This is a genomic window from Nocardioides sp. NPDC058538 (genome assembly GCF_042719275.1).
GTDB lineage: Bacteria > Actinomycetota > Actinomycetes > Propionibacteriales > Nocardioidaceae > Nocardioides.
Genome location: NZ_JBHXNY010000005.1, coordinates 186575 through 242894 on the forward strand (window position 1 = coordinate 186575; position 56320 = coordinate 242894).

The 56320-nt window shown below is 70.0% G+C and carries 49 protein-coding genes; 35 read left to right on the forward strand and 14 right to left on the reverse strand.

Translation table 11 applies throughout. From position 1 onward, the window contains the following. Positions 1-639: 639 nt before the first annotated feature. From ACFWQC_RS06915 to ACFWQC_RS06925, 3 genes are all read right to left on the reverse strand, one after another. Positions 640-1053, reverse strand: a complete 414-nt coding sequence (locus ACFWQC_RS06915; RefSeq protein ID WP_378674931.1) for a hypothetical protein — start codon at positions 1051-1053, stop codon at positions 640-642. A gap of 2 nt (positions 1054-1055) precedes the next feature. Continuing rightward, the gene (locus ACFWQC_RS06920; protein WP_378674934.1) at positions 1056-1559 is read right to left on the reverse strand and encodes a hypothetical protein; all 504 of its coding nucleotides are present in this window, start codon (positions 1557-1559) and stop codon (positions 1056-1058) included. 220 nt (positions 1560-1779) lie between these two features. Next, the gene (locus tag ACFWQC_RS06925) at positions 1780-3135 is read right to left on the reverse strand and encodes a flavin monoamine oxidase family protein (RefSeq protein ID WP_378674937.1); all 1356 of its coding nucleotides are present in this window, start codon (positions 3133-3135) and stop codon (positions 1780-1782) included. 118 nt (positions 3136-3253) lie between these two features. Between ACFWQC_RS06925 and ACFWQC_RS06930 the strand changes: the two genes are divergently transcribed. The 12 genes from ACFWQC_RS06930 (at position 3254) to ACFWQC_RS06985 (ending at position 17345) form a co-directional block, all read left to right on the forward strand. Further along, complete coding sequence (locus tag ACFWQC_RS06930) at positions 3254-3907, forward strand: hypothetical protein (protein ID WP_378674939.1); 654 nt, start codon at positions 3254-3256, stop codon at positions 3905-3907. Further along, complete coding sequence (locus tag ACFWQC_RS06935) at positions 3904-5757, forward strand: YhgE/Pip family protein (protein WP_378674942.1); 1854 nt, start codon at positions 3904-3906, stop codon at positions 5755-5757. Before ACFWQC_RS06930 ends, ACFWQC_RS06935 begins: the two co-directional genes overlap by 4 nt. A gap of 137 nt (positions 5758-5894) precedes the next feature. Further along, positions 5895-7073, forward strand: coding sequence for a mandelate racemase/muconate lactonizing enzyme family protein (locus tag ACFWQC_RS06940; RefSeq protein WP_378674945.1), 1179 nt, complete (start codon positions 5895-5897; stop codon positions 7071-7073). A 27-nt stretch (positions 7074-7100) separates the two neighbouring features. Continuing rightward, positions 7101-7859, forward strand: a complete 759-nt coding sequence (locus tag ACFWQC_RS06945; protein WP_378674948.1) for an SDR family NAD(P)-dependent oxidoreductase — start codon at positions 7101-7103, stop codon at positions 7857-7859. Beyond that, entirely contained in the window at positions 7856-8995 is a 1140-nt protein-coding gene (locus ACFWQC_RS06950; protein ID WP_378674951.1) for an aldose 1-epimerase family protein, read from the forward strand. Before ACFWQC_RS06945 ends, ACFWQC_RS06950 begins: the two co-directional genes overlap by 4 nt. Positions 8996-9025: 30 nt before the next feature. Next, entirely contained in the window at positions 9026-10246 is a 1221-nt protein-coding gene (locus tag ACFWQC_RS06955) for a CaiB/BaiF CoA transferase family protein (protein ID WP_378674954.1), read from the forward strand. Further along, positions 10243-11373, forward strand: coding sequence for a hypothetical protein (locus tag ACFWQC_RS06960; RefSeq protein ID WP_378674957.1), 1131 nt, complete (start codon positions 10243-10245; stop codon positions 11371-11373). The genes ACFWQC_RS06955 and ACFWQC_RS06960 overlap by 4 nt, the downstream gene beginning before the upstream one ends. Continuing rightward, positions 11370-12158, forward strand: a complete 789-nt coding sequence (locus tag ACFWQC_RS06965) for an enoyl-CoA hydratase/isomerase family protein (RefSeq protein WP_378674960.1) — start codon at positions 11370-11372, stop codon at positions 12156-12158. The genes ACFWQC_RS06960 and ACFWQC_RS06965 overlap by 4 nt, the downstream gene beginning before the upstream one ends. 14 nt (positions 12159-12172) lie before the next feature. Then, on the forward strand, positions 12173-13360 hold the full coding sequence (locus tag ACFWQC_RS06970) for a fumarylacetoacetate hydrolase family protein (protein WP_378674963.1): 1188 nt from the start codon (positions 12173-12175) through the stop codon (positions 13358-13360). Beyond that, positions 13357-14859 (forward strand): aldehyde dehydrogenase (NADP(+)), encoded by a 1503-nt coding sequence (locus tag ACFWQC_RS06975; RefSeq protein ID WP_378674966.1) that lies wholly within the window; start codon positions 13357-13359, stop codon positions 14857-14859. The genes ACFWQC_RS06970 and ACFWQC_RS06975 overlap by 4 nt, the downstream gene beginning before the upstream one ends. Before the next feature lie 211 nt (positions 14860-15070). Then, positions 15071-16249, forward strand: coding sequence for a CaiB/BaiF CoA transferase family protein (locus ACFWQC_RS06980; RefSeq protein ID WP_378674969.1), 1179 nt, complete (start codon positions 15071-15073; stop codon positions 16247-16249). A 76-nt stretch (positions 16250-16325) separates the two neighbouring features. Further along, entirely contained in the window at positions 16326-17345 is a 1020-nt protein-coding gene (locus ACFWQC_RS06985; RefSeq protein WP_378674972.1) for a LacI family DNA-binding transcriptional regulator, read from the forward strand. A gap of 41 nt (positions 17346-17386) precedes the next feature. Here the strand turns inward: ACFWQC_RS06985 and ACFWQC_RS06990 are convergent, their stop codons facing one another. Then, positions 17387-20152: a hypothetical protein gene (locus ACFWQC_RS06990; RefSeq protein WP_378674975.1), complete on the reverse strand. Its 2766-nt coding sequence runs from the start codon at positions 20150-20152 to the stop codon at positions 17387-17389. A 246-nt stretch (positions 20153-20398) separates the two neighbouring features. Here ACFWQC_RS06990 and ACFWQC_RS06995 point away from each other — a divergent pair, with 246 nt between their 5' ends. The 10 genes from ACFWQC_RS06995 to ACFWQC_RS07040 all read left to right on the forward strand — a co-directional run bounded on the left by ACFWQC_RS06995 (position 20399) and on the right by ACFWQC_RS07040 (position 32462). Then, positions 20399-21733, forward strand: a complete 1335-nt coding sequence (locus ACFWQC_RS06995; RefSeq protein WP_378674978.1) for an ABC transporter substrate-binding protein — start codon at positions 20399-20401, stop codon at positions 21731-21733. Between the two features lie 105 nt (positions 21734-21838). After that, entirely contained in the window at positions 21839-22810 is a 972-nt protein-coding gene (locus ACFWQC_RS07000) for a carbohydrate ABC transporter permease (protein WP_378674981.1), read from the forward strand. Further along, positions 22807-23757: a carbohydrate ABC transporter permease gene (locus ACFWQC_RS07005; RefSeq protein WP_378674984.1), complete on the forward strand. Its 951-nt coding sequence runs from the start codon at positions 22807-22809 to the stop codon at positions 23755-23757. The genes ACFWQC_RS07000 and ACFWQC_RS07005 overlap by 4 nt, the downstream gene beginning before the upstream one ends. Next, positions 23757-24857, forward strand: coding sequence for a Gfo/Idh/MocA family protein (locus ACFWQC_RS07010; RefSeq protein ID WP_378674987.1), 1101 nt, complete (start codon positions 23757-23759; stop codon positions 24855-24857). Before ACFWQC_RS07005 ends, ACFWQC_RS07010 begins: the two co-directional genes overlap by 1 nt. A 58-nt stretch (positions 24858-24915) precedes the next feature. Continuing rightward, positions 24916-26070 (forward strand): CaiB/BaiF CoA transferase family protein, encoded by a 1155-nt coding sequence (locus tag ACFWQC_RS07015; protein WP_378674990.1) that lies wholly within the window; start codon positions 24916-24918, stop codon positions 26068-26070. After that, positions 26067-27236, forward strand: a complete 1170-nt coding sequence (locus ACFWQC_RS07020; protein WP_378674993.1) for an extracellular solute-binding protein — start codon at positions 26067-26069, stop codon at positions 27234-27236. Before ACFWQC_RS07015 ends, ACFWQC_RS07020 begins: the two co-directional genes overlap by 4 nt. Next, positions 27233-27706, forward strand: a complete 474-nt coding sequence (locus tag ACFWQC_RS07025) for a MaoC family dehydratase (RefSeq protein WP_378674996.1) — start codon at positions 27233-27235, stop codon at positions 27704-27706. Before ACFWQC_RS07020 ends, ACFWQC_RS07025 begins: the two co-directional genes overlap by 4 nt. Further along, the gene (locus ACFWQC_RS07030) at positions 27703-29016 is read left to right on the forward strand and encodes an L-fuconate dehydratase (protein ID WP_378674999.1); all 1314 of its coding nucleotides are present in this window, start codon (positions 27703-27705) and stop codon (positions 29014-29016) included. The genes ACFWQC_RS07025 and ACFWQC_RS07030 overlap by 4 nt, the downstream gene beginning before the upstream one ends. Next, positions 29013-29894 (forward strand): amidohydrolase family protein, encoded by an 882-nt coding sequence (locus ACFWQC_RS07035; RefSeq protein ID WP_378675002.1) that lies wholly within the window; start codon positions 29013-29015, stop codon positions 29892-29894. The genes ACFWQC_RS07030 and ACFWQC_RS07035 overlap by 4 nt, the downstream gene beginning before the upstream one ends. A 162-nt stretch (positions 29895-30056) precedes the next feature. Then, positions 30057-32462, forward strand: a complete 2406-nt coding sequence (locus tag ACFWQC_RS07040) for a glycoside hydrolase N-terminal domain-containing protein (protein WP_378675005.1) — start codon at positions 30057-30059, stop codon at positions 32460-32462. A gap of 51 nt (positions 32463-32513) precedes the next feature. On the opposite strand, the gene ACFWQC_RS07045 is transcribed toward ACFWQC_RS07040, so the two are convergent. From ACFWQC_RS07045 to ACFWQC_RS07060, 4 genes are read right to left on the reverse strand one after another with little or no spacing between them, the layout of a single operon-like run. After that, a complete protein-coding gene (locus ACFWQC_RS07045) occupies positions 32514-33494 on the reverse strand; it encodes a 2-hydroxyacid dehydrogenase (RefSeq protein WP_378675008.1) in 981 nt (326 codons plus the stop codon). Further along, positions 33491-34189 (reverse strand): FadR/GntR family transcriptional regulator, encoded by a 699-nt coding sequence (locus tag ACFWQC_RS07050; protein WP_378675011.1) that lies wholly within the window; start codon positions 34187-34189, stop codon positions 33491-33493. The genes ACFWQC_RS07045 and ACFWQC_RS07050 overlap by 4 nt, the downstream gene beginning before the upstream one ends. Before the next feature lie 16 nt (positions 34190-34205). Further along, on the reverse strand, positions 34206-34973 hold the full coding sequence (locus tag ACFWQC_RS07055; protein WP_378675014.1) for an SDR family NAD(P)-dependent oxidoreductase: 768 nt from the start codon (positions 34971-34973) through the stop codon (positions 34206-34208). Then, entirely contained in the window at positions 34970-35830 is an 861-nt protein-coding gene (locus ACFWQC_RS07060) for a fumarylacetoacetate hydrolase family protein (RefSeq protein WP_378675017.1), read from the reverse strand. The genes ACFWQC_RS07055 and ACFWQC_RS07060 overlap by 4 nt, the downstream gene beginning before the upstream one ends. Positions 35831-35979: 149 nt before the next feature. Here ACFWQC_RS07060 and ACFWQC_RS07065 point away from each other — a divergent pair, with 149 nt between their 5' ends. The 7 genes from ACFWQC_RS07065 (at position 35980) to ACFWQC_RS07095 (ending at position 43654) form a co-directional block, all read left to right on the forward strand. After that, a complete protein-coding gene (locus ACFWQC_RS07065; RefSeq protein ID WP_378675020.1) occupies positions 35980-36930 on the forward strand; it encodes an aldo/keto reductase in 951 nt (316 codons plus the stop codon). Positions 36931-36935: 5 nt separating this feature from the next. Then, positions 36936-37670: a (Fe-S)-binding protein gene (locus tag ACFWQC_RS07070; protein WP_378675081.1), complete on the forward strand. Its 735-nt coding sequence runs from the start codon at positions 36936-36938 to the stop codon at positions 37668-37670. Further along, on the forward strand, positions 37667-39103 hold the full coding sequence (locus ACFWQC_RS07075) for a LutB/LldF family L-lactate oxidation iron-sulfur protein (RefSeq protein ID WP_378675023.1): 1437 nt from the start codon (positions 37667-37669) through the stop codon (positions 39101-39103). The genes ACFWQC_RS07070 and ACFWQC_RS07075 overlap by 4 nt, the downstream gene beginning before the upstream one ends. Next, complete coding sequence (locus ACFWQC_RS07080; protein WP_378675026.1) at positions 39090-39695, forward strand: lactate utilization protein C; 606 nt, start codon at positions 39090-39092, stop codon at positions 39693-39695. The genes ACFWQC_RS07075 and ACFWQC_RS07080 overlap by 14 nt, the downstream gene beginning before the upstream one ends. A gap of 33 nt (positions 39696-39728) precedes the next feature. Continuing rightward, positions 39729-40052, forward strand: a complete 324-nt coding sequence (locus ACFWQC_RS07085) for an L-rhamnose mutarotase (RefSeq protein ID WP_378675029.1) — start codon at positions 39729-39731, stop codon at positions 40050-40052. Next, positions 40045-40893 (forward strand): amidohydrolase family protein, encoded by an 849-nt coding sequence (locus ACFWQC_RS07090; RefSeq protein ID WP_378675032.1) that lies wholly within the window; start codon positions 40045-40047, stop codon positions 40891-40893. The genes ACFWQC_RS07085 and ACFWQC_RS07090 overlap by 8 nt, the downstream gene beginning before the upstream one ends. A 97-nt stretch (positions 40894-40990) precedes the next feature. Beyond that, entirely contained in the window at positions 40991-43654 is a 2664-nt protein-coding gene (locus tag ACFWQC_RS07095; RefSeq protein ID WP_378675035.1) for a right-handed parallel beta-helix repeat-containing protein, read from the forward strand. A gap of 19 nt (positions 43655-43673) precedes the next feature. Here the strand turns inward: ACFWQC_RS07095 and ACFWQC_RS07100 are convergent, their stop codons facing one another. From ACFWQC_RS07100 to ACFWQC_RS07110, 3 genes are read right to left on the reverse strand one after another with little or no spacing between them, the layout of a single operon-like run. Then, entirely contained in the window at positions 43674-44423 is a 750-nt protein-coding gene (locus ACFWQC_RS07100; protein ID WP_378675038.1) for a sugar phosphate isomerase/epimerase family protein, read from the reverse strand. Positions 44424-44425: 2 nt separating this feature from the next. Next, positions 44426-45901 carry a hypothetical protein gene (locus ACFWQC_RS07105; RefSeq protein WP_378675041.1) on the reverse strand — a complete coding sequence of 492 codons (1476 nt, stop codon included), beginning with the start codon at positions 45899-45901 and terminating at the stop codon, positions 44426-44428. Beyond that, positions 45898-46884, reverse strand: a complete 987-nt coding sequence (locus ACFWQC_RS07110; RefSeq protein WP_378675044.1) for a hydroxyacid dehydrogenase — start codon at positions 46882-46884, stop codon at positions 45898-45900. The genes ACFWQC_RS07105 and ACFWQC_RS07110 overlap by 4 nt, the downstream gene beginning before the upstream one ends. A 215-nt stretch (positions 46885-47099) precedes the next feature. Here ACFWQC_RS07110 and ACFWQC_RS07115 point away from each other — a divergent pair, with 215 nt between their 5' ends. Genes ACFWQC_RS07115 through ACFWQC_RS07125 form a run of 3 tightly spaced genes read left to right on the forward strand, consistent with a single transcriptional unit; the run spans position 47100 to position 50245 of the window. Further along, on the forward strand, positions 47100-48359 hold the full coding sequence (locus ACFWQC_RS07115; protein ID WP_378675047.1) for an ABC transporter substrate-binding protein: 1260 nt from the start codon (positions 47100-47102) through the stop codon (positions 48357-48359). Positions 48360-48398: 39 nt separating this feature from the next. Next, positions 48399-49376 carry a carbohydrate ABC transporter permease gene (locus ACFWQC_RS07120; RefSeq protein ID WP_378675050.1) on the forward strand — a complete coding sequence of 326 codons (978 nt, stop codon included), beginning with the start codon at positions 48399-48401 and terminating at the stop codon, positions 49374-49376. Next, positions 49373-50245, forward strand: coding sequence for a carbohydrate ABC transporter permease (locus ACFWQC_RS07125; protein ID WP_378675053.1), 873 nt, complete (start codon positions 49373-49375; stop codon positions 50243-50245). Before ACFWQC_RS07120 ends, ACFWQC_RS07125 begins: the two co-directional genes overlap by 4 nt. A 34-nt stretch (positions 50246-50279) precedes the next feature. Here the strand turns inward: ACFWQC_RS07125 and ACFWQC_RS07130 are convergent, their stop codons facing one another. Continuing rightward, positions 50280-51044 carry a FadR/GntR family transcriptional regulator gene (locus ACFWQC_RS07130; RefSeq protein ID WP_355019270.1) on the reverse strand — a complete coding sequence of 255 codons (765 nt, stop codon included), beginning with the start codon at positions 51042-51044 and terminating at the stop codon, positions 50280-50282. 233 nt (positions 51045-51277) lie between these two features. On the opposite strand from ACFWQC_RS07130, the gene ACFWQC_RS07135 reads away from it, so the two are divergent. Further along, a complete protein-coding gene (locus ACFWQC_RS07135) occupies positions 51278-53170 on the forward strand; it encodes a right-handed parallel beta-helix repeat-containing protein (RefSeq protein WP_378675057.1) in 1893 nt (630 codons plus the stop codon). Between the two features lie 159 nt (positions 53171-53329). Further along, positions 53330-54094 (forward strand): enoyl-CoA hydratase/isomerase family protein, encoded by a 765-nt coding sequence (locus ACFWQC_RS07140; protein WP_378675060.1) that lies wholly within the window; start codon positions 53330-53332, stop codon positions 54092-54094. A 28-nt stretch (positions 54095-54122) separates the two neighbouring features. On the opposite strand, the gene ACFWQC_RS07145 is transcribed toward ACFWQC_RS07140, so the two are convergent. After that, on the reverse strand, positions 54123-54707 hold the full coding sequence (locus ACFWQC_RS07145; RefSeq protein WP_378675063.1) for a hypothetical protein: 585 nt from the start codon (positions 54705-54707) through the stop codon (positions 54123-54125). 64 nt (positions 54708-54771) lie between these two features. Between ACFWQC_RS07145 and ACFWQC_RS07150 the strand changes: the two genes are divergently transcribed. Next, on the forward strand, positions 54772-55218 hold the full coding sequence (locus tag ACFWQC_RS07150) for a MarR family winged helix-turn-helix transcriptional regulator (RefSeq protein WP_378675066.1): 447 nt from the start codon (positions 54772-54774) through the stop codon (positions 55216-55218). A gap of 160 nt (positions 55219-55378) precedes the next feature. Here ACFWQC_RS07150 and ACFWQC_RS07155 read toward each other — a convergent pair whose 3' ends face one another. Continuing rightward, positions 55379-55948, reverse strand: coding sequence for a hypothetical protein (locus ACFWQC_RS07155; protein ID WP_378675069.1), 570 nt, complete (start codon positions 55946-55948; stop codon positions 55379-55381). Between the last annotated feature and the right edge of the window lie 372 nt (positions 55949-56320).

Below are 56320 nucleotides of genomic sequence, written 5' to 3' on the forward strand. Positions count from 1 at the left end.
GGGCCCGGACCGAGAGGTCCGGGCCTTCGTGGCTTTCTGGGTTCGCACCCCGGCCTCGTCGCTGCCGTGGACAACGTCCAACGGGAGTCCCAGCGCCGCTGACATCATCGCGGCCGCCCACCGCGTATCAGTGGGATGGGATGAACGCGTCATCCCGCCGTGCCCTCCAGGGAGTCGGCGAGGAAGGTGATCACGCGTTCCTCCCATGCGGCGGGTGCTTCCTGAAGTCCTTGTGTGTGCCCCGCGCCGGGAAGTACCGCCGCATGTTCCAACACCCCGGACCGGGTCGACCCAGCACCGTGCATGAGGACGACGCCGGCACCGTTGCGGGTGGGGAGGTACCAGCCGGCCAGGTCCGTGCCGTCGCTGCTGGGAAAGGTGACGTCTCGGTAGGCGAGGCCGAAGTCTGCGGGAGTCCTCTCGCCCAGAGCCGGTCGCCGGTGCGTATGACGCGGCCACCGCCTGGCCGAGCGTCCAGAGGACCAGGTAGGTCGCGACCAACAACAAGGCGACGATCGGTGCCCACCACGACCAACCGCATCGCCCACCTGCGTGCCCCATTCGCACCGCCACCATCCGCACCCCCCGCCCGCGGGGGAGCCGTGGACCGGGGCCCGCGGCGGGTGAAGACGTTGGTGTTCATGAGCTGCCGGATCCCAGGGTCTCCGGACCGGGGACTCTCTGCCGTATCGTGCGCAACCACAGGACCAGTGGGACGAGGGTCGCTGCGGCCAGTACGACGAACAGCACGACGCCACCCTGGGTCGCCACGTCGGAGGCGGGATCGGCGCGGTGCCCGAACCACTGGTCGACCGCGACGCCGATCGCCTCGATCTCCCAGAAGAACAGTCCGGCTCCGCAGAGAAAGATGCCGGACGGTCGGCGCTGCCAGAGCAGCACCGCCACGATCGCCAGGGCGGGCAGCCAGACTGCGAGGTCCTGGACGTAGATCGGGTTGGTGGTCAGACCGGTCCCGTCCAGGAAGTCGGGCGGGTCCTCTCCCAGGTCGGGTACGACGAACCGCAGCCACGCCAGCGCGTTGAGTGCGACCACGGTCAGGACGAACGCGGCGATGCCGCGCGCCGGCAGCTCGCTGTCCGATGACAGGCACGGCAGGGGTCGAGCAGCGCGCTGACCAGGGTCCACAACGACAGCCCGAGCAGCGCGACGTACGCCAGGAACAGCTCGTTGAACGGAGTGGCGTACACCAGCAGGGTGGCGTTGTAGGTGAGGTAGCCGAGCGCGCCGATCAGGGCTGCCTGTCCCCGGACCGAGCCCCGGGCCGAGGTGAACTGGCCGATCGCGAGCACCGGTAGCGCCAGTGCGAACATGGTGAGCGCGGTGCCGCGTGCGGAGCCGTTCATCACCGGCGTCCCGTTGAGGATGCCGTCTACGAAGAACGTGGGAACGGCCGCGACCAGCACCAGGGCTACAACAGCCGCGCAGAGGCGCTGGGTCCGGCGGCTCGTACCCTCGGTGGACCGTCGGACTTCGTCAGTCGGTGTCCTCGGCATCGCCATCTCCCCCTTCTGGCCGCGGTCGGACGACAACTCCCTCATGGTCTGTGACCACGCTAGGAAACGCCCGAGATCTCGAAGCAGTGGCGAAGGTCCCCGTGGCTCAGCGCCTAAGTCCTCTGCCCGCCCTTGGGCGAGCGCCGGGATGGGCTGCCGGACTGGTCATCGCCACTCGCCGAAGCGCACCCGGACGGACACAGGACGGGGCGGCGAACTCGATGAGGGGAGCGCAGCGACGACCCGTCACCGTCCTGACAAGTGATCACGCCAGCGCGGCGAGGATCTCGCCGGCGGTCCGTCGGCCCGAGCGGACGGCTCCCTCCATGTAGCCGCTCCATTCGGTGGCGTACTCCGCGCCGGCCCAGTGGATCCGTCCGACGGGCTCGCGCAGGATCGGTCCGTAGTTCGTCCAGACACCGGGTCCGAATCCGGCGCCGTAGCAGCCGCGGGTGAACTCCTCGGCGCTCCAGTCCTTCTCGACGTACGAGATCGGGGTGGCCGCCTCGCTCCCGAAGTAGCGCACGAAGCAGTCGATGACGCTGCTGCGGCGGTCTTTGACGGGAAGACGCTGCCAGCTGCGGGCCTCGCCTGCCTCGACGAAGCCGATCAGGATGCCGACCTCCGCGCCGGGCGGAGAGACGTCGAAGGTGACCTTGACCGGACCCCGGTCGGCGAACGCCTGGCCGTTGAGCCCCCGCTCGCGCCAGAACGGCTTCGGGTACGCCGCGAAGCACTTCACGACCGTCCCGGCCGGCACGCGCTGGGTGAACTGGTCGCGGCCGGCGGGAAGGATCGGGTCGTAGTCGAGCCGTCCGGCGAGAGTCGGGGGCAGCGTCACGAGGACATGGCGCGCCGTGTGGGTCCCACCATCGCGGGTGATGGCGCTGGCAGTCTCGCCGGTCCGGACGATCCGGGCCACGGGCGACCCGAACCGTACGTCCTGGCCTTCGGCGAGGCGCTGCGAGACCAGCACCGACCCACCGACGACGCGGTCCTTCTGGGCGCCGCTGTCGGTGGAGGCGAGCGTCTCGAGATCGCCGTTGCTGATCGTGTAGAAGAGCGTGTGCAGCAGGGAGAGGTCGGCTGCGTCGGCCGAGTAGAGAGCCTCGGCCAGCACGCGGAAGTAGGAACGACCGGTGGATGTCCTCAGGTTGCGACGGATCCACGACTCGAAGGTCTGCCCGTCCAGCAGCGTGGCCCTGGGATGGGCCCACGGGCGCTCGACGTCGACGCTGCGCGCCAGCCTTTCGTAGCGGGCCAGGCCCTGGACGAGGTCTGCCAGGGCGATCGGGCTGAACTTGGGTGTGGCCCCCTTCTGCGGACCGAGCCGGGTCTGCTTGCCGCCGAGTTCGAGGAGCAGCTCGCCGGCGTCGTTCCAGGTCGGGAAGGTCTCCAGGCCCAGCTCGTCGACGAGCCGGTACATCTCGGTGTGGCCCTCGCCGATCCAGGTGCCGCCGAGCTCGATCGGGTGCCCCTCGAGGATCCCGCCCTCGGTGCGACCGCCGACCCGGTCCCTGGCTTCCAGCACCAGCACGGACCTGCCGGCGCCGGTGAGCTTGTCGGCTGCGCTCAGGCCCGCCAGGCCGGCTCCCACCACGACCACGTCCACATCGGGCATCGCGGGAACCTCCGTTCGCATCGTACGGCTGAAATCACGGTACGACGTTCTCGGTGCGGCTGCGGCGGGATCGTTGTGCCTGACGGTCTTTGCCGACATTTGGTGACAGGGTTTGGCCATGAGCGAGGACGCGGTCGAGGAGGAGAAGACGAGGCTGCGAGCCCTCGGCGTACGTGTTCGGCAGGGGGCTCGGGACCTGCTCCCGACCACGTCGCTGACGTTGCACGGGGGAGAGGTCGCGGTGGCTGTCGGCCCGCCGGGAGGTGGGCACACGTCGCTGGCTCTGGCGCTCGCCGGGCGGCTCCGGCTGGACGCGGGCAGGGTGGAGCTGGACGGTGACGCGTCGCCCCGGGTTCTGCAGGCCGCGGTGGCGCTGGTCGACGTGCCGGGAGTCTCCGAGCCCGACGAGATGGTGCCGTTCCGCACGATCCTCGGCGAGGAGCTCGCCATGGCGAAGCACAAGCCGAGCGCTGCAGCCATCGACGGCTGGCTGGGGGAGTACGACCTCGCGACCGGCATCACCACGGAGGCGGTCCCGCCGGTGCCGCGCCTGGAGATCCTCGCCCGGATGGCGCTGCTGCGGCCAGGCACCCGCTTCCTCGTCCTCACCTACCCCGAACGCCTCGGCCTGCCGGTCGCACAGTGGCTGGACATCGCCAGCGACCTCGCCGGCTCCGAGGGCCGGCCCGGCGTCCTCGTCACCGCGAGTCGTGCGGTCACCATCCCCGCCGGCGTGCGTACGTTCACCATCGGTCCGACGGAGGAAGCATGAACTCGCTGCGTATCGCCCTGACCGAGCTGCGTCGGATCACGGCCGGGCGGCTGGCGAAGCTCGTCATCGTGGCGCTCGTCCTCGTCCCCACGCTCTACGCCGGGCTCTACCTCTACGCCAACCACGATCCGTACGCTCACTTCGACGAGCTTCCCGCAGCGCTGATCGTGGAGGACACCGGGGCCACCACGATCGACGGCACGAAGATCGACGCCGGCCGCGATGTCGCCGACAAGCTCCTGAAGTCGGGCGACTTCGACTGGTCGGAGGTCTCCGCGGCCACGGCGGAGAAGGACATCCGGGAGGGCGACTACTACTTCGCCCTGCGGATCCCGGAGGGGTTCTCCCGGACGCTGACCGGCGCGGAGCGGCTCGACCCGGAGCAGGCGCAGATCCAGGTCATCACCAACGACGCCAACTCCTACCTGTCCACCACGATCGCGACCAACGTCACCGACAAGGTCCGCGACGCCATCGCCAGCGAGGTCTCCGAGCAGGCCGCGGCCAACTTCCTGCTCGGCATCTCCGACCTCCGCTCGGGTCTGGTGAAGGCCGCCGACGGCGCAGCGAAGCTGGAGAAGGGCGCGGTCACGCTGCGCGACGGAGCCGGGAAGCTGGCCACCGGAGCCGGCGACCTTCAGGACGGCCTGAACACCATCGAGGGCAAGGTCTCCGACCTGCCCACCAAGACGCGTGAGCTCGCCAATGGCGCCCGCAAGGTCGCCGACGCCAACGGCGAGATCGCCGCCACCGGGCAACGGGCCGCGACCGCAGTCGATGACGCCGTCGCCGCCTACGAGTCGAATCGGGACGACCTCGACGCCCGGCTCCAGGCGCAGGGGCTCGATGAGCAGCAGCGAGCCGAGGTGCTGGCCATCTACGACCGCGGCTCCGCCCCGCTCGACCGTGTCGACCAGCGTGTCGGTGACGTCTCGGGCCAGCTCGACCAGCTCGCCAGCGGTGCGGACCAGGTGGCCGACGGCAACGAGCAGCTGGCCGATGCGATGCCCGATCTCGTCGCCGGGATCTCCTCGGCTGACGATGGTGCCGGTGAGCTCAGCACCGGAGCGACCAAGCTGCGTGACGGTGCCGCCCAGCTCGCCACCGGCGCCGGCGACCTGAAGAAGGGGCTGCAGGACGGCGCCGCGCAGGCACCCGCCACCAACGAGGAGCTGCGCGACCGGATCGCCTCGACGATCGCCGACCCGGTCGCCATCGACTCCGTCTCCGAGGCGAAGGCGTCCTCGTACGGAGCCGGGCTGGCGCCGTTCTTCCTCGCCCTGGGCGCGTGGATCGGCGGGTACGTCCTCTTCCTGCTCGTCCGGCCGATCTCGACCCGGGCGCTGGCCGCCAACCAGACCCCGCTGCGGGTGGCTCTGGGTGGCTGGCTCACCCCGGCCCTCATCGGCGTCGCGCAGATGGTCGTCGTGCTCGTGGTCGTCGGGCTCGCCGTCGACATCACCCCGGTGAACTGGCTCGGCACGTTGGGGTTCCTGCTGCTCACCTCGGCGACCTTCATCGCGATCGTGCACATGCTCAACGCGCTCCTCGGCGCGCCGGGCCAGTTCCTCGGCCTGGTCCTGATGGTCGTCCAGCTCGTCACCGCCGGCGGCACGTTCCCCTGGCAGACCATTCCCGAGCCGCTGCACTGGCTCCACCACGTACTGCCGATGAGCTATGCCGTCGACGGGCTGCGCCAACTCATGTACGGCGGGCTCTCGGGACGGGTCGTCGCCGACGCCCTCGTCCTGGCCGCCTTCCTCGTCGGCGCGCTGCTGCTGACCAGCTACGGCGCTCGCCGGCAACGGGTCTGGACGCCCAAGCGGGTGCGTCCGGAGATCGCCATCTGACCGTCGCGCCCATCGATCACCGGTGCTCCCTGAGCACCGGTGATCACTTCTGCCTGCAGACAGCATACAGTTGACAACAGACAAATGATGTCTGATGATTCACGGACTCCATGAAAGAGTTAAGGGGCCGCCGAACCATGCGCATCACGGGCTATCGCACGCTGACGACCGTGCACGACTGGGGTCGTCCCATCGGCGACGTCAACGGCGCTGTCGGATCGGGCAAGACAGTCGTCCCGATCGTCGTGCTCACCACCGACTCCGGACTGGAGGGCATCGGCCTCGGCCACCACCAGGGCCTCGACGTCGTCTTCCCGGCTCTGGAGGGCGAGGACCCGATCGCCGTGCAGGCGCTCTACGACCGGATGCTGTCGTGGGTCTTCAAGTCCGGGCACGGCGGTGCGGTGTTCGGAGCGATCGGAGCACTCGACATGGCGCTGTGGGATCTCAAGGCCAAGGCTGCGGGCCAACCGCTGTGGCGCCTGCTCGGCGGGCGCGACCGGGTCGTGCCGGCGTACGCCTCCGGCCTGGACGGGCCGCTGACCGACGACGAGCTCGCCGCCCTCCAGACCCGGTTCGCCGACCACGGCTTCACCGCCGTCAAGATCAAGGGCGGGCTCGACGTCGAAGCCGACCTGCGGCGCCTCCACCTCGTCAGCGACGTCTTCCATGACCGGACGGGTGCCGCGCCAGCGCTGATGCTCGACGCCAACGAGTCCTGGTCGCGCAAGGAGGCCGTACGCCACATCGGCCGCCTCGAGGAGTCGGTCGACCTCGCCTGGGTCGAGGAGCCGGTGCGCCGGTGGGACGTCGACGGCCTGACTCGCGTCTCCCAGTCGGTGCGCGCGGCCGTCGCGACCGGTGAGAACCTCACCGGGCTCGAGCAGTTCCGGCCGCTGCTGCAGGCCAACGCGGTCGACGTCGTGCAGACCGGCAGCGTCTGGGGGATCAGCCACTTCCTGCGGGTGGCCGCCCTCGCGCTGGCCTTCGACCTGCCGGTGAGCCCGGTCGGCTACAACGCCAACCCGATCGCCCACGCAGCCACGGTCGTCCCCAACCACCTCTCGCTGGAGGTGCAGGACCTGCATCTGCCCTTCGGCATCGAGTCCGACCAGGAGATCGAGGACGGGCACCTGGTGCTCGGCGACCTCCCCGGTCTCGGCCTGGTCGTCGACGAGGGGGCGATCGAGCACATGAACGAGGCCGCCGACTGGGGACGCCACGGCGGCCCCCACGTACGTCCGGAGCGAGCCGGTCGCAGGCTCGTTCGCAAACCCTCACTTCACCCGCGCCCCCAAGGCCCCGCCGCACGCTGACCTGCCCCACACGAAAGGACCAGCCAGATGACGTCCCAGACCCCGACCCGCGGTTGTGCCGTGGTGACCGGAGCGGGTGGCTCGCTCGGCCGCGCCAGCGCCGTACGCCTCGGGCAGGAGGGCTTCTCGCTCGCCCTGCTCGACCTGCCGGGTGAGGCACTGACCACCACAGCCGCCGAGGTCGAGGCGATCGGAGCCCGGCAGGCCACCCTGCCCGTGGACGTCCGCGACGCCGATGCCGTGGTCGCCGCCCTGGAGGAGGCCGAGCGCGAGCTGGGGCCGCTCGAGGTGCTGCTCAACAACGCCGCGATCTATCCGGCCACGCCGTTCCTGGACATCCCGGTCAGCGAGTACGACGACGTGGTGGCGGTCAATCAGCGCGCCTACTTCGTCGCCGCCCAGGCAGCGGCCCGGCTGATGGCGCCGCGGGGGAGGGGCTCGATCGTCAACATCGGCTCGATCACCTTCTCCGGCGGCTGGGACAAGCTCGCCAGCTATGTCTCGACCAAGGGAGCGGCGGTGGCGCTGACCCGTGCGCTCGCGCGCGAGCTCGGCCCTCAGGGCATCCGCGTGAACGCGGTCGCCCCGGGTGCCTTCCCGACCAAGGCCGAGGAGATCCACGAGGATCCCGAGGCATACACGGCCCACGTGCTGGACCACCAGTCCCTCAAACGGCGCGGCCGGCCCGCCGAGCTGGCGGCGGTGGTCGCCTTCCTGGTCGGGCCCGACGCGTCCTTCATGACCGGGCAGACCCTGAACGTCGACGGCGGATGGAACATGCAATGAGCGAACCCGACAGCGAGCTCGACATCTTCGGACACCGACTCACGCCGCGCGGGCTGCGCGAGCGCACCGGCGACACCGAGTCCGTCGCGGGAGTACGCCAGGTCGTCCTCGACAACGGCTCCGAGCGCGGCGTACGTGCGGTGCAGCTGCGCACCTCGGCCGGGCTCGAGCTCGAAGTCATGGTCGACCGGGCGCTCGACCTCGGCGCGGCCCGGCTGCGGGGCGTCCCCTTCGGGTGGCGCAGCGGCAACGGCTTCCGCCATCCGGGCCTGCACGAGCACCACGACGAGGGCGGTCTGTCCTGGCTGCGCGCCCTCGACGGGCTGCTGGTCTCCGGCGGCCTCGACCACACCCTCTTCGGCGGCGACGTGGATGCGACGGCGTACAACTATCCGCCCAAGCAGACGGTCAACCACGGCCTGCACGGCAGGCTCACCGCGATCCCCGGGCGGCTGCTCGAGGCCCGCGAGGTGTGGGACGGCGAGCGCTCCGTGCTGCGGGTGCGCGGCGAGGTCGTCCAGGCGACGTCCTTCGGTGAGCACCTGCGCCTGACCCGCACGATCGAGGTCGACTTCGACGGGCTCGAGATCCGCCTCCACGACGTCGTCGACAACCTCGGCTTCGACCCGACACCTCACATGTTCCTCTACCACCTCAACTTCGGCTGGCCGCTGGTCGATGCGGGCACCGAGTTCGTCGCCGCGATCAGCGAGACTCCGTGGCGCTCCGACTCGGTCGCCGAGCAGGGCGTCTCCTACCGCACCCTCCCCGAGCCGCAGCCGCGGTTCGTCGAGCAGGTCCACGAGCACACCCTCGTGGCCGAGGGTGACGGGCGGCACCGGGTCGCACTGGTCCGCGGCGACGAGACCCTGGGTGTGGAGGTCTCCTGGGACTCCGCCACGATGCCGCACTTCTTCGAGTGGCAGAACCTCCGCAGCGGCCAGTACGCCATCGGGCTGGAGCCGTCGACACACGCGGTCGCCGGCGACGCCGCCGCCCGTGAGGACGGGTCGATGACCTGGCTAGAGCACGGTGACTCGCGCAGCTACTCCACCACGATCCGCGTGCTCGACGGCGCGGATGCCGTCCGGGCGTCCCGGGCCGCGATCCGCGCGCTCGGCGACCAGCCCGACTGATCCGCCACCCACCGACGCAAGGAAGAACCGATGACCACCACACCCCGCATCCTCGAGGGCTACCGCGTCCTCGACTGCTCGATCGCCATGGCCGGCCCGTTCGCCGCTCAGCGGCTGGGCGACCTGGGCGCCGACGTCGTCAAGGTCGAGCCGGTCACCGGCGAGTGGCAGCGCCACGCCGCGGCCGGTGGCGCGCAGGGCAACCAGATCAACGTCTCCTTCCTCTCCCTCAACCGCAACAAGCGTTCGCTGGCTGTGGATCTCAAGAACGTTGCCGGCAAGAACGTTCTGTTGCGGATGGTTGAGAACGCAGATGTTTTCCTGCAGAACTATCGGCCCGGCGTCGCCGAGCGGCTCGGCGTCGACTACGCGACGCTCTCGGCGATCAACCCGCGCCTGGTCTACGTCTCGATGTCCGGCTACGGCGAGGACGGCCCCGACGTCGACCAGCCCGGGCAGGACCTGCTGCTGCAGGCCCGCAGTGGCGCGATGCTCTCGACCGGTCGCCACGGCGAGCCGCCGCAGCCGGCGGGGCAGTACCTCGTCGACGCGGTCACCGCCTCCACCGCGTTCGAGGCCGTCCTGGCGGCGCTGCTGCATCGCGAGCGTACGGGCGAGGGGCAGCTGGTGAAGGTGAACATGCTGGACGCGATCACCACCCTGCAGATGCAGGAGCTGTCGGTGTTCGTGGCCGGCAAGGTGCCCCAGCAGCGCAGCGCGGAGCCGCACGCGCACGTCTACATCCGTGCGCCCTACGGCACGTTCAGGACGGCCGACGGCTTCCTCGCCCTTGCCATGCCGGACCTGCCGACGCTGGGCAAGGTCATCGATGAGCCCGCGTTCGCCGAGATGAGCTCGGAGGTGCACGGCTGGAGTCACCGGGACGAAGTCCATCGCCGCACTGCGGACAGGCTGGTGCTGCGTACGACGGCCGAGTGGCTCGACGCCCTCGGTGCCGCCGGCATCTGGTGCGGCCCGGTCCAGGACTACGCGGCCCTGGTCGAGGACCCGCAGATCAAGCACAACGGGACCTTCGTCGAGTACGACCACCCCACCGAGGGCCGGGTCACGACCCCCGGGTTCCCGTACGCCTTCTCCAGGACGCCGGCCTCGATCGAGCGGGGCGCTCCCCTGGTCGGGGAGCACACCGGCGAGTTGCTCGCAGAGGCCGGGTTCACCGGCGAGGAGATCGCGGCGCTGACCGCCGGCGGCGTGGTCGCCGAGACCCGTCCCGAGCAGCCGGTCCGATGACCCTGCCGACCCTTCGCGGCCTGACCTGGGACCACCCGCGCGGCCGGGATGCGCTGGTCGCGGCGGCCGCGGCGAGCGACCTGGACCTGACCTGGGACGTCCACCCGCTCAGCGGCTTCGAGTCCACCCCGATCGAGGAGATCGCCGGCGACTACGACCTCGTCGTCCTCGACCATCCCCACCTCGGCGACGCGCTCGCACACGGCTGCCTGCAGTCGTTCGACGATCTCGTCGGTCAGGAGCAGGTGGCGGCGTGGGCGGACGCGGCCGTGGGTCCCAGCCTGGGGTCGTACGTCATGGACGGACGGCTGTGGGCAGTGCCTCTCGACGCCGCGACGCAGGTCGCCGCGACGCGCGCTGACGTCGCCGCGCCGCGGCTGTGGGCGGAGGTCGTCGCGCTGTCCCGGCGGGCGCCGGTCGCGCTCTCGGTCGCCGGCCCGCACGCGCTCCTGACCTTCACCTCGGTCTGTGTCGCGCTGGGAGAGGAGCCCGGGGGAGCCGAGCGCTTCGTCTCCGACGGGGTCGGACGGCAGGCCCTCGAGCTGATGGCCGACCTGGCCTCCCGGGCGCCGAGCCACACCCTCGACCTCGACCCGATCGGCCTGCTCGCCGAGATGACCGAGGGTGACACGATCACCCACGCGCCGCTCGTCTACGGCTACGTCACCTACGCCGACACCACGCTCGACCGTCCGGTGCGCTTCACCGACGCGCCCACGCTGGCCGCCGGCACGCGGCCCGGATCCACCCTCGGTGGGACCGGCCTGGCCCTCACGACACGGTGCCAGGTCACGCCCGATCTGCTCGACCACGTACGCCACCTCATGTCTGGGCCGGTGCAGCAGGACTTCATCCCGGCGCACGCCGGCCAGCCGTCCGCACGCGCCGCGTGGACCTCGCCGGCGGTGAACGAGCCGGTGGGCGACTTCTATCGCGGCACCCTGGAGACGGTCGAACGGGCGTGGGTCCGGCCCCGTCATCCGGGCTACGTGACGTTCCAGACCGAGGCCGCCGAGGTCGTGCGCGAGGCCCTGGCCGGCTCGATCAGAACCGCCGCCGCCCTCGCCCGGATCGACGACCGCCACCTGGCCACCCTGCCGCACGAACCGCAAGGAGCTGCCCGATGACCGCACCCGAGTCGACCTGCCCGGAGGTGCTGTTCGAGCAGCGCGCCCACGTCGGCGTGATCACCCTCAACCGGCCCGCCAAGCTCAACGCCGTCACCCAGGAGATGTCCGATGCGCTCGTCGCGCTGGCGCGCTGGTGCAATGACACCGACGAGATCCGCGTCGTGGTGCTCACCGGCGCCGGCGACCGGGCCTTCTGCGCGGGCTCGGACATCGCCGAGCTCGACAAGTACGCCAGTCCGTGGGCCTTCCGCAACCGGGAGGACTACTGCGACTCGCTCAAGGTGCTGCGCAAGCCGATCATCGCCGCCGTCAACGGGTACGCCCTCGGCGGCGGCCTGGAGACCGCGTTGATCTGCGACGTCCGGCTGGCGTCGACCACCGCTAAGCTCGCCGCCGCCGAGGTGAAGCTCGGCTGGATCGGCGGCGGTGGAATGTCGGCGCTGCTGGCCCGTTCGATCGGCCCGAGCAACGCGGCGGTGATGCTGATGACCGGCGATCCGATCGACGCGCAGCAGGCGCTCGCCTGGGGCCTGGTCAGCGAGGTGCACCCGCCCGACGCGCTTCTGCCGCGCGCACTCGAGCTCGCCGGGACCATCGCGAGCCGTGCACCCATCGCGGTCGAGACGGCGAAGGCCAACCTGGCCGCCGCCGCCAACATGCCTCTGGAGCAGGCGGTCACCTACGAGCGCGACATCCAGACCGTCTGCTTCGCGACCGCCGACGCCGCCGAGGGCCGCGCGGCGTTCGCCGAGAAGCGCGCACCCCGATTCGTCCGAGCCTGACCGGAGGACCACCGATGACCGTCACCACCGACTGGGCGCCCGACCTGGCCGCCACCCTGCCCGCCGATGGCGCCGTCCCGACGCTCGTGGGGCGCGTCTGGGACCCGGAGGCAGGAGGCCCGAGCGTCGTCGTGGTGCGGGACGGCACGGCGTACGACGTGAGCGGGAGGTTCGCGACGGTGCGCGACCTCTGCGAGCACATCGATCCCGCCGTCATGCTGGCCGGCGTGCCCGGCGAACCGTTGGCCACGGTGGCCGACCTGCTCGCCAACACGCCGCCGGAGGGCCGCGACCCCGCCCGTCCCTGGCTGCTCGCGCCGGTCGACCTGCAGGCGGTCAAGGCCGCCGGGGTGACCTTCGTGGTCTCGATGCTGGAGCGGCTCATCGAGGAACGTGCTCGGGGCGAGGCCGACGCCGCGGCCACGGTGCGCGCCGAGATCACCGCGGCGATCGGCGGCGGGCTCGACGAGCTGGTCCCCGGCTCGCCGGAGGCGCAGCGGCTCAAGGAGGTGCTGCGCGAGCGCGGCATGTGGAGCCAGTACCTCGAGGTCGGCATCGGACCCGACGCCGAGATCTTCACCAAGGCTCAGCCGCTGTCCACGGTCGGCACCGCCACCGAGGTCGGGGTGCTGGCCGCGTCGCAGTGGAACAACCCTGAGCCAGAGGTGGCGCTGGTCGTCGCCTCCGACGGCCGGATCGTCGGCGCCGCCCTCGGCAACGACGTCAACCTGCGTGATGTCGAGGGCCGCTCGGCGCTCCTGCTGCCCAAGGCCAAGGACAACAACGCCGCCTGCGCCATCGGCCCGTTCGTACGGCTCTTCGACGACGGCTTCGCCCTCGACCATGTGCGCGCGATGACCGTCTCGCTCGAGGTGCGTGGCGAGGACGACTTCGAGATGGTGGGCACCTCGTCGATGCGCGCGATCAGCCGCGATCCCGCGGATCTTGTCGGCCAGCTGATCGGCCCGCACCATCAGTACCCCGACGGCGCCGTGCTGCTGCTCGGCACCATGTTCGCGCCCTCCGACGACCGGGACGAGCCCGGCATGGGGTTCACCCACCACGCGGGCGATGTCGTCCGGATCTCCGCGCCCGAGCTCGGCACCCTCGTCAACCGCGTCAGGGCGAGCGAGGAGTGCGCGCCGTGGGCCTTCGGTGTCGCCGACCTGATGCGCAACCTCGCCGGAAGGATGCTGCTGTGACCGTCCTGTTCTCCCGAAACCCCGCCACCGGCGAGGAGACCCCGACCGGACTGCGAGCCACCACCACCGAGGAGGTCGGCCGGGTCGTCACGGAGGCGCAGGCCGCCGTGCCGGCGCTGACAGCGCTGGGTCGCGAGGGGCGTGCCCGCCTGCTCGAAGCGATGGCCGACCGGCTCGAGGAGAGCCGCGCCCGGCTCATCGAGACCGCGATGTCGGAGACCGGGCTGCCCCGGCCCCGCCTGGAGGGTGAGGTCGGCCGCACCAGCTTCCAGCTGCGCCTCTTCGCCGAGGCTGTCCGGGAGGGCAGCTTCCTCGAGGCCGCGATCGACCACGCAGGCCAGACGCCGCTCGGGCTCGCGCCCGACGTACGCCGCATGCTCGTGCCGCTCGGCCCGGTCGCCGTCTTCGGGGCCAGCAACTTCCCGCTCGCCTTCTCGGTGCCGGGCGGCGACACCGCGTCCGCGGTCGCGGCCGGATGTCCGGTCGTGGTCAAGGCGCACGAGTCGCACCCGCTGACCTCCCAGCTCGCCTTCGACGCGCTGCGTGCCGCCGTCGAGGACCTCGAGCTGCCGCCCGGGACGGTCGGCCTGGTCCACGGCCGCCAGGCCGGGGCCGACCTGGTCGTCCATCCGCTCATCAGGGCGGTCGGCTTCACGGGCTCGCCCGCCGGTGGCCGGGCGTTGCTCGACCTGGTCAACGCGCGCCCCGAGCCGATCCCGTTCTATGGCGAGCTCGGCAGCCTCAACCCGCTCGTGATCACCCCCGGCGCCGCGGGGGCTCGCAGCGCAGCCATCGCCGAGGCTCTCGCCGCGTCGATCACCGGGTCGGCCGGGCAGCTGTGCACCAAACCAGGACTCGTGTTCGTGTCGGCCGAGGAGGCCGGCGACGTGCTGGTCGAGGAGCTGGCCGCGATCCTGGCCGGGTCGGTCGCGCAACCGCTGCTCAACGTCGGCATCGCTGACTCCTACCGCGAGATCCTCGCCCGCCTCGCCTCGGAACCCGCCGTCACCGCCGCCGTGACGGCGCAGGAGCAGAGCGAGCCCGCCTGGGCCGCCGCGGGACTCCTGGTGACCGGCTCGGCGGGACTCCCGGAGATCCTCGAGGAGTGCTTCGGCCCCGCCGCCGTCGTGGTGAGGTACGCCGACGAGGCCGACCTCGTCGCCGCATTGAGGCAGGTGCCCGGATCGCTCACCGCCTCCATCCACTCCGAGCCCGACGAGTCCGCGCTGACCCGGCGACTCGTCGAGGCGGTCGCCCCGATCGCCGGCCGCCTGGTGTTCAACGGGTTTCCCACCGGCGTACGTGTCTCCTGGGCGCAGCACCACGGCGGACCGTGGCCCTCCACCAACACCCTGCACACCTCGGTCGGCGTCACCGCCGTGCGCCGGTTCCTGCGCCCGATGGTGTGGCAGGACTCGCCGCAGGAGCTGTTGCCCGAGGAGCTGCGCGACGGACACACCGGCACGCCCCGTCGCGTGGACGGCACGCTGCACGTCTGACCCCAGCCGAGGCGTCAGCCGCGTCGGCCGAGAGGTCAGCCGCGTCGGCCGAGAGGTCAGCCGCGTCGGCCGAGCTGGCAGCGCCCTGCCGGCTCGGCCGACGTACGTGACGCCTCGGCCGACGCAGGCGACGCCTCGGCACTTCTTGCTCTCCATGCGGGCGGAGCCGTACTATTGCGCAAACGATTGATCGCGCGATGGGGGAGTGGCGATGCAACCGGAGGATCTGCCTCTCGCCGGGACCGTGGTCCTGGACTTCAGCCAGTTCCTGGCGGGCCCGGTCGCAGCGCTTCGGCTGGCGGATCTGGGCGCGCGGGTGATCAAGGTCGAGCGCCCGTACACCGGCGAGATCGGTCGGACGCTCGCGTTCGCAGGTCGCTCGGCGGCGGGGGACACGCTCTCGTTCCATGCGATGAACCGCAACAAGGAGGCGGTCGTCGCCGACCTCAAGGACCCGGACGACCTGGCTCGGGTGAAGGACCTCGTCGCTCGTGCCGACGTCATCATCGAGAACTTTCGGCCCGGGGTCATGGAACGCATCGGCCTCGACTACGCGAGCGTGCGCGAGCTCAATCCGGGGCTCGTCTATGCGAGCGCCTCGGGCTACGGCGACACCGGACCTTGGGCGAGTCGACCCGGCCAGGATCTCCTGGCCCAGGCGGTCTCAGGAGTGACGTGGCTCGCCGGCGCGGACCGGCCGATGACGGTCGGGCTCTCCCTCGCGGACCATCTGATGAGCTGCCACCTCGCCGAAGGCGTGACCGCACTGCTCGTACGCCGGGCCAGGACCGGCCGGGGCGGGCTCGTGGAGACCAGCCTGCTCGAGGGCATGCTCGATCTGCAGGCGACTCTTCTGACGCGACCCGAGGGCGAGGATCTGGCCGCCTCGCCCTGTCCGATGTCCGCCTGGACCCCGACCGGGATCTTCGCCACCAAGGACGGCTACGTCGCGCTGTCCGGAGCGCCCCTCGACCTGCTCGCGACCACGCTGGGCGACGTCGAGCTGGCCCAGCTGGCGGCCACCGGGGCGTGGGAGAAGCACCCCGACCGGGTGAACGACCTGCTCGCCGCCGCGCTGGGACGTGACACCACGGCCGCCTGGCTGGACGCGCTGCCTGCGCAGGACGGGTCGAGCGGGTGGCTGGCTCCGGTGCTCACCCTCGAGGAGCTGCTCGCCTCGCCGGAGTTCGCCGCGCTCGAGATGACGCAGGAGGTCGAGCGCTCGGCCCCGGAACCGGGCGGCGCGCCCGTGACCCTGAAGACCACGCGCAGCCCCATCCGCGTCGACGGCGAGATCCTCCGTCGACGTCGGGGCGCACCCCGGCTCGGTGAGCACGGCATCCTGAGCGAGGGAGCCGACCCGCTCGGGGGTGACCCGCATGGCCGGTGACGGCCAAACGGCTCCTGCCACGCCGGAGTCGCCGAGTCCCAAGCCGCCACTGCCGGGCAGAGCTAGGCTGCGGCCCATGGCCACCCTCGGCGATGTCGCAGCTCTTGCCGGTGTCTCGATCTCCGCGGTCTCGCGGGTGCTCAGCGACGCGCCGTCGGCCCGGGTGAGCGAGGCGACCCGTGAGCGGATCGTGCAGGCGGCCAAGGACCTCCACTACCGCCCCAACTTCGCCGGTCGCGCTCTGAAGTCGGCGCGAACCCAGGTGGTCGGTCTGGTGGTGCCCGACCTGACCAACGCCCTGTTCACCGAGCTCATGCACGGGGCCGAGGACGAAGCCGCCGCGAGGGGCTACACCCTGCTGCTCGGCCGCGCCGACGACGTACGTCCCGGCGGCGAGATGATCGCCCGGCTCATCGGCGAGGGACGCGTGGACGGCATGGTCATCCAGGTGGGCGACGGTGTGGCGCCGGCGGGGATGGGGGAGCTGTTGGCCTCGGGCGCTCCGATCGTGCTGATCAACTCCACCTACCCCGGACACGTCGGCTCGGTCGCCCTCGACGACCACACCGGTGCCCGGATCGCCACCCAGCACCTGATCGACCTCGGGCACGAGAGGATCGCCTTCGCCAACGGCCTTCCCCGGTCGTTCACGGCGAAGCGACGGCGAGTCGGCTACAAGGAGGCCCTTGTCGAGGCCGGGCTACCGGTCCGGCAGGACTACGAGACCCGGGTCGGCTACACCGCCGACAACGGCCGCACCGCCCTGCGGCGCCTGATGGAGCGGGACCCGAGGCCCACCGGGATCGTGGTCGCCAACGTCAACGCCGCCATCGGTCTCCTCGCGGCCGCCCGAGCCGACGGGATCCGTGTCCCCGAGGACCTGTCCGTGGCCACCGTGCACGACTCCTGGACCGCTGAGAACACCTGGCCACCGCTGACCGCGGTCAAGATGCAGTTCTACGACATGGGCCGTGCGGCCGTACGCAGCGTCGTCCGCCGCATCGAGACCGGTGAGATGGCCGACGAGATGATCACCGACCCCGCCCCGGAGCTCATCGTGCGAGAGTCCACCGCGCCACCGCGCCGGGCCGTCTGAGAGCTCGGGACCCGAGTCTCAGACAGCCCAGTCGCGGGGGCTCAGGGCTCCTGTACGAATGTGACGTAGCTGGATCCGCCCTGACCTGAGACTCCTGAGTTGCCGCCGAGCGTGAGCGTGCCGGCGGGTACTTCCTTCCGGAAGAGCACCAGCTGCCGGTCGGTGGTGCCCACCGTGGACGACGTACGGGTCCAGCCGCCGTCGGTGAGCCACTGCGGCCACCACACGTTCTCGCCGCGATCGTCGAACGCGACCCACACCGTCGTGGGCTCGGAGATCTCCAGGGTGAGGTACTCGTCGGAGACGACCTTGGAGTCGTCGTTGGCGCCCCTCACCATGACCGTCTCGGCGAGCTCGTCCGGCAGGTCGCTGACCACGTACGCGCGATCGACGTAGATCGGCGCACCCTCCTGCGCGCGCAACATGGCCCGCAGCTTGCCCGGGGCGAGCACGCCCACGGTGTCGCTGACCACCTGAGGCGTGCTCGTCGCGACGCCGTACGTCCTGGAGCCCAGCTCCAGCGGGGCCCGGGCGGCAGATCCGCCGAGCGGGACGAAGCGATAGTTCGCGTCGGCCGGCGCGACCCGGTAGGACGCGCCCTCGGTGGTGGCGAACCGTAGGACGCCTCCCGAGCCGTGCTCGACGAGCCTGCCGCGAGCGTCCCGCACCTCGACCCGCTGACCGGGCCACGGGTTGGCCACCTCGATCCGGTCCAGGCTTCCGGCCTCGATGCCGACGAGCGTGGGCTCGCCGTTCCGGATCTCGACGTCGACCCGGTGCCCGCCCGGGATCTGGACGGCGCCGGTCACGCTCCAGTCATCCGGGATCGCGGGCGCGATCCGCACCGTGCCGTGGTCGTCCTGCACGAGGGCGTCTTGGACCGTGGAGGCGACGACCGCGTTCCAGGTGTCGTAGAAGCCACCGCCGCGCAGCGGGTCGTGGTTCTTGCTGTGTGCGGCGAAGCCGTTGTCGAACACCTGGAAGTCGCTCGTGCCCTGCTCGAGCAGGCTGACCATGTCATCGGCGCGGTGCAGCCATGCGGCCTGCTGGGCGTCCGAGGCCCACTCCCGGGTCTGGTCGAACACGCGCGTCGTGAAGGTGTCGTGGGCGATTCGGTCCTCTGCGCCGACCGCTCGCCACGGCCAGATCGCCTCGAGGTCGGGGTTCTGGGTGTTGTGGTCCTCCTCTCCGGTCGCGGACCAGGCGATCACCTCCTTGCCGTCGCGGACCGTCGTCGGCAGCTCGGGAAGCCGCGGGATCGCCGCCTCGATCCGCTCGGCGAGACGCAGGTTCCCGTGCTCCTTCGTGACCTCGGCCAGGAACGGGAAGATCGTGCGCATGCCCGCCACGTCGGGCGTCGGGTCGGTCGTGTCCCACTGCGTCTCCAGCGCGTTGACGTGGTGCAGGTGCAGCCGCCCGTCGTCGCCCTCCTCCAGGACCGAGAGGTAGAACTCGGCGACGCCCTCGAGCAGCGGATAGGCACGGTCCAGGAGCTCGCGGTCGCCGGTGTAGTCGGACTGGAGACGGACGTTCTCGACCAGCTCGGCCCCGGTCGAGAGGATGCGGTTGAGCCATGACGGCTCCATCGCGCTCACGCATGCTTCGGCGGTCCCGTCGTACACCAGGAACTCGGGGACGCAGATCCCGTCGGCCTCCGGCCAGTTCGTCTTCGTCCACGCCTTCATCTCCTCGATCCGGTCGAGGTAGAGGTCGAAGTACGGGGCGTTCTGGTCGGCGGTGTCGGCGCCCAGATTCGCCCACACCGGCTGCCTCAGGTTGAAGTGCCACCAGGCGTCCGAGGACCAGTGGATGTCGTCGCGGGACGACGACCACAGACTGGTCACCCCGCCGTGGCTGGCCGGCACCGCGCCGCCGCTGGAGGCCTTCGCGACGTAGAGCTGCATGGCCCGGAGCGCCTCGAAGTAGCGGGCGGACCCGTCGGGACTGTCCAGACGCATCGGCGCCGCGCCCTCCCAATAGCGATGCCACTCGTCCAGGTGGTCCTGCTGCGGGTGGGACGGAACCCGGGTGGCGGTCGCGGCCGCGCGGGCGATGTCCTCGCCGGTCCAGGACGGGACGCCCAGCACGATGCGGAAGCTTCCATCAGCACCCGGGCGGAACCTCAGTCGTACGCCGAGCTCGTCGACGACCTCGGCCCGCACGTCGCGTGCCTGGGCGGTCAGCGCGGCCAGCTGCCCGGTGGATCGGGCGTTCGACTCGTCGGTGAAGGTCTCCGCGACGACAGCCGTGTCACCATGTGCCCATACGGTCGGCGTACGGCCTTCCCACAGGCCGAGCTCGGCGGTCTGCTGCTTGTCGGGGTCGGCACCGTCCACCTCGACGATGAGCTGGTCGGAGTCGGCGCGCACGTAGCTGCGCACCGTCATGCCGTTGCCGCGCTGGGTGAGTGTCGCGTCGTGCAACGAGAGGCGACCGCGGTAGTCCTCGACGGAGGAGAGGCCGTAGAGGCCGGGCAGCACCAGCTGGCCGGCGGACTTGAGCTCCGGAAAGGTGTCGCCACGATTCAGCTGGGCGGTCCAGCCGTTCGCAGCCCAGACGCCGGCGCCGAGCTCGCCGTTGGCGAGCGGCACGGCCTGGTCGGCGCGCCATGGTGCTGTGGCGAGGACGAGGTCGGAGCGCGACAGCAGGTCCGCGGTGTCGACCCGGAGAGCGTCGTGGAGCCAGGCGGAGTTGGTTCGCGATGCCGCGGGCGTCCCGTCGGCTGCATTCGCGGGGGAGGTGGCGAACGGGGTCGCCAGCATCGTCAGCAGTGTCGTCAAGGTGACCAGTGAACGAGTGGTACGCATGGTCCTTCTTCCCGAGCCGGCTCGCCGTCGGGTGGGTGTCGGCTCGCAGTGAGATCAATCGTTTGACTTGCTCAATCGTTTGAGTGACGCCGATCACTTTGACGTCGTCTGCCGCGGATCGTCAAGGCTTCGAAGGAAGATCGACTCAAACGATTGACCACTTGCAACGATCTGCTCTAACGTTTGAGCAGTGGTCTGCGTCACACCGCACCCCGCTCGGGACACATCGTCGAAGGAGCCATGTCCATGAAGCGAAATCCACTCGGTTCACGTCACCGGGCGGCCCTGGTGGCCGCCGTGACCCTGCTGACAGCCTCGGTGCTGGGTGCCTGCGGCTCCGGCGGGGGAGATGATGCCGCGGGCGAGAAGACCGACTCCGGTGGCGCGATCACCGTCTGGGTCGACCCGCCCCGAGTGCCCGCCGCGAACGCCTTCAAGAAGGCGTACCCAGACATCGACATCAAGATCAACCAGATCGACGGGACCGTCGGAGGCAAGTCTCTCCAGCAGCAGTTCGCCCAGTTCAACGAGGCCGGGCAGGGCTGGCCGGACGCCATCTTCTTCCCGTCCAACGACGACATCGCCTGGGCCTCCGGTGCGCAGATCGACTACACGCTCGATCTGACCGACCACCTGCCCGACGTGCTCGACGGCTACGAGGGTTCGATCAACGCCGCCTGCGAGATCGACGGCCAGGTCCGGTGCCTGCGCAACGACGCGGCTCCTGACGTGTTCTGGTACAACAAGGCCTTCTTCGATGCCAACGGCTATGAGGCGCCGACGACCTGGGAGGAGTACGGCGATCTGGCCGTCCAGATCACCAAGGAGCACCCGGGCAAGATCAGCGGCTTCACCGGCGATGCGTACGCCCCGGACCGCTATCTGTGGGGGTCCGGCTGCCCGACCAACGACCGGCAGTCCGAGACCGTCGTCCACATCGACACCGCCGACGCCAAATGCACCCGAGCGGTGGACCTGATCGGCACGATGTTGGAGGGCAAGGCGCTCTCGACCGTCGGCATCTTCGATCCGGACGCGGCCAAGGTCGGCAAGGACCTGGTCATGAGCCCCGGTGCGGCGTGGTGGGGCGACTACCTCTTCAACCAGACCTGGAAGATCCCGGCCGGCGAGATGACCGCCGTGGAACCTCTCGCGTGGGACGGTGAGAGCGAGCCCTCCACCGGCAACGAGGGCGGGGGCCTCTGGGGTGTCTCGAACCACATCACGGGCAAGCAGCTCGAGAACACCCTGAAGTTCGCCGAGTTCGTCGCCACCGACCCGAGGTGGCAGGTCGAGCTCTCCACCGGTCTGCCGGCGTACGGTCCTGTGCAGGACGCATGGGCGGAGAAGCAGGCCAAGGCCAACTACTTCGCCGACAACGAGGCCACGTTCGAGGCGATGAAGAAGGCCAACGACTACGTCGTCGACGGCCACGCCTACATGCTCTACAACACCGGAGCGGTGTGGACCGAGACCATGGCCGCCGCTCTTGCCTCGGGAGGCGACGTCGACCAGGCCTGGACGTCCTTCGGGGACGAGCTGGTCAGCCAGGCGAAGGCGATGGGCTACACGGTCGAATAGCACGACCGCGCACGAGCACCTTCGGCCCGGCACGTCCGGGCCGAAGGGACGCCATCCCAGTCACATCGGGGCCTCACGGTGGCCCGGACACATCGGAGGAGCAACATGTCGACCGCCTTGATGGAGGACGTCGCCACCTCGCCGCCTGAACCGGGCGCGCGGCGCCGTCCCCGGCGACGCGTCGCGCGGCCCAGCGAGACGCGCGGCGCCTGGGTGCTGATGGCGCCCTACCTCGTCCTGCTGATGATCGCGGGCATCATCCCCGTCGCGTACGCGATCAAGACATCCCTGGAGAAGGCGCCGACACCGCTGGACCCCAGCGGGGGCTTCGGGGGCGTGGACAGCTTCAGGACCGTCGTGACCGACTACCGGTTCGTCGACACGTTCGTGAACATCTTCGCGACCCTGGTGGTCTGGCTTCCGATCATGACGATCGGCATCGTCGGGCTGGCTCTGCTGGTCCATGCCAGCCCCGGCTGGTTCGGGTCGTCGATGCGGTTCGTCTACTACATCCCGGGGGCTCTGGCAGGCGTCGCCAACCTCGTGCTCTGGGTCTACCTGCTCAACCCGAGCCAGTCCCCGATCGAGGGGTTCTGGCAGGCGCTCGGCGTCGACACCATCAAGCAGGCGGTCGCCGGCCCCGGGAATCTGCCGTTCATCCTGGCCGCGATGATGTTCTTCCAGGGCGTCGGTCAGTGGGTCATCGTGGTCAACGGCGGCCTCAACGGGATCTCGGAGGAGACGCTCGAGGCGGCGCGGCTGGATGGTGCCAACGAATGGCGGCTGGCCTGGCACGTCAAGCTGCCGATCATCCGGCCGTGGATCGGGTACGCGGTGCTGATGAACCTCGCCTACGGGTTCCAGCTGTTCCTCGAGCCACAGCTGCTCGACCAGGTCGCCAGCAACGCCCTGGACGATCATTGGACGCCCACCCAGCTGGGCTACGCCTTCGCCTTCAGCAACTACAACTTCCCCGCAGCCGCCGCGATGTCGCTGATCCTGCTCGTGATCACGCTGGCCATCGGACTGCTGGTCGTCTTCCGAACCGGGCTGTTCGGCGAGGAGGAGCACCGATGAGCCAGACCACCGCGGCCGAGCGCATGGCCGCCGGCATGAAACGAGGCATGTTCGACTGGAGCGTCGGCAAGACCGCTCGCGTCGTCACGATGCTGTTCGTCGCGTGCATGTTCGTCCTGCCGATCACCGGCTTCATCGCGATGGCGTTCCGCTCCAACGAGGGCGTCGCATCCGGCGCCGGCGGGCCGTTCGGCTTCGGCGACATGTCGTGGGACAACGTCCAGTACAGCTGGACACAGGTCAACGGTTTCGGGCCCGACGGCGGCGGGTTGTACACCCGCTGGCTGCTCAACACGCTCGCCGTGGCCGGTGGGGGCGCGCTGCTGGCGGTCGTCGCCGCTCTGCCGGCGGGATACGCGCTGGCCCGGCTCCGATTCCGCGCCCGCCGGGGAGTCCTGCTGATCACCCTGATCACGATGGTGATGCCGAACACCGTGCTGGTCATCCCGATCTTCCTCGAGGTGAATGCCATCGGCGCGGTCGGCGAGCTCTGGCCGGTGGGGCTGATCATGGGTTTCTTCCCGTTCGGGGTCTACCTGGCCTACATCCACTTCATGACCACCATGCCCCAGGAGCTCGTCGAGGCAGCCCGGATCGACGGCCTGGGCGAGGTGTCGATCTTCTGGCGGGTCGCACTCCCGATCTCCCGTCAGGCCGCGGTGCTGGTCGGCTTCTTCGCCTTCGTCGCCAACTGGATCAACTTCTTCCTGCCGCTGGCGCTGCTCTCCTCCAACCAGAACAACCAGACCCTCCCCGTCGGCCTGCAGCAGCTGATCGGCGCCAGCCCGCTGTTCAACCCGACCGTCGCCGCCGGGCTGGACGTGAAGCTCTACATGCCGCAGCTGGCCCTGGCGACCTTCATCTCGATGCTGCCGCTGCTGATCGTCTTCCTCGGCGCGCAGAAGTTCCTGATGCGGGGCGAGACGATGGGGGCGGTGAAGGGCTGATGGCCCCGCAACCACCACCGGAGCTCGACCCGCACCCTGGCTACTCGGCCGAGCTGCCGAAGGCCCCGCGCCCGATCGTGCTCGTGGGCGCCGGCGGAATCGTCCGCGATGCTCACCTGCCGGCGTACGCGAAGGCGGGGTTCGAGGTCGCCAGCATCACCGACCTCGTCCCCGAGCGGGCCCGGGACCTCGCCGGACGGTATGACATCCACGCCGTGCACGAGAGCGTCGCAGACGCGGTCCGGTCGGCTCCGGCCGACGCGGTCTACGACGTCGCCCTTCCGCCCGAGGCGCACGTCGAGGTCCTCGAGCAGCTGCCCGACGGGGCTGCCGTCCTGCTGCAGAAGCCCTTGGGAAACCACCTGGCCGAGGGAGTCCGCACCCGCGAGGTGTGCCGGCGCAAGGGACTGGTGGCGGCGGTCAACACCCAGCTCCGGTTCGCGCCGTACGTCGTCGCTGCTCGCGAGCTCATCGCCGCCGGCACGATCGGGGAGCTCTACGACATGGAGGTCCGGGTCTCGGTCCGGACCCCGTGGGAGATGTTCCCCTACGTGCTCGACCTGGATCGGCTCGAGATCAACATGCACAGCGTCCACTACCTGGATCTGGTGCGTTCCTTCCTGGGGGACCCGACCGGGGTCCACGCCGTCACCGTGCGCCACCCCGAGACGTCCCACGCCAACAGCCGCTCCGACATCGCGCTGAGCTACGGCGAGCGACCGATCAGGGTCGTCGTCTCCACCAACCACGACCACCGCTACGGGCCCCGGCACGAGGAGTCCTTCGTCAAGTGGGAGGGCACTCGCGGCGCCATCCGTGCCCAGCTCGGTCTGCTGCTGGACTACCCGCGCGGCGGTGCGGACTCGCTCGAGCTGGTCACCGACGATCGGCTCGACGACGGCTGGCGGCCGGTGTCGTTCGAGGGGTCCTGGTTCCCCGACGCCTTCATCGGCTCCATGGCCGTGGTCCAACGCTTTCTCGAGGGGTCGATCCCGTCTCTGCCCACCGGGGTCGAGGACGTCTTCCGCACCATGGCGGTCGTCGAGGCGGCGTACACGGACGCAGCCCGCGGCGGAGAGCCGCCGGCGTATGACCAGTGACCACCCCTTCCCGCACCGGTCCGCCTCGCCGACCCGCGACCATCTGAAAGGAACGCCGATGAGTGGCACCCGCCTCCACGCCTCCGACCTGCCTCTGGAGGGCGTCACGGTCCTGGACTTCAGCCAGTTCCTGGCCGGTCCCGTGGCGGCGCTGAGGCTCGCCGACCTGGGCGCCCGGGTCATCAAGATCGAGCGACCCGCCGGGGGAGACGCGGGCCGGAGCCTGGCCTTCGCCGGGCGGACGGTGAACGGCGACAGCCTCTCCTTCCACGCGATGAACCGGAACAAGGAGAGCGTGGCGGCCGATCTGAAGGATCCCGCCGACCTCGAGCGCGTACGCGGACTGGTCGCGGAGGCCGACGTCATCGTCCAGAACTTCCGACCGGGAGTGATGGAGCGGATCGGTCTCGACTACGACTCCGTCCGGGCGCTCAACCCGAGCATCGTCTACGGCAGCGTCACCGGGTACGGCGGCGTCGGCCCGTTCCAGGACCGTCCGGGACAGGACCTGCTCACCCAGGCGATCGCCGGGCTGCCCTGGCTCAACGGGTCGGCCGATGACCCGCCCGTCCCCGTCGGGCTCGCGGTGGCCGACCACCTCGCCAGCTGTCACCTGGCCCAGGGCATCACCGCCCTGCTGGTCCGGCGGTTCCGGACCGGGAAGGGCGGGCTGACCGAGACGAGCCTGATGGAGTCCCTGCTGGACCTGGAGTTCGAGCTGCTGACCACACGGCTCAACGACCCGTCGGTGGAGGTCCGCCGCAAGGGACCCCGGTCGGCCCACGCCTTCCTCTCGGCTCCTTACGGCATCTACCCGACGAGCGACGGCTACCTGGCCATCGCGATGAACCCCGTGCCCACCATCGGGCGGCTGCTCGGGCTTCCCGAGCTGGAGGCGATGACCGACCCGCAGACCTGGTGGGACCGGCAGTCGGAGATCGAGGAGGCGATCGGTGACCGTCTCCGGAGCGACACCCGGGACGCCTGGCTGGCCGTCCTGGACGCCGAGGACGTGTGGTGCGCCCCGGTGCTCACCCTCTCCGAGCTCGTGGAGCACAAGGGTTTCGAGGCCATCGCGATGACCCAGCAGATCCGTCGTGACGGCCTGACCCTGACGACCACCCGCAGCCCGATCCGCATCGACGGCGAGCGACTGACGAGTCCGCGCCCGGCTCCGCGCCTGGGCGAGCACGACCTCGAGGAGGGCCGATGACCGTCCTGTACGGCATCACCTGGGAGCACCCGCGTGGCTACGACTGCCAGGTGGCGGCGTCCCAGGCGTACGCACACCGGACCGGCGTCGAGGTGCGCTGGGAGTTCCGCTCTCTGCAGGCGTTCGCCGACGCGCCGCTGGCCGAGCTGGCGGAGCGCTTCGACCTGATGGTCATCGACCATCCCCACGTGCCCCTGGCCGTAGCGGAAGGGGTGCTGGCGCCCCTGGACGGCGCCGGACACGACGACGAGCTGGCCGCCCTGGCCGCCGGTGCCGTGGGCAGCAGCCACGCGTCGTACCGCCATGGCGGGCGCCAGTACGGCCTGGCCACCGACGCCGCCGCCCAGGTGGCTGCGTACCGCCCGGACCGTTTGGCGGCTCCGCCCCGCACCTGGGAGGAAGTGCTCGAGCTGGCCGCCGAGGGCAGGGTGCTCTGGCCGGCCAAGCCGATCGACGCCTACTCCACGCTGTGCACCCTGGCGGCCAACCGGGGGACGCCGGTCAACGCCGAGCCCGGAAGCTTCCTGCCCGAGGAGGCCGCGCTGGGCGTGCTCGACCTCATGCACCGGCTCTGCGACCGGACTCCCTCGTGGTGCCTGACCGCGAACCCGATAGAGGTCGCGGAGGCACTGGCCGGCGACACGGCCGAGCCGTGGGCGTACGCGCCGTTGATGTACGGCTACACCAACTACTCCCGGGCCGGCTTCCGGCCGCATCGTCTCAAGTACGTCGACATGCCCTCCGGTCCCCGAGGGGTGGCCGGTTCGCAGCTCGGGGGTGCCGGCGTGGCCGTCTCGGCCCGGTCGCGAGATCTGGACGCCGCTCGCGCGTACGCCCTGTGGGTGGCCTCGCCGGAGGTTCAGTCGGGCATCTACTACGACGCCGGTGGCCAACCCGGCTACGCCTCGTCGTGGGACGACGACCGGCTCAACGAGGACTCCTGGGACTTCTTCCGTGGCACCCGGGCGACCCTCGAGGGTGCGTGGGTGCGGCCGCGTACCGCCGGATATCTGGAGTTCCAGGACACCGTCTCGCCGTGGGTGACCGAGGCGCTGGCCGGCCGGCTGACCGATGCCGAGCTGGTCCGCCGGGCTGGCGAGCTCGCCGAGCGCCTGCTCGTCGCGGAAGCCGACGCACACGGCGTCGAGGAAGGAGCATCCCGATGAGAGTCGAGGAACGCTGGTTCGAGGACTACGCGGTCGGAGAGTCGCGGACCACCCTGGGGCGCACGATCACCGAGTCCGACATCGTCCTGCACGCCGGCCAGACCGGCGACTTCTTCCCGCACCACATGGATGCGGAGTGGATGGCCACGCAGCCGGCCGGACAGCGGATCGCCCACGGGACGCTGATCCTCGCGGTGGCGGTCGGGATGACCGCGACCGACATCAACCCACAGTCCATGTCCTACGGCTACGACCGGATCCGGTTCATCGGCCCGGTCTTCATCGGCGACACCATCACCGTCACCGCCGAGATCACCGAGACGACGGAGCACCGGAAGAAGCCGGACGAGCTCGGCTACGTCCACGAGCTCGTCTCCGTGACCAACCAGCGTGGCGAGACGGTGCTGGTGCTGACCCATCTCTACCTCGTCAACAAGCGCGACCCATCCCCACAGGAGGATCCCTCGTGACCCGTATCACCGCTGTCGATGTCACCGATGTCCGCTTCCCGACCTCTGTGTCGATGGACGGATCCGATGCCATGAACAAGGACGGTGACTACTCGGCGACGTACGTCGTGGTGAGCACCGACGACCCGGAGCTGTCCGGCTTCGGCTTCACCTTCACCATCGGACGCGGCAACGACATCTGCACCCTGGCGGCGCAGCGCCGCGGCGAGCCGCTGGTCGGGCGCGATGTCGGCGACGTGGTGGGTGACCTGGACGGGGTCTACCGGGATCTCGCCTCGGACTCCCAGCTGCGCTGGCTGGGCCCGGACAAGGGGGTCGAGCACCTGGCCCTCGCCGCCGTGATGAACGCGGTCTGGGACCTGGCTGCCCGGGAAGCCGGCAAGCCGCTGTGGCGACTGCTGGCCGACATGACCCCCGAGGAGCTCGTCGACGTCGCAGACCTGACCTACCTGAGCGACGCCCTCACCCGGGAGGAGGCCCTGGAGATCCTCCGTGCCGGCGTCCCTCACCGCGAGGAGCGGATCCGGCACCTGGAGGAGACCGGCTACCCCTGCTACACCACCTCTGCCGGCTGGCTGGGCTACTCCGACGACAAGCTGCGCAGGCTGGCCGCGGAAGCGGTCGACTCCGGCTACACGCACATCAAGCTGAAGGTCGGCGCGAACCTGGAGGACGACATCCGGCGCTGCGAGATCGCGCGGGAGGTGATCGGCTGGGACGCGAAGCTGATGATCGACGCCAACCAGGTCTGGGACGTGCCGCAGGCCATCGAGTGGGTCAAGGCGCTGGCGCGCTTCGAGCCGTGGTGGATCGAGGAGCCGACCAGTCCTGACGACGTCCTCGGCCACGCCGCCGTGCGCAAGGCGGTGGCCCCGATCGGGGTGGCCACCGGTGAGCACGGCATGAACCGGGTGCTCTTCAAGCAGATGTTCCAGGCGGAGGCCATCGACTTCTGCCAGCTCGACTCCGCGCGGCTGGCCAGCATCAACGAGATCCTCGCCGTCTATCTGATGGCTCAGAAGTACGGCGTGCCGGTCTGCCCCCACGCCGGCGGTGTGGGTCTGTGCGAGCTCGTTCAGCACCTGTCCGTCTTCGACTACGTCGCCGTCTCGGGCACGCTCGAGGACCGAGTCACCGAGTACGTCGACCACCTCCACGAGCACTTCACCGACCCGTGCATCGTCGAGGACGGCGCCTACCGGCTGCCGGCCCGGCCGGGCTACAGCGCGGAGATGCACCCCGAGTCGGTGGCGACGTACGCCTATCCGAACGGCAGCTACTGGGCTTCCCGCGAGGAGGCTCTCGGGTGATCATCGACAGTCACCAGCACGTCTGGGACCTCACCCGGTCCCCTTATCCCTGGCTCGGTCCCGACGTGCCCGAGTACAACCGGACGTTCACCTTCGACGAGGTCCAGCCGCAGCTGCGGGCGCAGGGAGTGGACGCGACCGTGCTGGTCCAGTCCGACGACCACGACGGGGACACCGACCTGATGCTCGAGGTCGCCGAGCGACATCCCGAGGTCGTGGGGATCGTCGTCTACGCGCCGCTCGACCAGCCGGACCTGGCCGCCGAGCGGCTGGATTCGCTGCGGGGAGACGACCGGGTGGTCGGCGTACGCAACCTGATCCACAACATCCCCGACCCCGACTGGATCCTCCGTCCGGACGTCGGCGAGGGGCTCGGGCTGCTGGAACGGCTCGGGCTCACCTACGACCACGTCTCGGTGCTGCCACGCCACCTCGAGCACGTCGCGACGCTCTCAGAACGGCATCCGGACCTGCGGATCGTGATCGACCACCTCTCCAAACCACCGATCGGCGAGGCCGAGCGGGAGCCGTGGTGGAGCCTCATCGAGCGGGCGGCATCGAACCCGCACGTGTTCGGCAAGATCTCCGGGCTCTATCCGGGGGCCGCCCCGGACGGCTGGACCGTGGCCGACCTCCAGCCCTTCGTCGACCGGGCGCTCGAGGTCTTCGGCCCGAGCCGGCTGATGTACGGCGGCGACTGGCCGATCTCCACCGCCGCAGGCGGCTACGAGCGGGTCTTCGCCGGGCTCCAGGGTGCCGTGGCCGGTCTGTCGGGCGACGAGCGCGAGGAGATCTTCGCCGGCAGTGCGCGCCGCTTCTACGGGCTCGACGAGCAGCGGCTAGCCGCCGCGACGGCAGCAGTTCCGGAAGCGCTCTGATCCGATAGAGATCAGATCTTTGTACGCCCTGACTATCACAACGCGGCCGGTATCGGTCATAACAGGCGGATGTTTCAACAGGCATCGACATGACGTGTGATGTCTATTACATTGAAACAACCGATGTTTGCCCCATGTGGGGCGTGAGTCAGGAGGAAGCTGATGGTGGACTTCACGAGACGACGGGTGCTGCAGGCCGCCTCGGCGGTGGCGGGCGGCGCCCTGGTGCAGCCGGTCGTCACCGAGGCGGCCGCGGCCGCTGCCGATGATCCGGAGACCAATCCGCTGGAGCTCTGGTACCGCCAGCCCGCCGCGGAGTGGCTCCAGGCGCTGGCGATCGGCAACGGCCGGATGGGCGCGATGGTCTTCGGCGGTGTGGCCGGCGAGAAGCTGATGCTGAACGAGGACTCGGTCTGGGCCGGTCATCCGCACAGCTATGACCCGCCTGGCGGAGCCGAGGTGCTCCCCGAGATCCGCAGGATGATCTTCGAGGACAACTGGGTGGGTGCCCAGCGTCTCGCCGACAAGGAGTTCATGGGACGTCCAAGTGAGCAGGCCTTCTACCAGCCGGTCGGTGACCTGTTGCTCGATTTCCTGGGCCTCGACGGCGAGCCCACGACCTACCGGCGCTCGCTCGACCTGCGGACCGCGACCGCGATCTCGGAGTTCGAGGTCGGCGGCGTGCGCTACCGCCGCGAGTCGTTCGTCAGCCATCCGGATCAGGTGATGGTCGTCCGCCTCACCGCGGACCAGGCCGAGAAGGTCTCGTTCAACGCCACCTTCCAGTCGCCGCAGCAGAGCGACGTGCAGCCCCACGATGCGCGGACGCTCGCTCTGGAGGGCATCAGCGGGGCCACCGAGGGGATGGAGGGCGCGGTCCGTTTCATCAGCCTCGTCCGCGCCGAGACCGACGGCGGCACCGTCCAGTGCGCCGACACCCAGCTGCGCGTGCGCAACGCCACCTCGGTGACGCTGCTGGTCACGATGGCGACCAGCTACCGCAACTACGCCGACGTCAACGCCGACCACGTACGCCGCGCGGAGAAGCCCCTCGAGGCGGCCACCGGGCGCGGCTACGGCCAGCTGCGTTCGGCGCACGTGCGGGACTATCAGAAGCTCTTCGGCCGGGTCGACATCGACCTCGGCACCTCCGCCGCGATCGAGAAGCCGACCGACGAGCGGGTGGCGGCGTTCCGTGACGGGGGCGACCCGCAGCTGGCGGCGCTGTGGTACCAGTTCGGGCGCTACCTGCTGATCTCGTCCTCCCGGACCCCGGGCCAGCCGGCCAACCTGCAGGGCCTGTGGAGCTACAAGATGCAGCCCGAGTGGCAGTCGAAGTACACCCTCAACATCAACGCGCAGATGAACTACTGGCCCGCCGGCCCGGCCAACCTCGCCGAGTGCTGGGACCCGATGTTCACGATGACCGAGGAGCTCGCGGAGGTCGGGCGGAACACCGCCAAGCAGATGTGGGGCTCGGACAAGGGCTGGGTCGCCCACCACAACACCGACGGCTGGCGGGGCACGGCACCGGTCGACTTCGCCTACTACGGGGTCTGGCCGATGGGCGGCGCCTGGCTCTCGCTGCTGTTCTGGGAGCGCTACGAGTACACCGGCGACAAGGCGAACCTCGCCGAGCACTTCCCGACGTTGCGGGGCGCGGTCGAGTTCTTCCTCGAGACGATGGTGCGCGACGAGCAGTCCGGCTACATGGTCACCTGTCCGTCGCACTCGCCCGAGATCAAGCACCACGAGCAGGACGACGAGGGGGTCAGCATCTGCGCCGGCCCGACGATGGACTGCCAGATCCTGCGCGACCTGTTCACCGCCTTCGAGAAGGCGGCCGCCGCGCTCGGTAAGCACGACCCGCTCGTCGAGCGGGCGCTGGCGATGCGCGACCAGCTGCCGCCCAACCAGGTCGGCTATCTGGGCCAGCTGCAGGAGTGGCTGATCGACTGGGAGGAGGCTGCCCTGGAGCGCAGCCGCCACGTCTCCCACCTGTGGGGTGTCTTCCCATCCGACCAGATCAGCCCGTTGCGTACGCCGGAGCTGGCCGACGCCGCCCGCAAGGCGCTCGAGCTGCGCGGCCCGGCGATCACCACGGGCTGGTCGCTGGCGTGGAAGATGAACATCCGCGCGCGTCTGCTCGAGGCCGAGAACGCCTACCTCCACGTCCAGCACATGCTGCACCCGTCCCGGACGGCGCCCAACCTCTTCGACCTGCACCCGCCCTTCCAGATCGACGGGAACTTCGGAGCAGTCTCCGGGATCACGGAGATGATCATGCAGAGCCACTCCGGCGAGCTCTTCCTGCTCGCCGCGCTCCCGGAGGCCTGGCCACAGGGGAAGGTCCGCGGCCTGCGCGCCCGCGGTGGCTTCGAGGTCGACCTGAAGTGGGCTGACGGCAAGGTCGAGGTGGCGCGGATCCGGTCGCTGCTCGGCAATCCGCTCAGGCTGCGTACGCAGCAGCCCGTCAAGGTGGCGGGGACGGATGTCACCCGGCCTGAGGAGAACGTCGTCGAGTTCGCCACCCGGCGCGGCAGCACCTACACCGTGGTTCCGCGCTAGGACCAGAACTCAGGCCGGCCTCGGGATCTCCCGCGGCCGGCCTGAGTCTGGTTACTGGTGGACCGGGGTCGGCGCGGGCTCGCCGGCGAGCACGGCGCGGGCGTTCTCGATCGCGAGCATCGCCATCCGGTCGCGGGTGGCGCGGCCGGCGCTGCCGATGTGCGGCAGCAGGACGACGTTGGGGAGCGCCAGCAGGTCGGGGTGGACGGCCGGCTCGTTCTCGAAGACGTCGAGTCCGGCGGCCCCTATCGTGCCGTCGGTCAGCGCGGCCGCCAGGGCGGCCTCGTCGACGATGGGGCCACGAGCGGTGTTGACCAGGACCGAGCCCGGTCCCATCAGAAGCAGCTCCTCGGCGCCGATCAGATGGCGGGTCTCGGGGGTCAGCGGGCAGTGCAGCGACACCACGTCCGAGGCGACCAGCAGGTCGGGCAGCGGCAGGGTCTCGATGCCCAGGCGCGCCGCCTCCTCGCCGGCGGAGCGGGACGGGGTCGCGACGATACGCATGTCGAAGGCGCGGGCGCGCCGCGCCATCGACAGCCCGATCCGGCCCAGGCCGACGATGCCCAAGGTCGCGCCGCTGCTGACGTCGAGGCCCACGAAGAGGTCGGGTCGCCAGGACCAGGGCTCGCCGCTGCGTACGAACGCGTCGGCCTCCACCACGCGACGGGAGGTGGCGAGCAGCAGTGCGAAGGCGAGGTCGGCGGTCGCCTCGTCGAGCACGCCCGGTGTGTTGGTCACGGTGATGCCGCGAGCGGCGCAGGCGGCGACGTCGATGTTGTCGTGACCGACCGCCATGTTGGCGACCACGCGCAGCGACGGACCGGCCGCGTCGAGCAGCTCGGCATCGACCCGGTCGGTCAGCAGGCAGACAAGCGCGGCTGCCCCGCGTACGTCCGAGAGCAGCTCCGCGCGGGTCTGCCCGGAAGGATCCGCGGCGCAGGTCACCGGTCCGGGCGGCGTCTCCAGCGCCTGGCGGGCGCGGTCGCTGGGCCGGAAGCTGACGTGCAGCCGGCCTTGGTTCGGCGTGCTCACTCCTGCCCCTCGTCCCGGTCCTCGGCGAGGCTGCGGCGGATCCAGTTCTCGATGCCCGCGACGTGGGCCAGAGAGAGCGCGGCGGCGATGCTCGGCTGCCGGTCGGCGATGGCCAGAGCGATGCCGCGGTGCTCCCGCTGGGTCTGGTCGAAGGAGTCCTGCTGGGTGACGCCGCGCCAGATCCGCGCCCGCTGGGTGCGGTTGGCGACGCCGTCGATGAACGAGCACAGCACGATGTTGCCGGAGGCCTGGGCGATGCGGTGGTGGAACTCCAGGTCGTTGGCGACCACGTCCTCCAACGAAGTCTCGGGGCTGACGGAGTCGACCAGAGCCAGCAGGTCGGCGGACTCGTCCGGAGACATCTGCAGGGCCGCCTTCTCAGCGGCCAGCGGCTCCAGCGCCCGGCGTACCTCGAAGAGGTCCAGGACGCTGGAGTCCTGGTGGAAGTCGATGACGAAGCCCATCGTCTCCAGCAGGATCTCCGGCGTCAGGCTGGTGACGTAGGTGCCGTCACCCTGCCGTACGTCGAGGATGCGCATCATCGAGAGCGCGCGCACCGCCTCGCGCAGGGAGCTGCGGGAGATGCCGAGCTGGACCGACAGGTCGGCCTCGCGCGGGAGACGGTCGCCGGGCTTCAGGCTGCCGTCGAGGATCATCTCCTTGATCTTCTCGATCGCCTCGTCGGTCAGCGCCATCGGGATCCTGGTCCTCTCACTCGGTCGGTCGCAACCGTAGCGTTGCCATGCCGCCGTCGACCGCCAGGGCCACGCCGGCGGTGGACCCCGAGGAGGGGCTGGCCAGGTACGCGACCGCGAGGGCGACCTCGTCGGCGCTGACCAGCCGGCCGTGCGGCTGTCGCGCGTCCAGGGCGGCGCGCTCGGCCTCAGGGTCGTCGGCCGAGTCGAGCAGGCGCTGCACCCAGGGGGTGGCGGCGGTGCCGGGGTTCACGCAGTTCACCCGGATGCCCTCCCGGAGGTGGTCGGCCGCCATGGCCTGCGTCAGGGACTGGACGGCACCCTTGCTCGCGGAGTAGACGGCTCGTTGCTGGATGCCCGTGGTCGCGGCCACCGAGGCGACGTTCACGATCGCCGCAGCGGGGGAGCGCCGCAGGTGCGGGAGCGCGGCGCGCGAGACTCGTACGGCGCCGAGGACGTTGACGTCGAAGACCGCGTGCCACTGCTCGTCGGGGTTGTCCTCGACGGTGCCCTGGGCGCCGATGCCGGCGTTGTTGACCACGATGTCGAGCCGGCCGAAGTCTGCGACCGTCTGCTCCACCGCGGCCCTGATGCTCGCGTCGTCGGTGACGTCGGCGCGGATGCCGAGGGCCTTGGGGTTGATGCCATCGGGGTCGAGGTCGAGGGCCGCGACCTGGGCGCCCCGCTCCAGCAGGACCTCGACGACGGCGGCGCCGATGCCGGAGCCGCCACCGGTGACGAGGGCGACGAGCCCGTCGAGCTCGCGCGCTTCCTGGGGCCTCATGACTGCGTCCCGAAGGCGACGTACTCCTGGCGCTGGCGGCCGAGTCCGTCGATCTCGATCTCGACGACGTCGCCGGGCTGGATGTAGGGGAAGCGGCCGGAGAGCGCGACGCCCTCCGGGGTGCCGGTCATGATCAGGTCGCCTGGGTCGAGCACCATGAACTGGCTGAGGTGGTGGATCACCGTCGCGACGTCGAAGATCTGGTCGGCGGTCACGGAGTCCTGTCGCGGCTCGCCGTTGACGAAGGAGCGCATGGCGAGCTTCTGGTGCTCGACCTCGTCGGGAGTCACGACCCAGGGGCCGATCGGGCTGAAGCCGGGGGCGATCTTGCCCTTGCTCCACTGGCCACCGGAGATCTCGAGCTGGAACTCGCGCTCGGAGAGGTCGTTGGCGACCATGAAGCCCGCGACGTGCTCCAGGCTCTGGTCGGGGGAGTCGAGGTAGGACGCGCGCTTCCCGATCACGACGCCGAGCTCCACCTCCCAGTCGGTCTTGTTGCTGTTGCGCGGGATCGTGACGGTGTCGTTCGGCCCGGCGATCGTGTTGGGGGCCTTGAAGAAGATGACCGGCACCGAGGGCGGCTCCGAGCCGGACTCGGCAGCGTGTGCGGCGTAGTTCATGCCGATGCAGACGATGGCGCCCGGCTGGGTGATCGGGGCACCGACGCGGAGCGTGTCGGCCTCTTCGACGAGAGGGAGATCGCCCGCGGCGAGGGCGGCGGCGGCTCGCGCCGGTCCGTCGGAGGCCCAGAAGGCTCCGTCGATGTCGTCGGTCAGACCGGCCAGGCTGCGCACCTCGTCCTCGAGCACGACGACGGGCAGCTCCTCACCTGCGGGTCCCAGGCGGGCGAACTTCATGGTGTGGCCTCCAACGTTGATTAATCGGATCTATCGTGGTCTGCGAGCGCCGAGTACGGCACTCAATGCATATTGACAGCCCAAACATCAGATGTCTAGCCTCGACGTGGCGGTCAGACGACCGTGGAGTCAAAGGTGGAGGAGGGCGGATGGAGATCCCGCTGTTCGGACTCGGCTGTGCACCGATGGGCAACCTGTTCCGGCCGCGCACCGACGAGGACTGTCACGCCACGCTCGACGCGGCCTGGCAGGCAGGCGTACGTCACTTCGACACCGCGCCCCACTACGGGCTGGGGTTGTCGGAGGAGAGGATCGGACGGTTCCTGGCGACGCGTCCGCGGTCGGAGTTCGTCGTCTCGACCAAGGTGGGCCGGCTCGTGCGGCCCAACCCCGCCTGGGACGGGGAGTCCCAGGACGACATGGGCTTCGCGGTCCCGGCGAGCTCGCACCGGGTCCTGGACTACTCCGCCGACGGCGTACGCCGCAGCCTGGAGGAGTCGCTGACCCGGCTCGGCCTCGACCGGGTCGACATCCTCTACGTGCACGACCCCGAGCTTTCCGGTGACCCGGCGGCAGTCGAGACGGCGCTCACCGGCCTGGCGAAGCTTCGCGAGGAGGGCATGGTCGACGCGATCGGGACCGGCTCCCTGTCGGTCCAGGCGCTCACCGCGACGGTCGAGACCGGCCTCGCCGACGTGGTCATGGTCGCCAACCGCTACACGCTCCTGGATCAGTCCGTCGCCGACGGCCTGCTCGAGGCGTGCGACCGCCACGGCACCAGGATCGTCGCCGCGGCCGTGTTCTCCAGCGGCCTGCTCGCCACCACCCCACGCCGGGGTGCGATGTACAACTACGGCGAGGTGCCCGAGGACATCCTCGAGCGCGCGCTGCGGATCGGCGAGGTGTGCGAGGCGCACGGGGTCGAGATCGCCACCGCCGCGCTGCACTACCCGCTGCAGGACCCGCGGGTCGTGTCGGTGGTGGCGGGCGCGGGCCGGCCCGAGCAGGTGAGGCAGAACCTCGAGCGTCTGGCAGCCACGGTCCCCGACGCGCTGTGGACCGACCTGGCCGGCCAGGGGCTGGTGCCGTCGTGCGCGTAGCCCTCATGGTCACCTGCATCAACGATGCCCTGTTCCCCGACACCGGGCGCAACGTCGTCCGGCTCCTCCGCCGCCTCGGCGTCGAGGTGGACTTCCCTCAGGCCCAGACCTGCTGCGGCCAGCCGATGGTCAACACCGGCTACCTCGACGAGGCGGTGCCGGTGCTCCGCACCTTCGTCCGCGCCTTCGAGGGGTACGACGCAGTCGTCACGCCCTCGGGCTCGTGCGCCGGGTCGGCCCGGCACCAGCACGACCTGGTGGCCCGCCGCAGCGGCGACGAAGGCCTGCGGGCGGCGGTGCGCGAGACGTCCGAGCGTGTCTACGAGCTCAGCGAGTTCCTGGTGGACGTGCTGGGCGTCGAGGACGTGGGCGCCTACTTCCCGCACCGGGTGACGTATCACCCGACCTGCCACTCGCTGCGGATGCTCGCGGTCGGCGACCGGCCGCTGCGACTGCTCCAGCACGTCGGAGGGATCGACCTGGTGGACCTGCCCGGCGCGACCGAGTGCTGCGGGTTCGGCGGCACCTTCGCGATGAAGAACTCCGACACGTCGATCGCCATGGGCTCCGACAAGGCCCGGCACGTACGCGAGACCGGGGCCGAGGTCCTGGTGGCCGGTGACCGGTCCTGCCTGACCCATGTCGGAGGCCTGCTCTCACGGCAGCGTGCCGGCGTACGCGTCATGCATCTGGCCGACGTCCTGGCCCAGACCGAGCCTGCCGCGGTGGGTGCCAGATGACCGGCACGTTCGTCGGGATGCCGGTGTTCCCGAAGGCTGCCCGCGAGGCGGTCGGCGACTCCCAGCTGCGCCGCAACCTCGCGCACGCCACCGCCACCATCCGCGCCAAGCGCGCCGCCGTCGTCGGCGAGGTCGAGGAGTGGGAGGAGCTGCGCCTGGCCGGTGCGGCGATCAAGGAGAACGTGCTGCTCCACCTCGACGAGCATCTGGTACGTCTCGAGGAGTCGCTCACGAAGGCCGGCGCGACCGTCCACTGGGCGAGCGACGACGCGGAGGCATGCCGCATCGTCGGCGACATCGCTGCCGCGCACCACGCCACCGAGGTGGTGAAGGTGAAGTCGATGGCGACCCAGGAGATCGGACTCAACGAGGCGTTGGCCGCCCGCGGCATCGACGCCTGGGAGACCGACCTCGCCGAGCTCATCGTGCAGCTCGGCGACGACCTGCCCTCCCACATCCTGGTCCCCGCCATCCACCGCAACCGCGCCGAGATCCGCGAGATCTTCGCCTCCGCGATGGGTGAGGTCGGCCGGCCCGCTCCTGACGACCTCACCGACGAGCCCGCGCGGCTCGCCGAGGCTGCCCGCCTGCACCTGCGCGAGAAGTTCCTGCGCGCCAAGGTCGGTGTCTCGGGCGCCAACTTCGCGGTCGCCGAGACCGGGTCCCTCGTCGTGGTGGAGTCGGAGGGCAACGGCCGGATGTGCCTGACCCTTCCCGAGGTGCTGGTCTCGGTGGTCGGCATCGAGAAGGTCGTGCCGACCTGGGACGACCTCGACGTCTTCCTCCAGCTCCTGCCGCGCTCGGCGACGGGAGAGCGGATGAACCCCTACACCTCGGTGTGGTCCGGCGTCACCCCTGGCGACGGCCCGCAGGAGGTGCACGTCGTGCTGCTCGACAACGGGCGCACCCGCGCGTTGGCCGACGAGGTCGGTCGTCAGGCGCTGCGCTGCATCCGCTGCTCGGCCTGTCTCAACGTCTGCCCGGTCTACGAGCGCACCGGCGGCCATGCGTACGGCTCGGTCTACCCGGGTCCGATCGGCGCCATCCTCAACCCGCTGCTGAAGGGCGTCGGGCACGACGACCAGACCGACTCGCTGCCCTACGCCTCGACGCTGTGCGGTGCCTGCTTCGAGGCCTGTCCTGTGCGCATCGACATCCCCTCGGTGCTCGTGGAGCTGCGCTCGCAGGTGGTCGACGCTCACCGCGGCGGCGTACCCAAGCCCGAGGCGGTGGCGATGAAGGCGGCCGGGGCGACGCTCGCGTCCGGGCGCAGGCTCGGCCTCGCCGAGCGCCTCGCCGGCGCCGGCATCAGGCTTGCCCGCCGCGCCGGCGCGCGCCCCTGGACACAGGCCCGCGACCTGCCGGACCCGCCGGCCGAGTCCTTCCGCGCCTGGTGGCGCCGCACCGAGGGAGGTGCCGATGAGCACCCGTGAGGAGATCCTGGGCCGAGTCCGGCAGGCGCTCGGCGACACGCCCCATCCGACCGCTGAGGTGCCGCGCGGCTACCGGGTCGTCGGCGACGACCTCGACCGGTCCGCCGTGCTCGCCCGGTTCGTGGAGAGGGTCGAGGACTACCGCGCCACGGTCACCCGGTGCCGTGCGACGGAGGTCGCCGAGGTGCTCGGACGGGCGGTCGCAGGCCGGAGCGTCGTCGTACCCGCGGGCCTGCCGTGGCCGGTCCCGGGATCCGTCGACGACACCGGGCAGTCGGCCGCCGAGCTCGACGCGATCGATGCGGTCGTTTCAGCGGCCGCGCTCGGCATCGCCGCCACCGGCACGGTCGTGCTCGACCACGGCTCCGGTCAGGGCCGTCGCGCGCTCACCCTCGTGCCGGACCTGCACGTGTGCGTGCTCGGAGCCGCCCAGGTCGTGGCCGGTGTCCCGCAGGCCGTCGCCCGGCTCGACCCGGCGATGCCGCAGACCTGGATCAGCGGCCCGTCGGCGACGAGCGACATCGAGCTCGACCGCGTCGAAGGCGTCCACGGCCCGCGCACCCTGCACGTCGTCCTCGTCGACGACCTCTGACCCTTCGCCCACCACACCGAGAGGACCCCCACCATGACCCGACACGGCTCCGTGGTCCGGCTGCGCCCCGAGAAGGAGGCGGAGTACGTCGAGCTGCACGCCGCTGTGTGGCCCGAGGTGCTCGAGCGCCTGACCGACAGCGGCATCCGCAACTACTCCATCTTCCTGCGCGACGGCTGGCTCTTCAGCTACTTCGAGTACGTCGGGACCGACTACGAGGCGGACATGGCCGCGATCGCCGCCCATGACGTGACCCAGCGGTGGTGGGAGATCACCGCCCCGTGCCAGGAGCGGCTGCCCACCGCCACCGAGGACGAGCAGTGGTCCACGATGACCGAGGTCTTCCACCTTGACTGAGCCCCGGCGCATCGATGCCCACCACCACGTGTGGGACCTCGAGGTCCGCGACCAGGAGTGGACGCGCGATCTCCCGGCCATCCGCCGCTCCTTCTCCTTCGACGACCTCCGGCCCCACCTGGACGACCACGAGATCGCCGGGACCGTCGTCGTCCAGACCGTCGCGGTCGCCGAGGAGACCCCCGAGCTGCTCGCGCTGGCGGCGGCCACCCCCGAGATCCTCGGGGTGGTCGGCTGGGTCGACCTCACCGCCTCGGACGTCGCCGACCGGCTCGCCGAGCTGCGTGAGCGCCCCGGGGGAGACCTCCTGGTCGGCATCCGGCACCTGGTGCAGAGCGAGCCCGATCACGAGTGGCTGCTCCGTGACGACGTGCTGCGGGGCCTCACCGCGGTCGCTGATGCGGGCCTGGTCTACGACCTGCTGGTGCGCCGGCCCCAGCTGCCGGCGGCCGTCGGCGCTGTCGAGCAGGTCCCCGGCGGGCGTTGGGTGCTCGATCACGTCGGCAAGCCCGTGATCGACCCCGCCGCCTTCGACGAGTGGGCGGGACACGTCGCCGCGCTCGCCCGCCACGACTCGGTGGCGTGCAAGCTGTCCGGGCTCGTCACCGAGCTAGCCCCGGACCAGCCGATCGACGCGGTGCTTCCCTGGGCCGCGTACGTCGTCGATGTCTTCGGCGCCGAGCGCACGATGATCGGATCGGACTGGCCGGTCTGCCTGCTGCGCTCGTCCTACGGCGAGGTGATCGACCTCGCCGACAGGGTCCTCGCCGGGCTCGATGACACCGGCCGAGCCGACGTCCGGGGCGGCACGGCCGCTCGGGTCTACGGCCTCGCCTCCTGATCGGCGACGGGCGCCCCGGAAACATTGGAAAACGCTTGCCCGCACCTCGTTTGTGATGTTAGACACATGTCATACGTCATATCTCAAGGAGACGGACATGCAGACTCGCACGACACGCCGCGCCCGCGCGGCGGCCGCCGTGGTCCTGGCAGCACTCGGTTCGACGGTCCTCGTCGCCGGTACGCAGCCGGCCACCGCGGCCGAGACGACCCTCACGGTCCACGTCGCCCCCGACGGCGACGACGCCGACCCGGGCACGAAGGGCCGGCCGCTGCGGACGGTGGAAGCGGCCCGCGACGCGCTGGCCGGACGTACCTCCGCGGAGGACCGAGGCACGGTGATCGTCCACGGGGGCGAGTACGTCCTCGACGACGCGATCGACCTGACCGGTCCTGAGCACTCCTGGGTCACCTACCGCGCCGCGGCGGGGGAGAAGGTCCGCCTCACGGGCGCGCACGCCCTGGAAGCCCAAGGCTGGCGGTCGCTCGCGGACCTGTCCGAGGAGGAGCTCGCCCAGCCGCAGTTCTCCTCGAACGCCCGACTCGACTCGCCGGCGCTGCGCGAGGGCGTGTGGGTCTACGACCTGGGCGCCGAGGGCATCGACCCCGGCACGCTCTACAAGAACGGGTTCAACTGGCTGCCGCAGCCCTTCGCTCCCGAGCTCGTCGTCGACGGCGGGACGCAGACGCTCGCGCAGTTCCCCAACCAGGAGGGCTGCACCGGGGCCGACTCCAGCTGCCACCTCTACGGCGACGGCGGCAAGTGGAAGGTCCCGGCGACCAACGACCTCATCCAGTGGACGCTGCGCGACCGGTTCGGGATGGAGCCCGACTGGGCGATCAGCGGGACGACGCCACGCGCGCAGTTCGAGGACAAGAAGCAGCAGCTCGCCAACCCCGCGGACCGCGACACCTGGCCCCAGGACGAGATGCGGAAGATGACGCCTCCCCTCTACGAGGTCGGCGGCCGACTGCTCGAGAACAACCGCTACCAGGGCTGGGCGCCTGAGGGGGTGCCGGAGATCATCGATCACGGCACCCGCGGCTTCGGCGCCTACTCCCACATCCCGGTGCAGGCCGACCCTCAGGAGCTCACCGACGTCGACAACACGACGTACGAGACCGAGGCCTGGCTCTCGGGCTACCTCGGCAACAACTACGCCAACGACATGGTGCGGCTGGTCTCCTGGAGCGGCACCACGATGTACGCCAAGTACCCCTCGATGTACTGGCCCCGCAACGACTACACCAAGGTCAAGGCGCTCAACATCCTCTCCGAGATGGACGCCGAGGGTGAGTACTACATCGACCGCCACGCGGGCAACGACGTCGTCTACTACAAGCCGGCGGGCGGGACGATGGAGGGCAAGAGCGCCACGCTGCGGGCCTTCGACGACAACATCTTCCGGCTCGAGGGCACCACGGGCGTGACGCTGAAGGGCCTGTCGATGTCGGACTCGCTGATCAGCGCGGTCCAGCTGCTCGACGCCGAGAAGACGCTGATCGACGGCGTCGACATCTCCAACGTCAGCATGGACGCGATCCGCATCGGCGAGACCACCGAGTCGATCACCGCCCTGCCCGACTACGAGACCGTACGCGGCGGCCACGACAACATCGTGCAGAACTCCTACCTCCACGACCTCGGGGGCGGCGGAGTCCTGCTCGGCGGCGGTGATCGCAGCACTCTCGAGCGCGGCGACAACGTGGCTCGCAACAACGAGATCGCCCGCTTCTCGCGGCTGGCGACCTACACGCCGGCCGGCTATCTGTATGGCGTCGGCAACAGCTTCGAGAACAACTACGTCCACGACGCGCCCCACATGGCGGTGCAGATCATGGGCAACGACATGCGCGTCAACAACAACTTCTTCTACGACCTGGTGAAGAACGCGGGCGACCAGGGCGTCGTCTACACCGGGCGTGACTACACCTATCTGGGCAACGAGGTGGCGTACAACTTCTTCGACACCATCGGAGGCTCCAACGACGCGTTCTACATGGACGACGGCGTCTCGGGGATGCGGTTCCACCACAACGTCGTGAAGAACGCGCACTCAGGCGTGTTCTTCCAGTCGGGCCACAGCAACAAGGCGACGGACAACGTGTTCATCGACGTCGACCAGACCGGCCACGACCAGCTCTACCACCGCAACGGCGAGACCGGTCTTCCCGTGCCCAACGGCTGGGTGGTGCAGAGCCGCTACAACTCGTTCCTCGACGTACGGCCGGGCGAGAAGTACTCCTCGACCGAGGAGAACGTGGCCCGCTGGCACCGTCACTACACCAACGGCAAGGCGCGCTACTCCGACGGAGCGCCGATCGTCTTCCCGGAGATCACGGACTGGTACGTCCCGCGCGTCACCGCCACGGGTGCTGACTGCCAGAAGGCCGACTACGCGGCCGATGCGACCAACGGGTGCGACCGGGGGAGCGTGTGGGAGAACCCGAACTCCCTCTACGTGCCTGCCCGGAACGCGATCGACCGCTCGGTCATCATCGGCGGCGGCGAGTATCGCGCCGGGGAGAACTCGTTCGCCGACCCGGCCGCGACCTATCGCCTCGCCACGTGGAGCGACAAGATCAACACCAACCTCAGCAAGCCCGCAACGCTCGAGGCCGCCGGGCTCGACCTCGACACGCTGAGCTTCAGCTACACCGGCGAGGTCGCGAAGACCTTCGGCCGGAAGTGGGTGGCGAACTGGAACCGGCTGGTCACCAGGGACGGCATCGGGCTCCCGGGCGGCCCGGCCGCCGGCTGAGCCTTCCCGGAGACGGCAGTCAGGTCGCCTGCGCGATCCACTCGCGCAGGCGACCTGCCTCGCTCGGCAGCAGCGACATGTCGTCGTCGGGCAGGAACTCCAGCAGTACGTCGGTCGGCCGTCCGGTGCCCGCGAGCATCTCCAGGGCCGCCGGCCAGAGGTCGGCGCGGGCCGCCAACGGCAGCCGCTCGTGACGTGGCCACCAGGAGAACGCGTGCACCGCACGCACGTGCGGGAGCAGCCGGGCAAGCCCGGCGAGGGCCACTTCCGCAGGCTCGCCCACCCGGGGCTGCCAGTAGGTGCCGACGTTCGGCCGGTCCACCTCGGCGAGGAGATGGAGCGTGGACTCGGCCGTGTCCGCCAGGGTCAGGTCGTGGTGCTCGAAGGCGAGCTCGAGGCCGTGGCCGGCCGCCTCGTCTGCCAGCCGCTGTACGCGGCGTACGACCTCGGCGCGGTCGGTCCGGGAGGCCTCGACCGAGCCGGTGGTGCCGGCCCAGATGCGGAGGCGTGCGCACCCCAGCGCCAGGGCCGCGCCGATCAGCGCGACCCCGTCGTCATCCGGCGTCGCCCGCCAATAGGTGCCGTAGGAAGCGACGGCCAGTCCTGCCGCAGCGGTCGCAGCGGCCAGACCGCGCAGGTCGCCGGTGGGTGGGGCGTGCACGTCCGCGCCCCACTCGATGCAGGCCAGACCGGCCTTCGCGGCGGCTTCCAGCACCCCGTCCGTCGGGAGACGACGCGCCGTGACCGAGCACAACCCGGGACGCAGCATGCTCAGAGCCCGCCGTGGTAGGTCGTGCCCAGCGTCGAGACGTCCGTGGGGCGCTCCGAGGTGTCCACGCGACGCATGCCGTCGTTGGTCTCCAAGAAGAGCGGCGCCTCGGGATAGCGCAGCTCGTCGTCGAGCGGCACCTTGTCGGTCCATGCGAAGAAGTCGCGCCCGAACACCGCCCGGTCCTTGCGGCCGTAGAGGTGGAGGTCGCCGGCGGTCAAAGGACTGCGGATGCACCAGTGCACGCCATGCTCGGCCCACACGGCCCGGTTGGTCATCAGCACCGACTGGCGCTCGTCGGGCGTGAGCACCGTCGTCCAGAAGTCCTGGCCCGGGTCCTCGACGTCGTCGGCGAGGAAGACCAGGTCGTGGGCGTGCCACGCGGTGCTCGGGGCGACGTCGGCCTCGGTGCCCCAGTGGGTCGCCGAGGCGAAGTAGCCGGCCGGGACCTGATAGTGCGCGTACGTCGCCCGGCAACGCGCCATGAACTCCTCGAGCTCGGCGTCGGGGCGCACCCGGCACACCTCGCGGATGCCGTGCAGCGACAATCCCATGCCCGCGATCAGCATGGGGGTGTCGCTCTTCAGGGTCGTGCTGGGTGCGACGTACCAGTAGCGGTGGAAGCGGGTCTGGCCGTCCGCGTCGGTCCACGCCGAGCGGGCCACGTGGCGGCACAGCCGCACCGCCTCGTCGAGGTAGCGCTGCTCACCCAGGCGCAGATGGCCGAGCAGCAGCGGCATGATCATCAGGCCGTAGTACTCCGCGGGCTCGAGGATCCCGCCGGTGACCCGATCCTCGGCCTGCCGCCAGGTGCCCGAGGAATCGGCGTCCGGGACTCCGGGCTCGTGGTGGCGGGCGATGAGGACGTCGAGGTCCTCGCCGATCTCGGCCAGCCCACTGTCGTCACCGGTCACCTCGGAGAGCAGCAGCTTGACCCAGACCCGGGCGTACTCCTGGTTGCAGGTGCCGTCCTCGGCCGGGCGGCCGCCGCCGAAGGAGTGGAGCGCGACCAGGTTGCGGCGGACGACGTCGACGATGCGGTCGACCTCGGCGTCGTCGAGCAGGTGCCGGGCGTGCTTGAGCCCGAGGAGCAGACCGATGCTGCCGGTGGCGTTGTGGATCAGGCCGGTCGTGGCCGACTCCCCGACCTGGAAGCCGACGTGCTTGTACTGGTCGTCGTCCTGCAGGGCGCTGCTCTGGAAGCGCATCATCCGGCGCCAGACCTCGGCGGCCCGGTCGTCGGGCTGCGCGGCGAGGAGCTGTGCGACGGCGCCGAGCGCCGGAGCGGAGAAGGCGGCGTGGCCGCTGGTCCAGTCGAGGAAGGTCGCCGGGTTCGTGCCCCACACGCTGTGGTTGTGGAAGCCGTTGATCGCCCCTTCGTCGGTGACCCAGGTCAGGAACCAGCGGGTGAGGTGGGCGAGGTCGGGTGCAGCGGTGGGGGTCGTCACTTCGGTCTCCGGTTTCAGGGTGGTGGTCATGCGCTGGTGGCCAGGCTGGCGGGGTCGACCGGGTGCAGGGGCGGCCGGCCCTCGATCAGGGCACGCACCTCGTCGACGGCACCGCGGCCCAGGCGGTGCAGCTCACCGCCCTGCGAGCCGGCGATGTGCGGGGTCAGGGTGGCGTTGGGCAGGCTCCACATCGGATCCTCGGCGGGGAGTGGCTCGGGCTCGGTCACGTCCAGGACCGCACGCAGCCGGCCCGTGACCAGCTCGGCGCGGAGCGCGTCGTGGTCGAGGATCCCTCCCCGGGCGGTGTTGATCAGGGTCGCGCCGTCGCCCAACAGCCCGAGCAGGCGGGCGTCGACCAGGTGTCGGGTCTGCGGCAGCAGCGGTGCGTGGAGGGAGACGACCCGCGAGCGTGCGAAGAGCTGGTCGAGGTCGACGAGCTCGGCGCCCAGCTCGGTGGCGCGCGCCGCGTCGATCGTGGGGTCGCTGACCAGGACGGTGAGGTCGAACGGGGCGAGCAGCTCGATCAGTGCCCGGCCGGTGGCCGAGGCGCCCAGCACGCCGACAGTCGTGCCGTACGCACCGTCGATGGTGTCGTCCATGGTGAGGTCGGGGGCCACCCGCTCGGCCCGGAACCGTTCGGTCAGCGGCAGGACCGACTTCGTCGCCCACAGCACCGCGGCCAGGGCGTACTCGGCGACCGGGCGGGCGTTGGGCTCCACGCCGCAGGTGACCCGGAGGTCACGCTCCCAGGCTGCCGAGGTGAGGAAGTACTTCACCGAGCTGGCGGCATGGACGACGGCGCGCAGCCGTGGCATCCGGGCGAGCGCCGAGGCGTCGATGGTCGGCGTGCCCCAGGCGGTGATGAGCACCTCCACCTCGGCGGCACGTGGGTCGTCGTAGGACGTCAGCACCCCGTCGGCATCGATGTCGACGAGCTCGCCCAGCTCGGCCAGGAGGGGTGCATCGAAGAACCGATGCTGAAGATGGGGAGTCATCGCAAAAGCGGCGCGCACGAGGCGGATCCTCTCGGTCGTCGAGGCTGTCGGGGCCGTTTCGGAAACGGCGGGATCTGGGCTTGCCCATTTAAACATAAGATGTGTTATCTTCGTCACGTTGGCGCCCGGGATAGCGCTTTCCTCGCTCCGGTGGTCGGCAGTCCGAATCGCCAGAGTCCACGAGAACAACCTCCGTCGGATGAAGATCGACGGACGACGAAACGGAGATTCCTGTGGAGACACGACGCTTGTGGAGGGCGGGTGCTGTCGCAGCGGTTCTGCTTCCCCTGATCGCGACCGCTGCCTGTGGAGGCAACGGCGCCGCCAGCGACGACAGCAAGGAGGTGCGGGTGCTGGTCAACCTGACCGACAACCTCACCAAGGACTTCTGGAACGATCTGGTGAAGCCCTTCGAGGACGAGACCGGCATCGACGTCAAGATCGAGGGCCCGACCGGCACCAACGTGAGCGAGACCTTCAGCTCTCAGCTCGCGGCGGGCACCGCCCCCGACGTGGTGCAGTCCATCTTCCCGGACGACCAGATCGCCCCGGAGGTGCTCGACCTCTCCGACGAGAGCTGGGTCGAGGACACGCCGATGGCCGACACGTACGCCATCGACGGCAAGCGACTGGTCGCCGGTGTCGGCTCCCAGGCGCAGTCGCTCGTCTACTACAACAAGACGGCCTTCGAGAAGGCGGGCATCAAGGCCACGCCGCAGACCTGGGACGAGTTCAACGCTGCTCTCGGTCAGCTCGCCGACGCCGGCTACACCCCGCTGCAGACCGCGGGCCAGTGGCAGACCGGCCTCCAGCTCCAGCAGATGTGGCACCCCACCCTCAACACCGAGCAGCCCGAGTGGCAGTCGGCCGTCGCCGACGAGAAGCTGACCCTCGGTGACGCTTTCGAGCCGATGTTCGAGCACTACGCCACCTGGCTGGGTGACGGCTACATCAAGAAGACCGATGTCGGCCTCGACCCGACCACCGCCGACGCCAACTTCATGGAGGGCAAGGTCGGGATGTACCCGCTCGGGAGCTGGCTCGTCGCGAGCCTGGACAACGCGGGCGAGCTCCCCTTCGAGGTGGGCGTCTTCTCCCCGCCGGTGGACGAGGGCATGGCCTACCCCGGCCCGCAGGGCGCCACCATGGCCAGCCCCTACATGGTCTACGCCGGTAGCGAGCACTCCGACGAGGCCCTTCAGCTCGTCGAGTACCTCGTGACCGACCAGGCCGCGATCGAGAGCCAGCTGACCGCCGACGGCGTGTTCCGTGCCGGAGCGGCCGTCGAGCAGTCCCCGGTCGCGACCGAGATCCAGGCGATCATCGACGAGGCGCCCGAGCTGGTGGCTGTGGGCGAAGGTGCGGGCGACATCCGCCTGCCCGTCGTCGGCCTCAACGACAAGTTCACCGAGATCGTGCAGAGCCTCTACACCGGAACCAGCCCCGAGGACGCCGCGAAGGCGCTCGACGACTGGGCCGAGCAGAATGGCTGACCCCTCGGGGCCACGACGAGGAGAACGATGATGGCTCTCATGAGCGCCAGCAAGACCGACAGTCCTCCCGCGGCAGCTGACCTGCCGCGGGAGGGAGGGGCACCGCGTCGCCGGGTGATCGGCAGGTCACCGGGTTCCCGCCCGCGCACCTCTCGGTGGGTGGAGGCCTCGATGGTGCTGCCCGCGTTGGTGGTCTTCGTCGGCCTCCTCGTCGTGCCCGTCGGGTACGCCGTCTACTACAGCTTCACCGACTACAACGGCTTCCCGACCCAGACTCCCGAGATCGTCGGCTTCGACAACTACGTGAGGCTCTTCGAGTCCGCTGACGTCCGAGGCTCCATGGTCGTGACCGCGATCGTCGCGGTCGCGGGGTCGATGGTGATCAACGCCGCGGCACTGGGCCTGGCCCTCCTGCTGTGGCGGACCACCCGCTTCACCGCGTTCGCCCGGGTGGTCATGTTCTACCCGCACGTGCTCAGCCTGATCGTGGTCGGCTTCCTCTGGTCGGCGATCCTGGGCCCGCAGGGCGCCGTCAACTCGCTGCTGGAGAACCTGGGCAGCAGCCCGCTCCCGTTCCTCAGCGACGAGACCTGGGCGCTCGCCACGCTGATCCTCGTCATCGCCTGGGCGCAGTTCGGCGTCCAGTTGCTCATCTACCTCGCTGGGCTCCAGGCCGTGCCCGCCGAGCTCATGGAGGCCTCCCGCATGGACGGTGCCAACCGCTGGCAGACCTTCCGCCACGTCACCTGGCCGGCCCTTGCGCCCTCGGTGACGGTGGCCCTGATCACTTCGATGATCTCGCTGATCAAGACCTACGACGTCGTCGTCTCCCTGACCGGCGGCGGGCCGGCGGGTTCCACGAAGACCTTCGCCTATCAGATCCTCGCCGTGGAGTTCCCCAAGCGGCAGGTCGGGCTGGCCTCGGCCGAGGCCGTGGTCCTCATCCTGGTGGCTGCGATCCTCGCGTTCGGCGTGCTCGCGCTCCGACGCCGTCAGGATCAGGGGGTCCAGGAATGAGCGCCCCGCGAGCACTGACGGGTCGCCGGAGCCTGACCGGCGAGCGTCGTACGCCGGCCTGGTACGCCGCGGTCACCGCGCTGTGCCTGTTCATGCTGGTCCCGATGTACCTCCTGGTCGTCAACGCGTTCAAGGACCAGCGCGACATCGTCAGCAGGCCCTTCTCGCTCTCGCCCGGCCAGTTCACGCTCGAGCATCTCGTCGCGGCCTGGAACAACCCGGACTTCGACATCGCGTTCGGGTACGCCGTGACGATCGGGTTGGTCATCTGCGTCAACATCGTCTCCATCGGTGTGTGCGCGCCCGCGGCGTACGTCATCGCGCGTTCGCCACGCCCGGTGTTCGGCGCGGCGCTGCTGTTCTTCATCTCGGGCATGTTCATCCCGACCCAGGTGATCCTCGTGCCGGTGATCTTCGTGCTCCGGGCGCTCGGGCTGATGTCGACGTTCCCCGGGCTGGTGCTCTTCATGGCCTCGGCGACGGTGCCGTTCACGATCTTCGTCTTCACCGGGTTCATCCGGATGCTGCCCGCCTCGCTCGACGAGGCGGCGGCGATCGACGGCGCCGGTCCGTACCGGACGTTGTGGACGATCATCCTGCCGCTCATGAAGCCGATCGTGGCGACCGTGTTCATCCTGAACACCTTGAGCGTGTGGAACGACTTCGCCAGCCCGCAGCTCATCCTGGGTCCCGGCTCGGGCCTCTACACGGTCACCACCGGTGTCTACGCCTCGGTGGGGGAGTACTCCGCCGACTACACGCAGGTGTTTCCCACTCTGCTGCTGGCCGTGCTGCCCATCCTGGTGATCTTCGTGCTCACGCAGCGCTGGGTGATGAGCGGTCTGGCCGCTGGAGCCGTCAAGGGGTGAGGCGTGGGCGGCCGGTGGCCGCCCACGCACGGGCTCAGTCCTCGCGGTTGCCGGCGTCGGGCAGGGGCAGCCTGCGGCGGCGCCACGCCTCGAGGATGTGGTTGTTCATCGCGTCCTGCGCCCGCACCGAGTCGCCCTCGGAGATCGCGGCGTGCACGGCCTCGTGCTCACGCAGGGTCACCGCGAACGCGTCAGGTGTGTCGACGCCGTGGTAGCGGGAGCTCTCCAGTGCGTGGTCCATCAGCGTACGAGCGATGTTGCCGGCGAGCCGGTTGCGGGAGAGCTCCATGACGGTCTCGTGGAAGGCCACGTCGGCGGCGCGGAAGACATCCTCGTCGGCGGTGCTCTCCCGCATCCGCTGCATCGCCCGGTCGAGCTCGGCGACCTGCTCGTCCGATCGCCGCTGGGCGGCCTCTGCCGCCATCACCGACTCGAGCTGGGCGCGGACGACACTGAGCTCGTCGAGGATGCCCAGCGTCTCGTCATGCTTGATCAAGGCGGAGAGGACCACTCGGTCCATCGTGTTCCACGCCGTCATCGGGCGCACCTCGGTGCCACGCCCGCGCGCGATCGTGACGAGGCCCTTCTCCTCGATGCGCTTCACGGACTCGCGTACGACCGTGCGGCTCACGCCGAACTGCTCGCTGAGCGGTCCTTCGGGCGGCAGCGCGTCGCCCGGAGCCAGGCGCCCGGAGACGATCGCGTCGACGAGCTCGTCGACGACGACCACGCCGAGCATCGGCTGCCGGTCACGCGGCTGGGAGAGGACCGTGGTGGTCCGGGAAAGCGGTTGCGGCATAACCGGAAGTGTAGGACATCGTACGTCGCCGCGACGCTGATCTGACCGTGCGGCGTGGACCCGTACGAGGCATCTCATCATCCAGTCAACCCTTGACACGTCATATGTATGACATCACCCTAGTTGCGTGGCGTATGTCACACGGAGCTCGTCTCGGAGGCCGCACGGCCACCCTTGGGTGGTCCTTCTGCCTCTCGCCGGGCGCTCCGCCCCCATAGAGAAGGGAACGGACCATGCAGCAACCAATGACGCGCCGCCTGGGCGCGCTGGCCGCGGCGGCCGTCGTAGCGGTCACCGGTTTCGCGGTCACCACGCAGACCGCCGACGCGGCGGGAGGAAAGTGCAAGGCCCTCTGGGTCTCGACCGACGGCAGCGACAAGGCCGCCGGGTCGGAGAGAGCGCCGTTCGCGACCCTGGAGCGTGCCCGCGACCAGATCCGCGACAAGAAGCTCAATGCCCAGATGGGTTGCGACGTCACGGTCAACGTCCGGGCCGGCGAGTACCAGGTGGACTCCACGCTCGAGCTCGATGACCGCGACAGTGGCAGCAACGGCCACGACGTGGTCTACCGGTCGGTGGACGGACCGGGCAAGGCGGTCGTGACCGGCGCGAAGGAGCTGACCGGGTGGGAGCCGTTCCGCGACGGGATCTACAAGACCAAGGTCGAGCCGGGGCAGCGGTTCTACACGCTGTTCGAGGACGGTGCGCGAGCCGAGGTCGCCCGCTATCCCAACCGTGGGTCGGAGGACTCGCACGGGCCGTACCTCTTCTCCAAGCTCGGCGAGCCCGAGAAGGAGGCTGTGCGGCAGTGGCTGTACTGGGAAGAGGGTGACTGGGACCCGGCGTGGGACGACACCCCGACCAGCAACCCCTTGGCCAACGCTCAGGTGACTGTCTGGTCCGGTGGCTCCTGGAGCTGGTTCACCGACACCGTGCCGCTCGGTGGGGCCGACTACCGCAAGGGCTTCACCACCCTGAAGTACTGGACCCGCTACGCGCTGGTCAACAGCGGTGGCGGCTCGCGCTACTTCATCCAGAACGCTCTCCCGTTCCTCGACCAGGCGGGTGAGTACTACTTCGACTACGCCAACAACGAGGTCTACTACAAGCCGAAGGGCGACATCAGCAAGGTGCGGATCATGGCGCCGACGGTGAAGAAGCTGATCGATGTGAAGGGTGCGACGCCGGAGCGGCGCGCACACGACATCACCTTCGACGGGATCGGGCTGCAGCACAGCGACTTCGTCGACTGGTACCGCGCGGGATGGATCTCGGCGGGCGACTCGGGTGAGCCCCACAAGTACCCCGAGTACGACCGGCAGATCGAGATGCCACGCAACCGGTTCGGTGCGATCACGCTGGAGAACACCAAGGACATCACGCTGACCAACCTGCATGTCTCCGACACCGGGTTCATGGGTGTCTACGCCCTGTTCGCCAACGAGGGGCTGAAGGTCACCAACAGCCTGTTCGAGAACATCGGCGCGGACGCGATCAAGATCGAGGGCGGTTGGCCCGGCGAGGGCGACCTGAGCCACGGACACACGATCTCCAACGTGTTCATCGACCACATCGGCGAGCTGGTGCCCGGCGACGCATCCGGGATCGAGCTGATGGACACCGGCAACAACCTGGTCGAGAACGTCTTCGTCAACCACTCCGCGCGGTACGGCATCAGCCTGGAGTCGCGTCCGGAGGTCATCGACGGCGAGCAGTACACCGACAACAACACCTTCCGCTACATCGAGATCCAGAACGCCGGCCTGGACTCGGGTGACATGGGCGCGTTCTACACGTACGGCGTGGCCAACCAGGATCCGCACCCCGTCAAGAACAAGGTGGAGCAGATGGTGATCGGTGACGTACTGACCGACCCGGTCGGGGAGATGCCCGACTCCGGCACGCGGGGCATCCACATGGACGCCGGTGGCTGCGGGTTCTCCTTCGCCAACATCGAGGTCGGTGAGACCACCGACCAGTCCTACCAGTCCTACCAGTGCAACGAGGTCACCAACGGCAACTGGAACGACGGGTTCGACGCCTCGAAGATGGAGTACGACAAGATCGGCATCACCTCGGAGTTCCCCTACGACGTGACTGCCCAGATCGAGGCGGCCCGCTCCTAGGGACCCGCTGGCCCGGCTTCGTGCTGGGAGCATCACCACTGCAGGCCCGGCGCATCGCGCCGGGCCTGCAGTGCCTCCGGATCGCGATCACGAGTCCTCTAGGTTTGTGACGCGTCGTGCGACGTACTCCTGCCCGAAGGGAACGGCGAAGCCATGGACATGAACGAACCAGGCGTGCATCTGAGCATCGACGGTGTGGTGGCGAGGGTGCTGCTGGACCGTCCCGACGTACGCAACGCCCAGCATCCGGGGATGTGGGCGGCGATCGCGGGGTTCCTCGAGTCGCTCCCGGACGAGGTGCGGGTCGTGGTGGTGCGCGGGGCGGGCGGCACGTTCTCCGCGGGGCTGGATCTGTCGCTGGTCGACCCGGGGCAGACCGAGGTGGCGGGGAGCCTGGTCGCGACGCTGGCGCGGAGCGATCAGGAGGTCATCGACCTGATCGGGGAGTATCAGCGGCCGTTCGTGGCGCTGGCCGACCCGAGGTTCATCTCGGTCGCCGTCATCGACGGGTACGCGATCGGGGCCGGTTTCCAGATGGCGCTGGCGTGCGACCTGCGGATCATGGCCGAGGACGCCTGGGTCTGCATGAAGGAGCCTGCGCTGGGGCTGGTTCCCGACCTGGCCGGCACCAAACCTCTGGTCGACGCCGTGGGCTATGCGCGAGCGCTCGAGATCTGCGCGACTGCACGCAAGGTGGGTGCTGACGAGGCCGGGCGGATCGGTCTCGCGCAGAGCGTGGTGCCGGCGGGCGAGCTGGATTCCACCCTCGTCGACATGATCGGGTCGCTCATCGCGCACGATGCGACCGCGGTGCGGCGTACGCACGAGCTCTTGGCGGCCGCCTCGAGCCGGAGCCTCGACGAGCAGCGTCTCGCCGAGCGCACCGCCCAGGTTGGCCGGCTCCGCGCCGTGCTCGGACGCTGAGCCTGCGCCGAGCGCTGGCGGGAGCCGGCTACGCCACCGGCTGTCCGTGGTCGACGAAGTCGATGCCGAGGGCCAGCTGGCGCAACCGGGTGCCGAACCAGGCGGCTGCCAGGCAGATGACGAGGTACATCGAGACCGCCTGGGTCGCGTAGTTGGGGTAGTGGAGCACCCAGGTCACCTGGTCCTCGGGTGAGGCCGGGTCGGCCCAGATGTAGGGCATCATCCAGGCGATGAAGCCGCCGGTCAGCTGGGACGCGACGAAGATCAGCAGCGCCTCGCCGGCGCGACCCCACCACTGGCGAGGCAGCTCGCGACGGAGCGCGGGACCGACCTTGCGTACGAGCCCCGGCCGCCATCCGGCGCCGGGCGCGACCCGGGCCGAGACTCGCGGTGCTACCGCGATCAGCAGGAACGACAGCACCAGGAACGCGGTGATGCCGAACGAGGTGATCCCCGGAACCAGGGCGACCCGGCTCCGCATGAGGCCGGGGGTCAGCAGCAGTGCGGCGAGCGGAGCTCCCACGAGCAGTGTCGCGACGTAGCACCGGAGCAGGGCCCCGGTGAAGGTGACGGAATCAGTGGTCGTCCGGGGTGGCGAGAGCTCGATCTCCATGGGTGGAGACTAACCTCTTATTTCACTAAGGTGAAACAAATTTCGGGAAGACGGGAGGGGCCGCATGTCCGAGGAAGGCAACCGGCTCGGCTCCGAGCTGAGCCTTCATGTGGTGATGTTCCACGAGGCCATCGCCCGCCGGCTGGGCGTCAGCAACAGCGAGCACAAGATGCTCGACCTCGTCGCCCGCCATCCCGACGGCATCACCCCCGGCGAGCTCTCGGCCGCGACCGGCCTGAGCAATGCGGCCGTCACCAAGATCGTCGACAAGCTGGTCGCCGCCGACTACGTACGCCGCGAGCGCAGCTCGCGTGATCGCCGGTCCTTCCGGATCCACACCACGCCCCACTTCCAGCAGACCTCGCGCCCGACGGCGGCCGGGCTCGCTCGACGGATCGAGGAGATGAACCGAGGCTTCGATCAGGACGAGCTCGCCGCGATCGGGCGTTGGGTCACGGGGGTGATCGAGGCGCTGCGGGCCGAGACCGAGCGACTGGAGTCCAGCGACTGAGAGCGACAGTCGGCCTCGAAGACCGGGCTGCCGTCGGATGGGGATGACGATGGCGCTGGCGGGAGTCAGGTCGACCCGATAGGTGCCGCCTGCGATCACCGGGGCGAGCACGGCCTCCGCTTCGGCGCGGCTCCCGAAACGCTGCGTTGTTGGAGGCGTTCTAGGACCATCGCGGCCAGTCCTCTGGAGTGTCGACCGACGGCTGATCGACCACCCATTGGCGGAAACGGTCGATCTCGGCTTGGTAGGCAAGCGGTGGGTAGCTGCTCCAGTCCTTGACTCCCGGCCAGAGCAGCTCGACCTCGATGTCGTTGTCGCGCGCCGTGATCGAGTAGAGCTCCCGGTTGTCCCGTCGGGAACCGACCACCATCCCGTTGAGAACGTGGTCGCAGGTGAAGGTCTCGAACCCATCGCGGCCGGAAGCGGCTGCGCCGGGTGTCAGGTATGTCGACATGAGGAACTTCAGCCAGGGCACCATGTGGTTGGCCTTGTCCCCGCCGTCGTAGCTCAGACAGCAGCCCTGTGGGCAGGCCGACCAGTTGGACCATCCGCGAGGCGCCGTCCTCCGGAGTGCCAGCGCAGCGGTGTTGTCGTTGTCGAGTGCTCGCAACCCGGTCTCGCGGCGGTCGACGAAGACCGAGCCGGAGATCCGGTTGATGAGCTCGCGTTCGTCCTCGTTGAGCTCAGGCAGTATCTGCAGGTATCCGACGAAGTCTGTTTGGTATCCCATGGGCGCCACGATTCCCGGCTCGCAAGAGTCGGGCAAGGAGAGACCTCGAGGCTGTGGACAACTCGGATCGAGGCCGGGTTGTGGATGGAAAGTGGCCCGCGGGCATGGTCGGATTCAGGGTCGGCGGGTGAACCGGATGGTGCCGTCGGGTAGTCGCTCGTGCAGGTACGCCGGGGCGTGGGCCAGGCGGTGGTGGTGGGGACAGAGCAGGGCCCCGTCCTTGAGGTTGGTCTTTCCGCCGGCGGCCCAGGGGTCGAGGTGGTGGGCGTCGCACCACGTGGCTGTTGCGATTTGAAAATCGCCGGGTGGGTTCCGTGACGGTTGGCCTGTGCCGCGAAATACTTCGGTATGGCTCGTAGGTATCGCCCGGTG

Excerpts from the sequence above, each read along its gene's own strand:
- ACFWQC_RS07000 (WP_378674981.1), top strand. The coding sequence starts at position 21,839 with ATGTCGACCGCCTTGATGGAGGACGTCGCCACCTCGCCGCCTGAACCG.
- ACFWQC_RS07120 (WP_378675050.1), top strand. The coding sequence starts at position 48,399 with ATGAGCGCCAGCAAGACCGACAGTCCTCCCGCGGCAGCTGACCTGCCG.
- ACFWQC_RS07150 (WP_378675066.1), top strand. The coding sequence starts at position 54,772 with ATGTCCGAGGAAGGCAACCGGCTCGGCTCCGAGCTGAGCCTTCATGTG.
- ACFWQC_RS07085 (WP_378675029.1), top strand. The coding sequence starts at position 39,729 with ATGACCCGACACGGCTCCGTGGTCCGGCTGCGCCCCGAGAAGGAGGCG.
- ACFWQC_RS07125 (WP_378675053.1), top strand. The coding sequence starts at position 49,373 with ATGAGCGCCCCGCGAGCACTGACGGGTCGCCGGAGCCTGACCGGCGAG.
- ACFWQC_RS07130 (WP_355019270.1), bottom strand. The coding sequence starts at position 51,044 with ATGCCGCAACCGCTTTCCCGGACCACCACGGTCCTCTCCCAGCCGCGT.
- ACFWQC_RS07135 (WP_378675057.1), top strand. The coding sequence starts at position 51,278 with ATGCAGCAACCAATGACGCGCCGCCTGGGCGCGCTGGCCGCGGCGGCC.
- ACFWQC_RS07025 (WP_378674996.1), top strand. The coding sequence starts at position 27,233 with ATGAGAGTCGAGGAACGCTGGTTCGAGGACTACGCGGTCGGAGAGTCG.
- ACFWQC_RS06985 (WP_378674972.1), top strand. The coding sequence starts at position 16,326 with ATGGCCACCCTCGGCGATGTCGCAGCTCTTGCCGGTGTCTCGATCTCC.
- ACFWQC_RS07095 (WP_378675035.1), top strand. The coding sequence starts at position 40,991 with ATGCAGACTCGCACGACACGCCGCGCCCGCGCGGCGGCCGCCGTGGTC.
- ACFWQC_RS06945 (WP_378674948.1), top strand. The coding sequence starts at position 7,101 with ATGACGTCCCAGACCCCGACCCGCGGTTGTGCCGTGGTGACCGGAGCG.
- ACFWQC_RS07050 (WP_378675011.1), bottom strand. The coding sequence starts at position 34,189 with ATGGCGCTGACCGACGAGGCGATCGAGAAGATCAAGGAGATGATCCTC.
- ACFWQC_RS07060 (WP_378675017.1), bottom strand. The coding sequence starts at position 35,830 with ATGAAGTTCGCCCGCCTGGGACCCGCAGGTGAGGAGCTGCCCGTCGTC.
- ACFWQC_RS06950 (WP_378674951.1), top strand. The coding sequence starts at position 7,856 with ATGAGCGAACCCGACAGCGAGCTCGACATCTTCGGACACCGACTCACG.
- ACFWQC_RS07080 (WP_378675026.1), top strand. The coding sequence starts at position 39,090 with ATGAGCACCCGTGAGGAGATCCTGGGCCGAGTCCGGCAGGCGCTCGGC.
- ACFWQC_RS07145 (WP_378675063.1), bottom strand. The coding sequence starts at position 54,707 with ATGGAGATCGAGCTCTCGCCACCCCGGACGACCACTGATTCCGTCACC.
- ACFWQC_RS07075 (WP_378675023.1), top strand. The coding sequence starts at position 37,667 with ATGACCGGCACGTTCGTCGGGATGCCGGTGTTCCCGAAGGCTGCCCGC.
- ACFWQC_RS06995 (WP_378674978.1), top strand. The coding sequence starts at position 20,399 with ATGAAGCGAAATCCACTCGGTTCACGTCACCGGGCGGCCCTGGTGGCC.
- ACFWQC_RS06990 (WP_378674975.1), bottom strand. The coding sequence starts at position 20,152 with ATGCGTACCACTCGTTCACTGGTCACCTTGACGACACTGCTGACGATG.
- ACFWQC_RS07065 (WP_378675020.1), top strand. The coding sequence starts at position 35,980 with ATGGAGATCCCGCTGTTCGGACTCGGCTGTGCACCGATGGGCAACCTG.
- ACFWQC_RS07005 (WP_378674984.1), top strand. The coding sequence starts at position 22,807 with ATGAGCCAGACCACCGCGGCCGAGCGCATGGCCGCCGGCATGAAACGA.
- ACFWQC_RS07010 (WP_378674987.1), top strand. The coding sequence starts at position 23,757 with ATGGCCCCGCAACCACCACCGGAGCTCGACCCGCACCCTGGCTACTCG.
- ACFWQC_RS07155 (WP_378675069.1), bottom strand. The coding sequence starts at position 55,948 with ATGGGATACCAAACAGACTTCGTCGGATACCTGCAGATACTGCCTGAG.
- ACFWQC_RS07015 (WP_378674990.1), top strand. The coding sequence starts at position 24,916 with ATGAGTGGCACCCGCCTCCACGCCTCCGACCTGCCTCTGGAGGGCGTC.
- ACFWQC_RS07105 (WP_378675041.1), bottom strand. The coding sequence starts at position 45,901 with ATGACCACCACCCTGAAACCGGAGACCGAAGTGACGACCCCCACCGCT.
- ACFWQC_RS07100 (WP_378675038.1), bottom strand. The coding sequence starts at position 44,423 with ATGCTGCGTCCCGGGTTGTGCTCGGTCACGGCGCGTCGTCTCCCGACG.
- ACFWQC_RS06935 (WP_378674942.1), top strand. The coding sequence starts at position 3,904 with ATGAACTCGCTGCGTATCGCCCTGACCGAGCTGCGTCGGATCACGGCC.
- ACFWQC_RS07070 (WP_378675081.1), top strand. The coding sequence starts at position 36,936 with ATGGTCACCTGCATCAACGATGCCCTGTTCCCCGACACCGGGCGCAAC.
- ACFWQC_RS06970 (WP_378674963.1), top strand. The coding sequence starts at position 12,173 with ATGACCGTCACCACCGACTGGGCGCCCGACCTGGCCGCCACCCTGCCC.
- ACFWQC_RS07040 (WP_378675005.1), top strand. The coding sequence starts at position 30,057 with ATGGTGGACTTCACGAGACGACGGGTGCTGCAGGCCGCCTCGGCGGTG.
- ACFWQC_RS06930 (WP_378674939.1), top strand. The coding sequence starts at position 3,254 with ATGAGCGAGGACGCGGTCGAGGAGGAGAAGACGAGGCTGCGAGCCCTC.
- ACFWQC_RS06955 (WP_378674954.1), top strand. The coding sequence starts at position 9,026 with ATGACCACCACACCCCGCATCCTCGAGGGCTACCGCGTCCTCGACTGC.
- ACFWQC_RS06920 (WP_378674934.1), bottom strand. The coding sequence starts at position 1,559 with ATGAGGGAGTTGTCGTCCGACCGCGGCCAGAAGGGGGAGATGGCGATG.
- ACFWQC_RS06960 (WP_378674957.1), top strand. The coding sequence starts at position 10,243 with ATGACCCTGCCGACCCTTCGCGGCCTGACCTGGGACCACCCGCGCGGC.
- ACFWQC_RS06925 (WP_378674937.1), bottom strand. The coding sequence starts at position 3,135 with ATGCCCGATGTGGACGTGGTCGTGGTGGGAGCCGGCCTGGCGGGCCTG.
- ACFWQC_RS06940 (WP_378674945.1), top strand. The coding sequence starts at position 5,895 with ATGCGCATCACGGGCTATCGCACGCTGACGACCGTGCACGACTGGGGT.
- ACFWQC_RS06980 (WP_378674969.1), top strand. The coding sequence starts at position 15,071 with ATGCAACCGGAGGATCTGCCTCTCGCCGGGACCGTGGTCCTGGACTTC.
- ACFWQC_RS07055 (WP_378675014.1), bottom strand. The coding sequence starts at position 34,973 with ATGAGGCCCCAGGAAGCGCGCGAGCTCGACGGGCTCGTCGCCCTCGTC.
- ACFWQC_RS07140 (WP_378675060.1), top strand. The coding sequence starts at position 53,330 with ATGAACGAACCAGGCGTGCATCTGAGCATCGACGGTGTGGTGGCGAGG.
- ACFWQC_RS06965 (WP_378674960.1), top strand. The coding sequence starts at position 11,370 with ATGACCGCACCCGAGTCGACCTGCCCGGAGGTGCTGTTCGAGCAGCGC.
- ACFWQC_RS07020 (WP_378674993.1), top strand. The coding sequence starts at position 26,067 with ATGACCGTCCTGTACGGCATCACCTGGGAGCACCCGCGTGGCTACGAC.